Below are 57,671 nucleotides of genomic sequence, written 5' to 3' on the forward strand. Positions count from 1 at the left end.
TTTGTAGTTTCTATGGTACCGATTTAAAATTATGAGCTTAATAAATATTATGCTGTAACAACAGTTACAGTACTTAAAAAACAAGGTGTTTTTTTATTGTTTTACATTTCAAGAAGTAGGCGGAGCTTTGTCAAAAGATTCAATTCCAATGTATTTGCACTCCGAAATGATAATGCAATATCGCATGCGGTCTTCCAAGTCAATTGTTTGATTTTTAAATTGAACTGTTGGGAGTGCTCCTTGTAAAAGGCCGCAAATTCTTCAAAGTAGTGTTGGCTTTCTTTTTCTTCTTGCTGCAACCAATCAAAAACAATGGCTATCTGATACGCTGCATCAGTACCATATTCGTCTTCCGCCCCATCGACTGAAAGCCAAAACGTATGCACATTTTTATTCAATTCGGCTACTTCTATCGGCCTTACCACTTTGTCTGCTATGGCGATGGCATAAAACAACTTTCCCAAGCTTTGGTAAAGTTCATTTGTTATTTTTTCTTTTGATATCATCTTGATTCTTTTGATAAAACATCAGTCTGAAATTTGTTTTGTATCTCTTACAGCAGAACAGCCCCGTACTTAAACTCCATAGTTTGATCAGCCATTTCCGTTTTTCAATCCTTCAAATGACCTTGTAATTTTTCGCTGTCGATTACGTACTCGGTAATTTTAAAAAGCTGCACCCTATGCTGCCTTACCCTTTTAATGAATTCGGCCAATTCATCTTCAAGCTCTCCATGCTCCGTTCTAAAGCGCTTCGAATCATTATCGGTACTGTTTGCCAAATGGGACAGGTGTGCGTCTACCCTGCCCAAGAGTTCCTCACATTCTCTCGTAGCTTTCAAGATAGTTTCCCCAACCCTCCTTACATCATCTAAATTGGCTTGGTCCTCAATCCATACAAAATATTTATCCACCAAATGACGTAGAAATCTAAGGTCATCTTTATAGAATAAAAGATCTGATTTCCAATGCCCGGTCAAAATGTACAATTCTTGCCATTTACTGTTTTGAATGGAATTACTTTTTGGTCTACTTCTAAAACTTTCCATGGCTTCTTTATTTTGATTCAAAGTACCCTTTGTTCCCAAAAGTACTTTTGATTTCAAGCTTTTAGTATGATATTTGTCATGTAAGGTCTATTTTTTTTATAGGGTGGCAAGATTGTTTTGCGATAAAAGCAAATTGATGCTATCTGTATTGAGAATACTGATGTCAAAAAACAAACCAGACGTTCATTTCAGTGTTTTCCCGACCAAGACAAACTTTAAAACACACCAATTATATGGCAGAGAACAATAATTTTGATATACAAACGATTGGTAACGCTACGATACCTTCTCCTATTCACCTAGACCAAATGACCGGTGATAGTATTTATAAATTTATTGAGGAAAAAAATAGAATATTAAGCGATGTTACATTGCAAGGTTTCAATACATGCGTACAAAGTAACAAAGCTCCGGTTTGTCTTGAAAAAGCAGGTCCCCGAGAGCGCATATTTTTTAGACCTGAAAATACTACGGCGGCAATCGTAACCTGTGGGGGCCTTTGTCCTGGAATCAATAATGTGATACGCAGTCTTGTCATGGCGTTACATTATTTTTATGGGGTCAAAAGAATTATTGGAATACCCTACGGATACGAGGGGCTGTCACCGAAAAGCACCCATGGTCTTACTGAACTTACCCCTGACGTAGTAAACGATATTCATGAGTTCGGTGGAACCGTGCTAGGTTCGTCGAGAGGTGCGCAACCCGTCTCTGAAATGGTTGATATGCTCGAAAACAATAAAGTCGATTTATTATTTGCCATAGGGGGCGATGGCACCTTAAAGGGGGCTAATGCAATTGGTGATGAAATTGAAAAACGAAAACTGCCGATTTCGGTCATTGGAATACCAAAAACCATTGATAACGATATTGACCTTATTGACAAATCGTTCGGATTTGAAACAGCCTTTGACACTGCGGCGCCCATTATAAGAGATGCACATAACGAGGCAACCGGTGCCTATAACGGAGTGTCGATCGTAAAATTAATGGGAAGGGATAGTGGCTTTATCGCTGCCTCGGCCGCCATTTCAATGCCCGTAGTGAACTTTGTCTTGGTACCTGAAATGACTTTCGACCTATATGGACCCAATGGCTTTTTCGAAGCTCTCAAGAAACGCCTCGACTTCAAACACCATGCCGTCATCGTCGTTGCAGAAGGAGCCGGACAGCACTTGTTTGAAAATGAAAAACAAATAACCGATGCATCGGGAAATGTGCAGCATAAAGATATTGGTTTGTTGCTAAAGGATAAAATAAAGGAATATTTCGACTCGCAGGCTATTAAAACTACGATCAAGTATATTGACCCGAGTTATATCATCAGGAGTTCCCCTGCCAATGCCAGCGACAGCGTTTTCTGTAATAGACTGGCATATCACGCCGTACATGGTGCAATGGCAGGGAAGACCAGATTTGTGGTAGGCATGGTCAACAATCAATTTGTGTATCTACCCATATCTAAAGTGGTATCCCAAAGAAAAAAGATAGATTTGGCGGGCGAATTTTGGTTTGCCGCGCTACAGAGCACAGGGCAACCCTTTTCAATGGTGCAAGCATAAAATTATCTAGGTTTGACCAAGCATAAAAAACCCGACACTATACGAGTATCGGGTTTTTATATACAGTCAATCCATTAATTTAAACATGATCGGCCAAGGCGTGGTGGGTATCTATTAAAGGCCCACCGTTGAGAATTTCTTCCGAAGCCTGATTGGCAAATTTATCAAAGTTTAGATGGAAGGAATGTGCCAATTGTATGGCCTTACTTACATACACTCCCTTTTGTAACCATGTGTTCATGGGATCTAATAATTCAGTGGGCACCCCTTGACAGTATTTGGGCATTTGCAAGCCAAATATAGGATGCTGATTGTAATCGACCTTTTCAAGTTCTCCTTTTAGAATTGCGGAAATCATCGCCCTTGTATATTTCAATTTTATTCGGGAGCCAACTCCGTAAGGTCCGCCCGTCCAGCCAGTATTGATCAACCAAACGTTGACACCTGCTTCAGTCATTTTTTTACTTAGCATTTCTGCATATACCGTTGGATGCAAAGGCATAAAAGGCTCTCCAAAACAAGCAGAGAACGATGGAACAGGTTCATTTATTCCGGCTTCGGTTCCAGCAACTTTGGCGGTATAGCCCGAAATAAAATGATAGGCCGCTTGACCAGGCGTTAATTTCGATACAGGGGGCAAGACTCCGAAAGCATCACAGGTCAGAAAGAAAATGTTCTTCGGATTTTTGGCAAACGAAGGTACCTGAATATTATCGATATGATCAATCGGATAGCTCACCCGGGTATTCTGGGTTATCGAACTATCGAAATAGTCCACCTCTTTTGTTCCCTCCCTAAAACCTACATTTTCTAAAAGTGCACCCGGTCGAATGGCACGGAAAATATCGGGTTCCTTGTCTTCTGTAAGGTCGATTACTTTGGCGTAACAACCTCCTTCAAAATTAAAAATGGTATTGTCAGATGCCCAACCATGCTCGTCATCTCCGATTAACTTTCGTTCGGGATCGGCAGACAACGTCGTTTTTCCCGTTCCCGATAGCCCAAAGAAAATAGCGGTATCTCCGTCTACACCAACATTGGCCGAGCAATGCATCGGCAGCACATTACGTTCTGTGGGTAAAATTAAGTTCAAGGCAGAAAAAATGCCCTTCTTCATTTCACCGGTATAGGCCGAACCTGCAATCAATGCAATTTTTTTTGTGAAATTGATAATGGAAAAGTTACCACTTCCAATACCGAACGATTTGGGCTCTTGGGCCACATAACCTGGTGCACATAGCACCAGCCATTCTTCGTCAAAATCTTCAAGTTCATCTTCGTTCAACCGAAGAAACATGTTTTTTATAAAATAATTAGACCACGGATATTCGGTAATCGTCCGCACGTTCATATGATATTTTGGATCGGCGCAGACATAGGCATCGCGTACATAGACCTCCTTTCCCGATAGATACGTTATCACTTCAGTATGTAGCTTGTCGAAATTTTCGGGAGCCAATGGCTTATTGACACGACCCCACCATACTTTATCGCTGGTGTAATCATCTTTTACCAAAAAACGATCTTTGGGCGACCGTCCTGTGAACTTACCTGTATTTACGCAGAGTGTACCGTTCGCTGTTTCGGTACCCATACCTTTTGCAACGGTCAATTTTTGAAGCGTCTCTCCATCAAGGTTCCAATGGGCAGTGACATTTTCCAATCCGTATTTTTGAAGGTCTTTATTCTTTGACGTTTTCGCTAATGTTTCTTCCATGGTTCTTTTTTGAGAGGTTTATAAAAATTAATCTATGGCCAGCACTGGCACTTGTGAATGTAAAGTCAATAACTGGGTAAGCTGACCTTCTGAAGGTTCACTACGTTTGCTATGATTTCTCGGCAAAATGGTAATAAGATCGAGTTCTTTTTTAGATGCATAGTTCAATATGCCCTCTACAACATCTTTATTCTTGATAAAGACGCGTTCTGCATAAAAACTTTCTAGATAATATTCTACGGCATTTTCATTCTTTTCTTCTTCTTCAGAATAGCCATAATTGCCAGGTTTGTTTTCTATTGTAACCACATGTACTTGGGCATTGAACCTTCGGGCCACCTGCAATAGCGTTTCCAAAACTCTGGTATCATCAATTTCTTCATTCCCCAAAACCAAAGCGATGCGCTTTAATTTAAAATCTCGGTAGGCATTTGGTACCACTAAAACGGGGCAATCTGCTTCGAGTACAAATTTTGAAGTATTCGTAATTTCTGCATCGCCTTCTTTCCCGGTGCCCGAAGTGCCCATGATTACCATATCTACCTGTCTCGTATTTTGTATGGCCAGCAACGTATTTGTCAAGGATCCACTTTGTGTGACCCATTCCAATTTGTTCTTGAGCTTTGAATTATACTTTTCTTCAATTTTTTTTAAGTTTTCGGGCATTATACTAAAATTGCTATTCCCTGAAATATGGGCAAGAACAATTCTTATATCATCATTGCGCCCGACAAATGTTACGGTGTACTCCAAAGCGCATTTGGCAATATTTGAAAAATCAAAGGGTACTAGTATGGTGGAAATTCTGTCCATTGCTCATGGTTTTTATATGATTCACTACAAAATTACCGATCGATATTGCGGCAAAAAATGACAATAGTCATAAGCATTCAAAAATTAAGTGGCTACTATTGAAATTCAGAAGTATACTTTATAAATTAGCATATATGGATTTAGTAGCAGGAATAGATATTGGGGGTACCAAGACAAAAATTGGTTTGGTAGATAAAAATGGTGAATGTCTTGAACAATCATCTTTTAGAACCCAGGAATTTGAAGATTTCGATAACTTTTTAGTTCAGATAAAGAAGGAAATTGCAGCACTTGAAGCAAGGCTTGAGTTCCCAGTAAATCTCATCGGATGTGGCATCGGCGCCCCTAATGCCTCCAGTAGAAATGGCACCATAGAAAACGCCGCTAACTTAAGATGGAAAGGATCCTTACCTGTTCTCGAAAAATTCAAGCAGCACCTCGACGTTCCCATGCGCATAATGAACGATGCCAGTGCTGCGGCATTAGGGGAAATGCTTTTTGGAAACGCAAAAGAGATGGATGATTTTATCGTCATCACCCTAGGTACAGGCTTAGGTGCGGGTATCGTTGCGAACGGAAAATTGATAGAGGGCTATGACGGATTTGCCGGTGAACTCGGTCACATCGACATGACTTTGGGCGATGGACGCTTAACGGGCCTAAACGTTCGCGGCGGATTGGAAGCCTACGTTTCGGCAACCGGGCTCAAGCGTACCATACTATTTATGTTGTGCAAATATATGGATGATAGTCGGTTTCGAAATATAGCCTATAACGACCTGCACGGCGAAGATATTACCAAGGCAGCCGAAGAAGGTGATCTTATTGCCTTAAAAGCATTTGATTATACTGCAAAAATAATGGGATTGGCACTCGCCAATTTCACGGCCTTCACACAACCACAAGCTTTCTTCTTAATGGGGGGACTCGTCAATAGTGGCAAATGGATTTTGGATCCCCTACAAACTTATTTCGCTGATTATTTGCTCGAGGTCTATAAAGGAAAAGTTCAAATACTCACCTCGGGAATGGAAGGCAAAACGGCTGCAATTTGTGGAGCTGCAGCATTAATTTGGGAGAAACAAAGTTAGGCTGACGACCTACCTTTAAAGTAAGCTAGTTTGAGAAAATCAGAAATATTATTGTCTGCTCGGGTTTTAGTTTTAAAATAAAAGTTATGGATCAATCTATGGTTTCTGCCTGAGAAAATCGCATCCACTACGCATCTAAAATAAAAACTAGCTTTTCCGATATGACAATAGTCATTTTCTACTGACTTTTACCCTTGTAACTTTGGAGGACAAATAAAATTTCTTGAACGATGCAGATTTTGATTCCAACCGACTTTTCCGAAAATTCATGGAACGCTATTAAATACGGCCTTGATTTTTTCAAAAAAACGAAATGTACATTTTATATAATGCACATTAACCCCATACCCCCCTACTCAGGTGCCGGAAGTTCGATTCGCCTTTCGCGCGATAATTTCAAAGATATCATTCTAAAAGAAAGTAAGGCCGATCTGAAAAAGTTGTTCAAAAGAATTGAAACGGAACTTCCCTTGAACACCAAACATACCTTTATACCATTGGCATTTTATGATTACTTAGTTGATGCGGTAAAACGAGAAACTGAAGCCAAGAAAATAGATCTTATAATAATGGGAACGAAGGGAGCCTCTGGCATAAAAAAAGCAACCGTTGGCAGCAATACCGGTGATGTTATCACAAAGGTAAAATGCCCGTTATTGGCCGTTCCCGAAAATGCGACATATGCAGACCTCAACGAAATTGCCTTTCCGACCGATTTTCATATTGGCTACGACATTAAAGTTTTAGATACCTTAATAGAAATGACTACTAAGCATAAGGCTGTATTACGTATACTGCACATTTCTAAAAAAGGAGAGAATTTAAGTGAAGAGCAGCAAAAAAATAAAGATTTTTTACATGAATATCTTATCGACATTGACCATACATTTCATTCTTTAACGGGTACTGAACTAGAGACTGCAGTGCAATGTTTTACCGAAAGCAGAGATATCGACATGATTGCCATGGTCGCAAAAAATCTAAACTTCTTTCAACGCATATTGTTCAGGCCAAAAGTAGAAAAAATAAGTTACCATACCGATGTACCATTTTTGGTCTTACACGAATAGTAACGTTGAATACCCATCAGAACAAGGTTCCGTCTCCAAATCACTTATGGGGTTTGTCTGGCTCTTACATCAGAAATTGTTTTTTTAAGCGAATGATTTAATTGTTGTTACAATATCATTTTTTTGAACTACCCCAGACTGCCTCCAAACTTGTTTTCCATTTTTGAACAACAACATTGTAGGCACTCCCCGTACTTGATATTGACTCGCCAAGGGCTGGTTTTTATCGACATCGATTTTTATAATTTTCACACTGTCGCCCAATTCGTCCTTAACCTGCTTTAATATAGGGGCCAACATTTTACATGGCCCGCACCAATCGGCAAAAAAATCTACTAAAACCGGAGTTTTCGAATCTATAATGTTTTGAAAACTACTTTTCATCTTATTAAAAAATTTATAACGTACAAGGTAGCAAAATAGATAAGAAAAGAAACTGACCAATATCATGTTTTTTAGCCGCCATCCACATTATTTTTAACTCAAACTTAAATACTATGGAAAAAATATTGGTGCCTACCGATTTTTCGAGTAATGCCTACAATGCTCTTTTTCATGCCGTACAATTGGTCAAAAATGAACCTTGCACCTTTTATTTACTCAATGTACATGATGAATTTACTCCGTTAATCAGTAAAAGTAGTGGTAAAGATTTGATACAACAGCTCAGTGATGAGTCACACGAGGGGCTAAAGGCCCTTGCCCATCGCATCAAAAGAGACGACCCCAATCAACAACATATATTCAAAACCATTTCGAAGTATGGAGAATTAACACAAACTATTTTCAATGTCGTTGGTAAAGAGGGAATCGATTTAGTGGTAATGGGAAATACAGGGTGTTCTGAAATCGAGGCTATTTTTTTGGGAAGCAATGTTTTAAACACTATAAGTGCCATCAAAAAATGTCCGGTTTTAACCGTTCCGAAAGAAATAGATTTTGTTCCACCAAAACAGATTGCCTTTGTCACAGACTATCATCGGCCATACGATGCAGGACTTTTGCAACCACTCCTTTTTTTGGCCAAACAATATGGCGCAAAAATTTGTGTAATGCATATCAACCAAGAAGAGGTATTGAACAAATACCAAACCATGAACAAAAGTATCTTAATCGACTATCTGTCACCTTTTGAAAATTCATTTCATTGGATGCCACTCTTTAAGAACAAGGCGAATTCTATAACCACATTTTTAGAAGAATTGAAAATCGACATTCTAACTATGGTGAATTACCAACATAGTATACTAGAGCGTGCCACGCGTGAACCCGTAATCAAAAGAGTGGCCTTTGATTTGGATATCCCTTTTTTAGTAATTCCTGATTCAGACTGACATTCGTCATAGAGTACGGTATCCCAAAGCCTTAATTTTATACTATATCCTTAAAATTTCAATATGGAAAAGCGAATATTGTTACCGACCGATTTCTCAAAAAATGCGTTGAATGCTATTCGATATGCCCTTTCCCTTTACGAAGAACAACAATGTGATTTCTATTTTTTAAATGTTTACCAGGTCGATGGCTATAATCTCGAAAATGCGATGATGGTGCCCGAACCCGGGGAGATTGCCTTTGAAGCGGCAAGATCTAAATCAAAGCTTCGTTTCAATGAACTAAAGCAAATTTTGAGTTTAAGTCATCATAATCAAAAACACACCTATCATACCATATCTACCTTTAGTTATCTATTCGAAGCCGTAGAAAATGCCATTGCGAAACATGATATTGATATTGTCGTCATGGGTACCAAGGGCAGTACCGGTTCACATACCATTATCTATGGCACGAATACTATCAACCTCATGGAAAAAGTCACCGAGTGCCCTGTTCTTGCCATACCGGAAAAGGCTCGTTATTCAACGCCCCGCGAAATTGTATTTCCTACCGATTACAAAACACCTTTTAAGCGTAGGGAACTTAATTACCTGGTTGAAATCGGAAAAATGCACGGCACTGCAATACGCATTCTACATATCAAAGAAAAAGAAAAACTCACAAAAGCCCAACAGAACAATAAAGAGCTTCTAGAAAACATTTTGAAAGATATCGATCATAGTTCCCACAGTTTGGAAGGCGTTAAGGTACACACGGGAATCAATGCATTTATTGAAAGTCGCAAAAGTGATATGGTCGCCTTTCTCAACAAAAAACACCGCTTTTTTGGCAGCATGTGGTCAAAGCCCCTCGTCAAAGAGTTGGGGTACCACTCACGCGTTCCCGTATTTACATTGAACGACCATTCTTAAATTCATTGGTTCAAAAAAGGGCAAAAACTTAATTTCATCGCGTAGTGCCTACTTATTCAGGTATTCAGGGTCGGTAGCTTTATTAACATAATTTTTAACACCAAAACCGACTCAAGTAATTGCTTTTCATTAGTTTATGAATTAACTTCATAGGGAATCATAATGCAACACGGACTATGAATAAAGACATTCGAACAAAATCAGACCAGGCACAAAAAACAGAAATATTTTACTATGACTGCCAAAACTGGAGGTCTAAGCTTTGGTTTATGGAAGATGAGACCATTTTCATAAATCGTTTGCTGACTTCCTATGTTTTTGAACCCAACACACCCGACCTGTTCGAACGTTTGCAAGAATATTTAAACCGACTAAAAAAATCGAAAACAACGAAGAGCCGAGTTCTTGAACGTATCATCGCCCATGAAAAAAATCTCGGGGGTATGTTTGAATGTAAAGATCAGAGCTGCGACCTCGGTTTCGAACGAAAACACAAAACCATTGAGGCACAAGTTGTCGATTGTATCGAAAATTTTCAAACCCTAAAGACTGAAATATTCAATTATGCCGGATCCATCCTAAAAAAGAGAAAACCGTACTAACTAAAGGTTTCCTAATAAAAACCATGTTCACATCATCACGCATGGTTAAGCATTTTTTCAAGTTCTTCGCTCTTACCACGACTAATAGGAATCTCCTTTCCACCAATTTCGAGCATGGTCGTACAAAATTGGTCTATCTTGGTTACGTTTACACAATACGACCTATGAATTCTTATGAATTTATCTTTAGGCAATTTTTTTAGAAACGATTTTAGGGTCGTGAGTACCAGTAGGTTTCCATCGTCGGTCACCAGCCGAATATAATCTCCAATAGTCTCAATAAAATTGATGTGATCGATTACCACTTTCTTTTTTTGCAGATTACTTTTGACATCGATACAAACCTTATCCACGATTTTATTGATCATTCTGTGCTTTGAAAGTGCTCGCCGTACGGCGTTATCAAAACGTCCTTTATCCAAAGGTTTCTTCAGATAGTCGGTAATCGCATAATCAAAGGCTTTCAAAGCATAATCACCTTTATTACAAACCAGAATGACCTGCGGGGGGTGCTTTAAGGCTTCCAAAAACTCGAATCCGTTCATCCGTGGCATTTCGACATCTAAAAATATAAGGTCGATATCTTTATGAGCCTCATTGTTCAAGGCCTCCACTGCATTTCGATATGTGGCCACCAAGGCCAGATCTGAATGACTATTTATCAGTCTAGAAATGGCATGGCGCGAAACCGTAGAGTCATCGATTACAATACATTTTAAAGTTATACTATTCATATCATATTAGATTACAAAGTTTGATTTTTCAACCTATGAACTCAGTATTTGGTTTATGAAAATCAATCAAAACTAACCTGAAAGTCCCTCATAAACAATGATAAAAGTCAGGTTAAGCCAGTTTTCGCGGGGCCTTTTGCCATCATGTTATTTCTTGTGCAAAAATCGATGAGCTGATAATTGTCATTTCATTGCTGCTTCTTTCCTGCTAACTTAGTTTCACTTATAAAGTAATTAGTAATCTTAAAACCCAACAGTTATGTCATTAGTTAAATTTAACAGCAACCGATGGCCTTGGAATTATGGCCTTACTGATTTCATTGAACGCAATACTGCCTTTAATGACAATTTCTTCAATCTTGAAAAATCGTTGCCTGCAATGAACGTCATGGAACACGATAACGATTTTGAAATCGAACTGGCTTCACCTGGTTTCGATAAAAAAGATTTTGAAATCACCCTTAAAGATGACATTTTGGAAGTGGCCGCCGAAAAAAAGGCGAACCACGAAGATAAAGAAGATGACTACACCCGAAAGGAGTTCAACTATCGCTCCTTCAGGCGTGCGTTACAGTTACCCAAAACAGTCGACGATTCAAAAGAAGTAAAAGCAACTTATGAAAACGGAATTCTAAAATTACACCTATTTAAAAAAGCGGAAGCTAAAAAAACGAACAAAAGAAAAATCGATGTTTTGTGATTTGATAGTATGGCATACGGTCGTATGACCGTATGCCATACTTGTTTACATCGCTAGTAGATATTCTTTTTCCTTAAAAGTCATAAAAGTAAAATGGAAGCAACTGGAAAAAATTACGGTTATATCGAGTGGCTAAGCGCCGAAGAAATGCATGATACAACCTTGCAATGGATATCGGAATTGAAATTCGTTCGCGATGAACAACAATTTTTGAACGATTTGGTAACTTCTTACACTCCACAATTGTTAGATCAAAAAGTTTTCGAGGAAAGCCAAGGAATCACAAGAGCAATTTCGAAATCGGAAAAAGAAGCCATAAAATATCTACAAAGGGTCAAATCACATGAAAATCTTTTGGAAATCATGATCAACGATATCGATGAACTAAAAATGGAAAAGGCCTATATCGAAACCCATTGGGAGCTGGTATCTGAAATTAAAAAGTATATGAACGATTACCGTGAATTGAAGTCGGCACTATTTCATCTGGTCGCCAAAGTCAAAAAAATGAACAAACGCCTTTTGAAGTGAAGTGACGGGCATCCGTAGATATAACTTCTAAAAAACCTATTTTTGTCAGGGTATTCTAAGAAGGAATGGAAAACTCAAATTATGAAAAAATTACTTGCTTTTGCAATTCTTATCTTTAGTGGATGTTCTAACACTTCATTGGTCGAAAGCTGGAAAAACCCTGACAACGTTATTTTCACCGCCTATAAAGTATTGGTTGTTGGCATGACCTATGACGAAGACGTACGTGCCGACTTTGAAACCAAATTAAAAAAAGAATTTGACAAAAGAAATGTTGAAGCTATGCGTAGCGTCGATTTATTCGATGTTTCGTTTACCGATTCAAGAAAATCGGAAGAAGAGCTCGACGATGTTGAACGTCAACTTCTTGATAAGGACTTCGACGCCATTCTTTTCACCAAAATCGTAGGCTCCGAAGACCGCAAAACGTTTTTGAAGAGTATTGCCGAATGGGGTAAATACAAAGGTGATTTTAGTGACGATTACATGTCCCATCAAGACATTTATTATAATTCGAACTACTACGAACCATTTACCGTTTATCATGCCGAAACCTCTTTATATTGTATTTGCGAAGGCAAAGAGCGCTCTTTGGTCTGGCGTGGCAGTATAGATATCACCGACCCTGAAAATATTGAGAAAACAATCGATAAATATGTAAAATTAGTGGTCATGGCCATGGAGGAACAAGACCTAATATTCCGTAAAGACAGTGGCCATTAGATTGGGCACTAAAAAATGAAGCCCTCTTTTTTCATCTTTGGTGAAAGTGGGGGTTACTTTCCAAAGCTTTTTTTGTTGCAGCATAGCCCAATTCAAAAATGGCATCGATTCCGTATCTGCTGAAGGTACCGAACTTTGTGAGTCCGTCGGGCTGTATCAACAAATCACATTCCGGAAACTTTTGTATCGATTCCGATGCCGCCTTGATCTTATAGGCGCGCTCCATAACATTGTAAGAATGTTTTAAATCTGCAATCTTCAATTTCTGTAGAGGATTTACATAAACCCCAATAAGTGAATCGCATAGCGGCTTTAAGGGTTCTATAGGGAAATTGTTTAAAACGCCTCCATCGACATAATATGATTTGCCGATTTGAACCGGAGTAAAAACACCAGGAAAAGAAGCCGATGCTAAAACAGGATGGATCAATGGTCCGGAATCAAAAATATGTAAAGTTCCCTTTTCAACATTCGTCGCGGTAACGAACAAGTGCTTTTTAAGAACCTTGAAATCATCCTCGGGAACAAATCTCTTAAAATCCGAATAGAATTTTTCGGTATCGATGAATCCCGGCTTTCCCAGGGCATATTTTTTAGCATGAAACAGGGGTATGCTCTTAAAAAAATTCAATATTTCAGACCATTCGGCACCTGCGGCATACAATGCACCGACAATGGCCCCCGCACTCGTTCCTGAAACATGGGTCGGGAATATTCCGTTTTCTTCCAAGGCCTTAATAGCCCCAATGTGAGCCACTCCCCTCACGCCCCCTCCAGATAATACCAATCCTATAGTCATACCATGTTATCTTATTCTGAATTATTTTAATCAAAAGGCTACACTGGTTATCATTATTTTTTGGCAATTATCTCAAAACTGGCCAACCCTCCATCGATAGTGGCCTTTTCCAAGGCCCCATCTTTATAGTAATAAATGTTCTCCTTTCCCTTTGAATTGATTTTTTTATAACCGTGATTTCCCAAGGGGATAATCGTATTGAATGTTCCATCTTGCTCTGAAAAACAACTGCTGACATTTACAGGCTCTTCAAAATACAATAAAACGGTAGTAAAGTCGATAGGTTTTTGTAATACCTCTTTCTCCTTCCCGTTTTTAATCATCTGATACTCACTATTGCGCCATTCGGTAGAAGTTTCGGCATGTGGCCGGTCATTAATCATTATATTGACATCAGACTTTCTCAATTGACCATTTTCAAAAGAAACATCATAGGTATAATTCACGGTAATATTCCGAATGACCTTAGTCTTCACCGTCGTGGAACTGTGGTAATAATCTTGGGAATTTTTGTTGGTTTTGGTAGCCTTTAAGCTTCCGATAGTTTTCTCGTTCATAACGATATCGAAGTACAATGCGATATTCTCCGTATGCTTGACACCAGTCGTAAAAACTGCAAAATTTAATAGTATTAGCCGTATGATAAGATTCTGCAAATTCAATAACAACTTTTAGGGTTTTAATCTGATTCAATAGCTTCATCGAAGCCCTTTAATTTACTCGCAAAGTACTATACTGATCAAGGAATAAACGATGATATGTGTCATACAAAGCTATACTATTAAAAGCTATTCCCATGGTTACATTGCACAAAATGAAGTTGAAAAACTGACCGATGTCATATATTTTAGATAGAACAAGTTATAGTTTTGATGACGAAATAAAGCGGGCACTATGAGAAGAAATTTAGAGGAAAAAGAGAGTATTGAACTCCTTAAAAACAGTTACATCGGAAGTTTGGCCTATATAATGGGCGCTACCCCGTACATTGTACCTATCACCTACTATTATGATAGTGCTAACCATACGATCACTGGTTATTCGGCTATCGGTCACAAGTTAGATGCCATGCGAAAAAACCCTTCAGTGGCCTTGGGCGTTAATCTAATTGATTCGGTAGCGAATTGGCAGTCTGTTCAAGTACATGGCACCTTCGAAGAGCTTGAAGGTATCGACGCAAAACAAACGTTGCACGAGTTTTCAGTGGGCGTAAAAGGCATCTTGAACCATAACAAAAAAAACAAAGCCCGATTCATCAGTGAATTCTCGGCAAAAATTGAATCGGAAGCTCCCCCTGTTGTATTTCGTATCAAAATCGGAGATATCGTGGGAAAATTGCGCAAAAATTAGAAAACAGTCAAAATCGAAGGTTCCATTTTACAATAATGTATACCCTGAACAGACCAGCATTAATCTTAAAAATCGATAAAAAGTTTGGTACACCGTATCTGTACTAAACTAACAGGGGGCCTATGCTTCCTGTTTCTGTTTTTTTAGACCTGCGCCAAAACGGCACAAAAAACCATAAATTTAGAGGAAGGAAACATATTCTTATGAGCAAAGCATTATATATCGCCACTACCGAACCCAATAGTGGCAAATCGATCATTTCACTGGGAATGATGCAACTACTATTGGGGAAAACCGCAAAAGTGGGCTATTTCAGGCCTATAATCGATGATTTTAAAGACGCTTCCATCGACAACCACATCAATACGGTGTTGACCCATTTTGAGGTCGACCTTGAGTTCGAAGAAGCCTATGCCTATACTCGAAGTCAGGTCGTTCAACTTAAGAATTTGGACAAGGATGATGAAATTTTGAGCCATATCATTCATACCTACAAGGCCATCGAAGAACGGTTCGATTTTGTTTTGGTGGAAGGAACCGACTTTTCGGGCGAAGGTGCCATCATCGAATGGGATATCAATGTGCTTATCGCAAAAAATCTAGGTATTCCTGCGGTTATAATTGCCAGTGGAACTGGCAAGACCTTGAACGAATTGGTCGGAAACCTATATATGGCCTATGATTCTTTTAAGGAAAAAGGGGTCGAAGTTTTGATGGCCGTAGCCAATAAAGTGCAGCCTGAAAATGTAGACCTTGTAATTTCAGGACTCCAAAAAAAATTGCCTGCCAAAATATTGATCGGAGTTATTCCATTAAATCAGGTGTTGGGAAGCCCAACCATAAAAGAAATTGCCAAAGAACTCGATGCTGAAGTACTGTTCGGTTCCGAATTTTTAAACAATCAGGTCGAGGCGTTCAGTGTAGGTGCCATGCAATTACGCAACTATATTACCCATTTAAAAAAAGACAGCTTGGTCATCACTCCTGGCGATCGGGCCGATATTATTTTGGGTGCTTTACAGGCGAATATCTCTTCCAACTACCCCAATCTATCCGGTATCGTGCTTACGGGAGGACTTATGCCAGAGGATTCGATTATTAAATTGATCGAGGGTCTTTCTGATATTATCCCCATACTTTCGGTCAAAGGCGGAACGTTTTCCGTTACCAACCGTATGGGAACCATACGCCCAAGAATGTATGCCGAAAACAAGGAAAAAATCAATATTTCGATACAAGAGTTTGAGAGACATGTGCCGACCAACGAACTGGCCCAACGACTCATTACCTTCAAGGCAGAAGGCATTACGCCAAGAATGTTCCAATATAACCTGTTAAAAAGAGCGAAAACAGCCAAAAAACATATCGTACTGCCCGAAGGTACCGATGAACGCATTCTTATCGCAACCAAAAAACTACTCGATAGCGAAGCGGTCACCTTAACGCTACTGGGCGACCCCGAACAAATACGCACAAAAATTGCGGAACTGGACCTGGAGCTTGACCTCGAATCCATCGTCATTGTCGACCCGACCCAATCTCCCCATTTCTTAGACTATGTCACTACCCTATTCGAACTGCGAAAACATAAAAACGTCAATCTGGCCATGGCCAAAGATTTGATGGAAGATGTCTCTTATTTCGGAACCATGATGGTCTACAAAGGCCACGCTGACGGTATGGTATCGGGGGCGGTGCATACCACCCAACATACGATACGCCCAGCCTTGCAATTTATCAAAACAAGACCTGAGGTTTCTATTGTTTCCTCGGTATTTTTTATGTGCCTCCCCAACCGCGTCACTATATTTGGTGATTGTGCCATCAATCCGAACCCGACGGCTGAACAACTTTCGGAAATCGCCATCTCCTCGGCAGCCACGAGTGCTGCTTTCGGTATCGAGCCTAAAATCGCGATGCTTTCCTATTCTTCAGGAGCATCTGGCGTAGGCGAAGATGTTGACCGTGTACGCCAAGCCACCGATATTATTAAAACAAAACGCCCTGACCTTAAGGTTGAAGGCCCCATACAATACGATGCTGCCGTCGACAGTAGCGTGGGCAAGAGTAAACTCCCCGATTCAGAAGTCGCGGGACAAGCCAGTGTATTTATTTTTCCCGACCTCAACACGGGTAACAACACCTATAAAGCGGTACAACGGGAAACCGGCGCCTTGGCTATCGGCCCCATGTTGCAGGGCTTGAACAAACCCGTAAACGATTTAAGTCGTGGCTGCACGGTAGAAGACATTTACAATACCGTAATCATAACCGCCATTCAAGCCCAGGGCCTTTAATTTTTTAGCATAAAAACATGAACATACTCATCATTAATGCCGGTAGTTCTTCCATTAAATACCAATTGATGGCGATGCCTTCAGAGCAGGTTATCTGTACGGGAGTCGTCGAACGTATCGGCGAAACGGATACCATATTGAAATACCAGACCGATACCGTAACCATTGACAAAGTAGCCGCTATACCCGACCATAAGGCCGGCTTTAAAACAATCGCCGAACTTTTGCTAGATCCTCGGCAAGGCGTTATCAAAAATACCGATGAAATTGCGCTTATTGGTCACCGGGTCGTACACGGGGGAAACTCCTTTTCTAAAACCACACCCGTTACCCAAGCCGTAAAAGATAAGATTCATGAACTTTCGGTTTTGGCACCGTTACATAACCCCCATAACTTGGAAGGCATTAACATTGCCGAAGAAATTTTTCAAAACGCCGGGCAGTTCGCCGTTTTTGATACCGCCTTTCACCAGACCATTCCCGTTAGCGCAAAAAAATATGCAATACCCAACGAACTGTTTAAAAAACACCGCATTCAGGTCTATGGCTTTCATGGTACCAGCCATAAATATGTCGCCGAACGAGCCATCGCACACCTGCAATTGCAAAAATCGAAACTGATTACCGTACACTTAGGCAACGGTTGTAGTATGACCGCGGTAAAAGATGGAAAAAGTATCGACCACAGTATGGGTTTTGCCCCATCAAACGGACTCATTATGGGCTCTCGAAGTGGGGACATCGACCATTCATTGATTTTTCATATGGTAAACACCCTAGGGTATTCGCTGGCAGAAGTCAATAAAATATTGACAAAACATAGCGGTATGCTTGCCTTGACCGGATTTACCGATCTGCGCGATATTCAAAACGATGCCGAAATTGGCAATACGGCCTGTCAATTGGCTTTGGAAATGAACGCCTACCGTATTAAAAAATACATTGGCGCCTATACCGCTGTGCTGAATGGCCTGGATGCCATCATTTTTACCGCTGGTATCGGAGAAAATTCAAGCCTTATTCGAAAATTGGTATGTACCGATATGGACTATTTGGGCATCACGCTGGATGATAAAAAAAATAGCGTCCGATCTAAATCGATACGGCAAATAAACACGGCCACCTCCAAAGTAAAAGTCTTGGTCGTACCCACCAACGAAGAGTTGGAAATCGCACGACAGGTATTTTCAATCAGTTCGGATGATTAAATCTACTAGCATATTGAACTTCAATAAATTGCTGTTATTTGTAACTCTGAAATTTGACCAAATACTAGCGCTATGTAAACATTTATCTCAATGAATATTACGCTAACGACTAAATACAATTGTTGGCAAACCATAAGTACATCATTACACAATGCTAGAAATAAGATCCCTTAATAAACTATCAATTTACTTAGATCACTTGGTAAAAGGTCGCCTATGGCTCAAAGTGACTATCGGACTGATTTTAGGAGCTGGCTTAGGAATTCTTCTCAACCCCACTACAGGATTGGTTTCTGAAGTATTGAGTTTAGAATTGGCCAATTGGCTTGACCTACCTGGCCAAATTTTTATGAGATTGGTTCAAATGATTATGATCCCATTGATATTTGCCTCAATAATATCGGGAATTGTAGGAAACACAACAGATAATCTAAAAACCTTTGGCTTGAGACTGCTATTGTATTTTGTTTTCACAACCGCTGTTTCCATTATTATCGGTTTGTTAATAACCCTTGTTTTGAAACCGGGGGAATATATTTATAAGTTGGGTGGGTTTCCTAATAGCAGTGCAGAACAATCAGTATCCACTGAGGCGCCAAATCTCATTGAAAATATCCCAGCTACTATTTCCAACCTCATTCCGAATAATCCGCTAGAATCGATTTTGACGGGAGAAATGTTGGGCGTCGTTATTTTTACCATCATAATTGGTGTCGCAATAACCCAGTTAGAGAATGAAAAGGCGAGACCTATTATCAATTTTACCGAAGCCATTCAGAAAATTTGCATGATTGTGGTATCATGGGCAATGATTCTCGTACCATATGCCGTATTTGGCCTAATGGCAGCTTTGCTATCCAGAACCGGTATTGACATATTCCTTGGTTTGGGGTACTATATGGTAGTGGTGATAATCGGTCTAATGCTCTTAATGATTTTCTACCTAGTGCTGGTCTTACTATTCGTAAAGAAAAATCCTTTCATATTTCTACGAGCGATACGCGAACCACAACTTTTGGCATTTTCTACCGCCAGCTCAGCTGCTGTAATGCCAATTTCAATGAAAACAGCCGATGAAAAGTTAGATGTATCCTCTAACATCAGCGATTTTGTTATTCCGGTTGGGGCTACGATCAATATGGATGGTACTGCATTATTTCAATGCGTCACTACAATATTTATGGCACAGGCCTATGGTATGGAATTGTCGTTAATGAACCTCATATTGATCACATTTACGGTGGTAGCTGCTTCAATAGGAACACCAGCCATTCCTGGCGGTGGAGTTATTATTCTTGCGTCCGTATTGCAGAGTTCAGGTATCCCGATTGACGGTCTAATCGTCATTATTGGCATAGACCGTATTTTGGGGATGTTTAGAACAGCAGTGAACGTAACTGGAGATTTAACGGCATGCATGATTTTCAACAAGTTTTATGGTACCCTATCAAATACTACGACCATTATAACTAAACCTGAAATTCAAAATGCAGTTTAGCCAAACCGTAATCTATCAAATAAATAATGAAAAAAGATTTTACACCTAAACTATTCTCTCTCTTAAGACAAGGGATATCTAAGGAAGCCTCACAAAAAACATTCTTTTACTTTTAATATTTTATGGAAATATATACGACTGTATTGTTACATAACAGTAGTCGGAAGGTCTTTGGCCCCCCACTGATCTAAACTTTTTAAAATTGGGCCTAGCGATTTTCCACGGGCACTTAATTGATATTCTACTTTAGGAGGTACGACGGGGAAAACCTTCCGAGAAATGAGTCCGTCTTTCTCCAGTTCCCGAACAGTTTGGGTAAACATTTTATTGGAAATTTCCGGTACTTTCTTTTGTAATACGCCAGACCGCAATGGTCCTTCCAACAAATGAAACAACACCAAAGGCTTCCACTTTGTTCCGATCAAGCCCATGGTATAATTTAGGGGACACTTATTTTTGTTCATTTCAAATATTTAACTATTTGATATTCATCATTTTACTCATTTAGGTAACTATAGTACTTTTGGGTAAGTTATTGCCATTTGGGCAAATATAGGTTAATTTTGTGGCTTGAAATATATCCTATGAAAACAAGTAAAGATTATCCGAAGTCATTTTCACATATCGGCATTACTGTGCCGAATATTGAAGCAGCCGTAAAATTCTATTCCGAGGTAATGGGGTGGTACGTCATCATGGAACCATCAACAGTAAAAAAGGAAAGTGACACGGCCATCGGTCAAATGTGTATCGATGTTTTTGGTGAAGATTGGGAGTCTTTTGAAATTGCGCATTTGGCAACATCAGACGGTATTGGTATCGAATTATTTTCGTTCCCACATGGCGTTAAAGAAGCCCCAGAATTCAACCCGTTTAACACAGGGCTTTTTCATTTCTGTATTCAAGACCCGAATATTGAAGATCTTATAGCCAAAATTGTGTCCCATGGGGGCAAACAACGTATACCGATTCGGGAATATTATCCCCATGACAAACCTTATAAAATGTGTTATGTAGAAGACCCTTTCGGAATTGTATTCGAAATCTACACCCATAGTTATGAATTGACATATTCTTCGGGCGCATACGCGAAATAAATCACTGTTTAACACATTGCAAATCGTAAATTAAGCGATTGGTCTCTGCTTGGAGGCCAGTCGCTTTTTTGGTATGATGTCATGCTTTCATTTTAGGTTTTAAAGTGTATGGGGAAGGTTTTTTTTATCACCAAGCCGCTGCGATTAAAAGGTAACGGCCTAGAAGTCAATTATTCTACCGCAGCGGGTGGTTATGTCACTATCGAGTTGCTTGATGGCAACAACAATCCGATACCCAATTTGACGCATGCTATTTCAGAAAAATTGATAGGTGACGAGATTTCAAGAACAGTCATTTGGGAAAACCTCGCGGATCTTTCTACCTTAAAAAATAAAATCATCAAATTGAAAATAACATTGAAAGAAGCCGACCTTTATGCGCTGAAATTCAATGAATGATGGAATAGGCGCTATTTACCTCGGCAGTTTCCCGCCTGCGGCATTTTTTTATACCCTTGCGATATCCTATCTTTAATCTAGGATTTCTTCAGGGGTCCGGCACCTTAAAATTAGAAGCGATGAACATTATTTCATGGAACGTCAATGGCATACGAGCCGCCGTCAAAAAGGATTTTTTTGAAAAAATAGAGGAAATGTCCCCCGATATTCTCTGCATACAGGAAACCAAGGCTCAAGATGGGGAGGTCGCGGCTACCCTATTGCCTTTGGAAGGATATCAAATTGCCTATAATTCTGCCGAAAGAAAAGGATATTCAGGTACTGCGGTGCTAAGTAAAATTAAATCTAAAGATTTAACGCATGATATTGGCATCGCCGAGCATGACCTAGAGGGGCGCGTACAATGTGCCGAATATGAAAATTTCTATCTGGTGAACGTGTATGTCCCCAATTCAGGACAAAAACTGGAACGTTTAGACTACCGAAAAAAGTGGGATGCCGATTTCTTGGCCTATCTCAAGAATCTGGAAAAGACCAAACCCGTGATTGCCTGCGGCGATTTTAATGTCGCACACACGGCAATCGATTTGAAGAACGACAAATCGAACTACAACAAGACCGCAGGATATACCCAAATCGAAATCGACGGTATGGATAATTTTCTCAATTCCGGATTTGTTGATTCCTTTCGGCATTTGCATCCCGATACGGTAGCCTATACGTATTGGAGCTATCGTTTTAAAGCCCGGGAGCGCAATACGGGTTGGCGTATCGATTATTTCTTGGTAAGTAAGGTTTTGGTAGAAAAGATAAAGTCCGTGACGATTTTATCCGAAGTTTACGGATCTGACCACTGTCCCATACGTTTAGAAATCGATCTTTAAACGCCTAAATACCCCATAGCCGTCAGGCATCGATATCCCTTTCAGGCCCAACAAGTATAAATCGAGGGGAACGACGAGTGGCAAAATGACATCGGTCAGTTCTTGCTGTTTTTTTTGGGCTTACTTTTATCGGAAACACGGCCAATATGTCTGTAGATAATTTTGGAATCAAGGGGCTATCTGATACAGAGGTGACCCAATCAAGAGAAATCCACGGAACAAATACGCTTACCGGCAAAAAGGAAAACGAAATTTTAGCGGCGATCAAGGATATTCTAAAAGAACCTATGGTGATTTTACTATTGGTGACTTCTGGTATTTATTTTATTAGCGGAAATTTCGGTGACGGCATTTTTATGGTTTCGGCCATACTATTGGTAGGTTCTATATCACTCTATCAAGATTCTAGGAGCCGCAGGGCACTCGAAAAACTAAAAAGCCTTACTCAACCCAACTGCACGGTTATCCGAAATGGGGAAGTAGTTAAGATACCCAATGAAGAACTTGTCATCGGCGATAGCCTTATGGTAGCTGAAGGGGAAACCATACCGGCCGATGGGCCTATTGTCTATTCCAGCGATTTCTCGGTCAATGAATCCATTCTTACCGGTGAATCACTTTCCGTATTTAAAGATGCCGACAAATCTGACAATCGTGTACATCGTGGCACTGCAGTAGCAAGTGGTATGGCCATAATTACCGTAAGTGCCATCGGCGACGGTACACAACTCGGTAAAATAGGAAAAAGCCTTGAATCGATTCAAACGGAAAAAACACCCCTTGAGAGACAAATATCAAACTTTGTAAAGAAAATGGCCATTGCCGGAGTGCTTACTTTTCTTTTGGTTTGGGGTATTAATTATTTTAGGTCGTACGATGTTTTAGATAGCCTACTCAAAGCCCTTACCCTTGCGATGAGTATCCTCCCCGAAGAAATCCCCGTTGCTTTCACCACTTTTATGGCTTTGGGATCGTGGCGGCTTATGAAAATGGGTATCGTGGTCAAACAAATGAAGACCGTAGAAACTTTAGGGAGCGCAACCGTCATTTGTACCGACAAGACGGGTACGTTGACAGAGAATAAAATGAGTTTGGTGAAACTTTACACCTTAAACTTAAAAAGAATTCGTTCGGTGAAAGAGGAATTAGCTCCCGAAGAAAAGGAGCTGATAACCGTGGCAATGTGGGCGAGCGAACCCATTGCCTTCGACCCGATGGAAATAGCGTTACATGAGGCCTATTCAAATTTAACCACAACCGATGAGCGACCGAACTATACAATGGTTCATGAATACCCATTGGGAGGAAAGCCACCAATGATGACACATCTTTTTGAGGATGACAAAGGCCATCGTATAATCGCTGCCAAAGGCGCACCGGAAGCCTTTCTAGAAATTTCGAACTTGACAGCCGAAGAAAAAGAACAGCTTTTAGAAAACATTGGAATTTTAGGAAAAGAAGGGTATCGCTTGCTAGGCGTGGGGACCGCCTATTTTAAGGGAACGGGGTTTCCTAAAAGACAACAGGACTATCACTTTGAATTTAAGGGGATTGTTGCATTTTATGATCCTCCGAAAGAAAACATACGAAACGTACTCCAAGACTTTGACAAAGCCGGTATCGTTGTCAAACTGGTGACCGGTGACAATGCCGCAACGGCATCTGCCATAGCCAAAGAAATTGATTTTAAATATTATGACAAGGGCATTTCGGGCGATGAGTTGATGCAACTGAATGACTCCGAACTGCGGCAAACGGTTAAAAATACTTATGTGTTCACCAGAATGTTTCCCGAAGCCAAATTGCGTATCATCAATGCAATAAAAGCAAACAACGAAATTGTGGCAATGACGGGTGATGGTGTAAACGACGGACCAGCACTTAAAGCCGCACATATCGGTATTGCCATGGGCAAAAAAGGGACGGAAATCGCAAAGCAGGCGGCTTCATTGAACTTGGTTGACGATGATCTCTCTAAAATCGTGGATGCCATCGCCATGGGCCGAAAAATCTATTCCAACCTTAAAAAGGCGATACAGTATATTATCTCTATCCACATACCAATCATTTTAACGGTTTTTATACCTCTGGCCTTGGGATGGGCCTATCCCACCATATTTTCGCCATCACATGTTATTCTTTTGGAATTGATCATGGGGCCCACCTGTTCTATTATCTATGAGAACGAACCCATGGAGAAAAACACAATGGCGCGAAAACCGCGACCTTTTACGACCACTTTTTTTAAATTTAAAGAACTGGTAACCAGTATTATTCAAGGGTTGGCAATTACTTTCGGAGCACTATCGGTATACCAATATGCCGTACTGGTGAATTTTGATGAATCCGTCACGCGAACCATGGTTTTTATGGTATTGGTTTGCGCCAATATCTTTTTGACCCTCGTCAATCGTTCCTTTTACTTTTCGATAGGAACCACGCTAAAGTATAAGAACAAATTGGTTCCTTTGATAATCGGCATCACGATTATCATGGCCGCCTTACTACTTTTTGTCCCACCCTTGACCAAGTTTTTTGAATTCACAACTTTAACTGCAAATCAATTGTTGGTTTCCTTATTTGCAGGCAGTGTTTCCGTACTTTGGTACGAACTGGTCAAAATGTTCAGAAAATCAAAAACGGGATAGCTACTGTTTCGTTTATAATTTTTGTCCGAATGCCAAGTCCCCCGCATCACCGATTCCAGGAAGAATGTACCCCCGGCTGTTTAATTCCGGGTCTATGGCTGCAATCCACAAGTGCGTATTTTCGGGAAAAACCTTTTCAAGGTACTCGATACCCGGAGCGGCACCAATTACGCCCATAATGTGAATTTGCTTTGGTATGCCATGCCCTGCAATTGCCCGCAGTACATTTTCTAAAGTCTTGCCCGTTGCCAGCATCGGGTCTGCCAATATTAAAGTTTTATCGGTTAAGGAAGGTGAAGCCAAATATTTGACGATAACCTCAAAAGCATCTTCATCATCATAATGGTTTCGATAAGCGGAAATGAATGCATTTTCGGCATCGTCAAAATAATTCAATATACCCTGATGTAAAGGCAGGCCTGCCCGTAAAATGGAACATAGTACCAGTTTATCTTTGGACAACAACATTTCTTTGCTTCCCAAGGGTGTTTCTACAATTTCACGATCATAACTCAGGGTCTTGCTCAATTCATAGCTCAATACTTCCCCAATGCGCTCGATATTCCTGCGAAACCTCATGGCATCCTTTTGAATTTCCCTATCCCGTATCTCCTTTACAAATTGTGTTAACCTCGAATTGAAAGCCCCTATTTCATGAATGATCATTTGACATCATATTTATTTAAAGATACTGATTTCAGCAAAGTTATGGGCAAGTATTGTAGATTACATCATTGTAACGGGTTCAAATTAAACACATGTAAATTTTGGTGCATACGACCACGTAATATGACGATAAACCATTTAAAAATTTTAAATTTGGAATATGCAGGTTTTCGATAATCACAACAACAATATATTCAATCTTCTTTCTGAGGGCGTATCTGAAGGCATCATCGTTGTCAACACCAAACAGATCATTACGGCGACCAATTCTTCGACCGAGCAGATGTTCGGCTATGATAAAAATGAACTTATCGGGAAGCATCTCGATACCCTTATCCCAAAAAGATACCTAAAGAACCACGGTCACCATGTCGAAAATTTTGTCAAAAAAAGCGAGAAGCGACAAATGGGCCATGGCCGTGATTTGCACGGTATTCGAAAAAATGGTGAGGAGTTTGCCGTAGAGGCCGGCTTAAACCCTTTTGAATTGTTCGGTTCGACCTACATAATGGCACTTGTCATCGATATTACCGAGCGCAAGACAAGGGAAAGGGAACTTAGCCATTGGGCCCGTATTTTCGATGAATCATTGAACGAAATCTATGTTTTTGACGCCGAATCATATCATTTCACCAATGTGAACAAAGAGGCACAGCGTAATATAGGCTATAGTATGGAGGAATTGGAGACCATGACCCCTGTTGACATTAAACCCGAATTGAATAAGTCGGAGTTCAAAAATCTTATCGCTCCCCTATTGAACGGCCAAAAGCAAAAATTGAAGTTCGAAACTATACATGGCAGAAAAGACGGCTCGACTTATCCTGTAGAGGTTCATCTTCAACCATCGGCAGTTGGTGACAAAAATGCCTTTGTCGCCATAATTCTAGATATTACAGAACGGAAGAACTACACTCAGAAACTCGAAAAAACCGTTGAGGAACGCACCAAACAATTAAGGGAGGCCTTAATCAAAGAAAAAGAACTGAACGAACTAAAGACCCGATTTTTATCTTTAGTATCCCATGAATTTAAAACACCGCTTAGCGCCATACTGACATCAGTCACGCTGTTGGGCAAATACAACTTGACCGAGCAACAAGAAAAGCGCGACAAGCACGTGACGACAATTCGAAACAAGGTCAAATATTTAGATACAATTTTAAATGACTTTTTATCGGTAGAACGCCTAGAATCGGGCAAAGTGAATTACAAAATCGAAGATTTCCCGCTCAGTAAAATTGTCAACGAAGTTATCTATAACGCCAATATGCTTCTCAAAAACGGACAACGCATACAATATCCTGAGATAATTGACGATCTACTTATAACTTTCGATGAGAAGACCTTAGAGCTCGTACTCTCGAATTTAATTCATAATGCCATAAAATACTCTCCCGAAGATTCCACAATAAATATTCTGATAGAAGAAGACAATGACAAATTGTGGTTAAAAATTGTTGATCAGGGCATTGGTATTCCTAAAAGTGATCAGAAACATATTTTCAACCGCTATTTTCGCGCTGAAAACGCAGTATTGACCCAAGGAACCGGTATAGGTCTGAACATTGCCAAGCAGCATCTTGAAAACTTGGGGGCTGCCCTTGATTTTTCCAGTGAGGTAAACAAAGGCTCGACTTTCATTGTTAAAATACCTAAAAAACTTAATACCCAATAGCGTATGAAAACAGTTTTATTGATTGAAGACGACAGGGCATTACGAGAAAATACCGAAGAACTCTTGGAGCTTTCCGGCTATTCCGTTTTAACAGCTCCGAATGGAAAAATTGGAATAGAAGTAGCGAAACAAGAACTTCCAGATATTATTGTTTGCGACATTATGATGCCCGAAATTGATGGCTATGGAGTACTGGAAAACCTTTCGAACGATCAAGAAACACAGCACATTCCGTTTATTTTTCTTTCCGCTAAAACAGAGCATAAAGAGATTCGAAAAGGAATGGATCTCGGTGCTGACGATTATTTGACAAAGCCCTTTGACGAAGAAGACCTCATCAGTGCCATAGAAAGCCGATTGGCAAAGACCCAACTCTTAAATCGCATTCCAAAAAAATCGCCGAATACGTTTGGGGTTTCCGAGGATGAAATGCGCACCTTGCACGAACTGAAAAACTTTTTTGACGACAACGGGGAAACCGTAAGTTTTGACCCTGGAGACACGGTGTATCAAGAAGGTATGCACTCGCATAAAATATATTTAATTTTAAAAGGAGTTGTCAAATGCCATAGTATGGATGCTGACGGCAAAGAATTGACCACATCACTTTACAGGGCCGATGATTTCTTAGGATTTACATCGGTCATGAACAACATACCCTACCAAGAATCGGCCACTGCCTTAGAGCAGGTAGAACTTGCAGCCATTGCCAAAGATGACCTTAAGACCATTCTTGAAAAAAACCATAACATCTCTTTGGAGCTTATGGAACTCTTTGCCAACAACCTCAGTGAGGCCAAAGCACAATTGCTACAAATGGCATATAGCTCAGTTCGAAAAAAAACCGCTCAGACACTTTTACAATTCGCTGAAATCATGAACAACAAAAAGGATGATGATATTAAAATCTCCCGAAATGACCTGGCCAGTGTCGCCGGTATTGCTACAGAAAGCCTTATCCGCACCCTTTCGGGGTTTAAAAAGGAAGGACTCATCAGTATTGAAGGAAGAAATATACGCATCAAGCAACTGAAGGCCTTAGAGCTTATGAGTTAATACCCTGGCCTTTCGGGTAACTTGAGCCTGCGAAACAATATATCATGCATTTTGATGCGTTGCTTAGGCTTCTTAAAAATTAAAAGATAAACCCTCTAGGGAATTATCTTCTCGAACTGACCGAAATCATAGTCTTTTAGTTTTTCGAACCTTAATTTTAAATCTATTTAAATTTAAAATCATGATACGAATTCTATGTCCTACCGATTTTTCGGATAATGCCTACCAAGCCATTACATATGCACTACGTGCCTACAAAAATGAAGAATGCACGATTTATTTATTAAATACGTATACCCCTGCAGTTTATCAATCGGAATATCTTATCGGAAGTCCCGGTCAGATTGGTTTGGGCGATGTACTACAAACCGCTTCAACTACCCAATTGGAAGAGCTTAAAAATAGGCTGATAGCCGAGTTTGACAATCCCAATCACAGTTTCATCATTCATTCGGCATTTAATACACTTTTGGGAGAGATTTCAGAAACCGTAGCTGCCGAGAATATCGATGTGATCGTTATGGGAACCAAAGGGGCTACCGGAGCCCAGGAAATTCTATTCGGAACCAATACGGTACATGTTATAAAAAGGTCTAAATGCCCAGTAATTGCTGTCCCTCCAAGGTTTGAATATGAGGCACCTAAAGAAATTTTATTCCCAACGGATTATGAAATCGAATATGACAAACCGCTGATTGAGCCATTGCTGTTAATTGCGGGGAACCATAAATCCCGAATAAATGTTATGCATGTACACACAGGTTTAGCGTTAAACACAATACAGCAAAATCATAAAGTATTGCTTGAAAAGTTATTGAGTTCTACGGCCCTTTTCCATGAAGTTCCGAATAATGAAATTATCAGTGCGGTGAATGCCTTCCAAGCCGGTAGTAAAATAAATCTCTTGGTGATGGTACAAAATAAGCACACGTTTTTAGAACGTCTTTTTATAGAGCCGATCATCAAAAAAATAGGGTTTCATGTAACCATACCATTTATGGTTCTTCCCCAAACCTAAAAAATCTGGCAAGATTGTAACCCAACGGGCTAAAAACTGCGTTGAAACAAATGATAGTAGGCCTCATTTGCCTTTATTCTATCTTTAAAATCACGAACTGAAGTTTGGGTATCGATTACCAATAACTCTATGCCCGCCATTTCGGCAAAATCTTCCAAATATTCGATAGTCAGTGCTTGGCTATACACCGTATGATGGGCTCCTCCGGCAAGAATCCAAGCGGTGGCCGCTATTTCCAAATTGGGTTTGGCATCCCATAATACCCTTGCGACGGGAAGTTTTGGAAGTGCTTCCCCGGGTTTTACAGCTTGCACCTCATTTACAATTAACCGGAACCTATTGCCCATATCTATCAAAGACGCATTGATGGCACTCCCTGGTGGCGAATTAAAAACCAAGCGAACAGGGTCTTCCTTACCACCGATGCCCAACGGATGAACCTCACACGCTACTTCCTCATCAGCCACTGACGGACATATTTCTAGCATATGGGAGCCCATCACATAGGCCTTTTCAGGGGTAAAATGATAGGTATAGTCTTCCATAAACGATGTACCCCCGTTCAAACCGAAGCTCATCACTTTCATGGCCCTGAGCAGGGCTGCCGTTTTCCAATCGCCTTCGGCACCAAATCCGTAGCCATCGGCCATCAAGCGCTGTGTGGCTATGCCCGGCAACTGTTTGAGTTCCCCCAAGTTTTCGAAAGTATCGGTAAAAGCCTTAAAGCCCCCTTCCTCTAAAAATGCCCTGAGCCCCAATTCTATTTTTGCGGCATCGACCAAAGATGCCCTTTTTTCACCTCCCGCTTTTAAAGATGGAGTCAAATCGTAGCTTTCATCGTATACCTGTAATAACCTATCTAAATCGCTATCGGAAATTTTTTCAATATGCGCTACAACATCGGATGCATCATACCCATTTACCGAAAAACCAAAACGCAGTTGCGCCTCGACTTTATCGCCATCGGTAACTGCGACCTCTCGCATGTTATCACCTAAACGAGCCACTTTCAGGTGTTGAAATTCATCCCACCCCAGTGCTACTCTGGACCAAATACCAATTTTTTTTTGAATGGATCCATTTTTCCAATGTCCCACAATCACTTTTCGATTTTTGCGCATTCTCGACATAAGAAAGCCGAATTCCCTGTCGCCGTGAGCCGATTGGTTTAGGTTCATAAAATCCATATCAATAGCATCCCAAGGTATCTCGGCATTGAATTGCGTGTGCAAATGGCAGAGTGGTTTGGTCAAAACGCTTATCCCTTTAATCCACATTTTCGCTGGAGAAAAAGTGTGCATCCATGTAATAATTCCGATACACTTTCTATCTGAGTTGGCATTAAGGCAGATATCCGTAATTTCTTGGGGGGTCTTGACGGTAGGTTGAAAAACGATTTTTACCGGAACATGATCTGATGCATCCAACCCAATGGCTATTTCCTTAGCATTCAATGCTACCTGTTTTAAGGTATCGGCTCCGTACAAATGTTGACTTCCCGTTACAAACCAAATTTCCTTTGCAGTTATGTCAATGCCCATAAATTTATGTATCTGTACTAATTATTGTCCGTAATACGCGTCTTTACCATGTTTCCGGTCGTGGTGCTTTTTTATTAGCGAATCTTTTAATCTTAAAGCTTCGGGATTTATTTGAAGTGTTAAACAAGCCATTTGCGCAACGGCTTCCAGCACCTTACTGTTATAAACGGCTTTTGCCGCAGTTTCTCCCCAAGTAAAGGGACCGTGGTTACCCAATAAAACCATCTCGACTTCGGTATGGGAAAGTCCCTTTTCCTTAAAACACTCCATAATCTGTATGGCCGTATTATGTTCGTAATTGCCCTCAATAAGATTATCTTTCATAGGTGGGGCGCACGGGATATCTACCGTCAAATGATCGGCATGGGTCGTTCCAAAAATAGGAATGTCTTTCTGTGCCTGTGCCCAAGCAACAGAATAAGTGGCATGTGAATGGGCAATGCCTCCGATGTCTTCCCAATTTTTATAGAGCAAAGCGTGGGTTTTGGTATCTGACGAGGGTCGTAAACTACCTTCAATGCAATTAGTGTCATAATCGACCACGACAATATCTTCAGCCTTTAGTTCTTCATAAGGAACCCCGCTAGGTTTTATGGCAAAAGCACCTGATGGCCGATCTACAGCACTGACATTACCAAAAGTACAAATAACAAGCCCCAAGGCGTTGAGTTGCATATTCGCCTCGTAACATTCTCTTTTCAACTCTTTATACCTAGAAACCATCTAGCTGTTTTTAGTACACCCTTCCTCTATAAAGTTACCCAGATTTTCGTAAGATTTTATAAGTTGTTCATAAACTGCTACCGCTTCGGGCTGTGGATGGTATTCCGCTTCAAAATCACTTCCCATGCTTTTGGCAGCTTCTATGACATTATCGTAAATTCCTGCTGCTACTGCAGCATAGATGGCTGCTCCTAAAGCTGGTGCCTGATCTGATTCGGCCACTTTGATAGGCATGTTCATCACATTGGCCAAAGTTTGCATGATGAATGGTGATTTTCGGGCTACGCCCCCAATACCGATAACACTACTTATTGCCACACCTTCTTCTTGAAATCGCTCGGCAATTTTTTTTGAACCAAAGCAAATGGCATTCACCAAAGCCTTAAAAATGTGAGGGGCGTTACTCCCTAATGACAAATTCGAAATAGCGCTCTTGAGATTCTGATTAGCATCGGGAGTTCGGCGGCCGTTAACCCAATCTAGGGCAGTAGGTATGCTTTCCGATAAGGGAATCGCCTCGGCTTGTTCCGAAAGTTTCTTTATAAAATTTGCATCTATCTCCGACTTCAGTTTTTGCTTTTGTTCATCGGTAAGTACTTCAGAGGTCAGTACCAAGTTTTCAACAGGCCATGAAAGCACCTCTTTAAACCAGGCCAAAACATCACCAAAAGCAGACTGACCAGCTTCTAAACCAATTAAACCCGGTATTACCGAACCGTCTACCTGGCCACATATGCCGCGAACGGTTTTTGAACCTATTGCCTCTTGGGGAGCGACTATGACATCGCAGGTCGAGGTACCCATGACACGTACCAGTGCACCTTCTTCTATTTTTGCACCTACCGCACCTGAATGTGCATCAAAAGTACCGACGGCAACCACAGTTTCCGTTGTTAATCCTAGTTTTTTCGCCCATGTCTCGCTTAAATGGCCCGCGACCTCATCAGAGGTATACGTTTCGTCATATAGCTTACTTCTAAGTTTCGCCAAATAAGGATCAAGACGTCCTAGAAAATCTTCTGACGGCAAACCGTTCCAATCGGCATGCCACATCGCCTTATGCCCAGCGGCACATCGGCTTCTTTTAAAAGACTTCAAATCGGTATGGTCGGTTATCATAAAAGTCATTAGGTCGCAATGTTCCATCCACGTGTGGGCTGCCTCTTTTACGGTTTTATCTTCTCTTGTAACATGTAGAATCTTTGCCCAGAACCATTCCGAGGAATAAATGCCGCCTTCATAACGCGTGTAATTCTCCCCTCCCCAGTTGGCAGCCAATTCATTAATTTCATCAGCCTCTTTGATAGCCGTATGGTCTTTCCAAAGCACCATCATTGCATTTGGATTCTCTTCAAATCCCTCGACCAAAGCCAATGCGGTACCCTCTTCAGTTACAGGAACGGGAGATGATCCCGTGGTATCAATACAGATTCCTTTTATAGACTTTGCGTCGACTTGACTTTTTGAAACTACCGTTTTTATAGTATGTTCCAATCCTTTAATGTGGTCTAACGGATGTTGTCGAAACTGATTAAGGGACGCATTGCAATACGCTCCCTTCTTCCATCGTTCATACCAATATACTTCAGAAGATAGCTCTTTTCCATTCTCAGTATCGATTAACACGGCACGTACGGAGTCTGTACCGTAATCTAAGCCAATAACATATTCTTTCATATTCGAAAAATAAGACACTTCGCAAGATAGTGCAAATATTTTGCAAGTGTTTATTATACACCAAAATGTTCCATGACCTAAATGGTCAGTCATTCCTAATACTCCGTGTCAACTTTCCTGGTCAATTGATTACAGCAATAGTTTCAAAACCAAAAAAAATATACATCCAAAGTATTTCATCAAATATCAAAACACAGACCATAGCCAAGCATTATCTGACCGAATAAAACTTGTTATAAAGTTTTATTTTGATTATTTTAATTGTCGTTGATTCCGATTGCATAAGCTGAGGCTTTTTCAGGTAACGCGGTTAACCGTATCCTGTAAAATAAACATATTCTGTTAATCAAATCTTATGGTGAACCAATGGCTTATTTGTAAGAGTTATAAACTGATTTTTCAAAGACTATTATGGAACTCAACGACTATTCAAGTGGAGATAAGGTTTTATTAGCGGTTGATTGCATTATCTTCGGTTTTGACGAGGAGGACTTAAAAATTCTTTTGGTCAAAAGAAATTTCGAACCTGAGTTGGGAAAATGGTCCTTGATTGGAGGATTTCTTAGAAAGGAGGAAAATTTGGACCAAGCCGCTATTCGAATACTCCATCACCTTACAGGGTTACACAACATTTACATGGAGCAATTTTATGCATATAGCAAAGTCGATAGAGATCCCCTGGAACGTACCGTTTCCGTTGCCTATTATGCCTTGATAGATATTGCTGCGCACCACGAAGACCTTGTAAATTTGGATACTGCACATTGGTTCTGTTTAAAAAATGCGCCTAATTTAATATTTGACCATGATGACATGGTCAAAAAGGCCATGGCAACACTGCAACGGAGAGCCCAGAACAAACCCATAGGTTTCGAGCTTCTACCCGAAAAGTTTACCATGCGGCAGTTGCAAAAGCTTTACGAATCTATTTTGAACAAAAATCTCGACAAACGCAATTTCATCAGTAAAGTAATTTCGCTGGGTATTTTAGAGAAACTAGATGAAAAAGACATGACAATGTCGAAAAAAGGGGCGTATTTATACCAATTTGATCAAGAAAAATACAATAGGAAGGTAGAAGAAGGGTTTAACTTTAAAATTTAAGGCACCCTTATAAAGACGATTTTCGAATCTTTAATTTTGGCTCGATTACTACGCTTTTTTCAAGGAGCACCTTGGTATTTTTCACCTGTTCGAGAAATACTTCTGCGGCCATCTTTCCCATTTTCATAGGTGATTGATCTACTGTGGTTATGGGCAGCTCCATAAACTTGGTAAAGGGTTCATTACTGAAACCAACAACCTTGACATCTTCAGGAATCCGTAAACCCATCTCTTTTAATTGCTGAATTGCACCAAGTGCCGCAAAATCACTAGCCGAAAAAATCGCATCGGGCCTAGGATTTAATTTCATTAATTTTTTTACGGCTTTCTTACCCGCATGAATATCGCTCTGCCCCTTCACGACATACCCCTTGGGGCATTTGATATTGTGATCTACCAAAGCCTGCTTGTATCCTGCCATTCTTCTTTGATAAATATCAAGCGCCCAATCTCCCGAAAGGTGGGCTATTCGTTTTGAACCGTTTACTATCAAATGTTTTGTGGCTTCATACCCCGCTTGAAAGTCATCTAAGGTGACGGTACTTACACCTTTCATATCGACTTTTCGGTCGAAAAAGATAATAGGCACTTTTTTTTGCAGCACATGGTCAAAATGATCAAAATTCTTAGTATTCTTTGAAACTGAAACCATCAATCCGTCTATCTGAGCATTTAAAAGGGCATTAAAGTTTTTGAGCTCCTTTTTTTCGTCCTCTTGAGATTGGCAAATAATTACGTGGTACCCCTTCGGATATAATTCCTCCTCGATACCCCTAATGATTGAAGAGAAAAAATTACGGTCGATAAAAGGCACTACTACACCTACTGTATTGCTCTTTCCGCTTTTAAGTGCCAGAGCAAGCTTGTTCTGTTCATAATGCATCTCGTTGGCCATTGCCAATACTTTCTTTCGTGTAGCTTCGCTAATCTTGGGATTATTGTTTAACGCACGTGACACCGTAGCTGCCGTAATGTTCAACTTTTTGGCAATGTCATAAATTGTAATCTTACCCCTCATAGCTTTTACTCAAAAGATACATCCTGCCATATACTTACAACTTTAATAACCGAATGGTCTATATTGTATACTTAACACCACAGAAAAAGTACCGCACTTTATACCAAGGTTCGGCTTTAGCATTTTACCATGCCAAACCGGCCACCAATTTAGCGCCTTTTCTCGACACGTGGGTATAATCATGCCCTCCTTTAATAAAATAGTCGGTTTTACGGGAATCAAATTCAGAAAAGGTTTTTTCGGCTTTCAGGATTATAGACAATGTGCCATAACCTATTGTAATTTGTCAAATCAATGACCTCAACGTTTTGCCTTTAAAACATTCTTTTCTAGCGCCACTTGAAAGCAAAGTAGGTACATAAATTCCCGGTCGGATTTCGAACCCCATGTGTGGAACCCGAATTTATAAAATAGAAATCCCCGGCAGTACCGCTGTACTCCTTATCATCAATCGTAATTTCCGTTTCGCCCGATAACATCAAAATAATCTCGGTTTCAACGTGCTTGTGCGGGGCATGGCTCGGTCCTTTTTTATTCAATTGGGTGGAGTGCAACTCGAAACGCTCACACATCGCCGTAGGTCGATCAAAATAAGGGTATCTACCTCCGCGTTCATTCGGAACAAGCTCCAAATCTTCACGATCCAGTCGCATCGACCCACCATTGGAAAGCCCTCTTGCTATTTGCATAGGTTTCTTAGACCGGTAGCGCATGACATAATAGGTCAGGTTTCCATCTCCCACATTTTCAATGGAATGTAATTGTTGGGGCAACAGTAAAACCACACCGCCAGCCCTTAGTATTTTACTTTCATCATCAAAAGAGACCTTTGCCTCACCTTCTTTAACGATGATCAGCTCTTCAATATCTTCATTGGCATGTAATGTGCTTGGTTGTGCACCTTTCAATTGGGTAGAAGCATGGATCCCAAGATATTCGAAATGAGGAGAAGATCCTGCCAATATAACGCGAGACTCTCGGTCTTCCGTATATTTTACAGGGTGGTCGACCCACCGATAAATACCCTCCTTTACCATCTCCGATTGTGCAAAAATGAGCGTTGAAAAAAGACTTAATACAACTGTCACTTTAGTTTTCATGATGGCAAGTTTAGAACGATTAATGGAACTGTAAGGTACAAAATTGTACTTCATGAATCTTAATCCCTTATTGTCAATTCGGTAGGGGCCTTTCATACGGTTATTTATAAATAGCATGTTTTTTGTGCAAGCATTAAAAATTATTCCCGCCAACCATTAGGCAGTATGTTCTTTTCGGTATTTCATGGGGGACTGACCGTGTAACTTTGTAAATTTTTTATAGAAAAATGGTAGGGATTCATACCCACAATCGAAAGCAATTTGCGATACTGAGGCATCGGTATCGAGCAACATTCTAACTGCGATGTTGATCCGATATTCATTTAAAAAAGTAAAAAACGGACGTCCCATCATTTTGGTAAAAAACCTCGAAAATGATTGTTCTGTCATACTGACCAAATCGGCTACCTCTTTTAAATATATTTTTCGGTTAAAATTTTCGGCCACAAAATCATGTATTCTAGCCATGCGACTACCATAGTCTGAAGGAAGGTCGTTTATAAAACTAACTTCAGATAATGTTCTATAAGAGCATTTTGAAAGTTCCACAAGGGCAATCAATAACTGTATATAGAGTTCAGGTCCTTCCAATTGCGAAAAGTACTTCAGTGAACCTATAATAGGTTCCGTTTCGGTTTTATCAAAAATAAGTCCCTTGGACGCTGTTCTCAACATGTTAAAAACAGGTGTTAATTCCGGTACTTTTGGAAATACCCCTCTATTCCATTGTACCACTACCGACTTCGATTGACCACTTTGACCGGTATTGTTTTTCCAACAATGCGGAAGATTCGATCGCAACAATACCAATTCCCCCGGTTCATAAGAACCAACATAGTCTCCTATCAATTTGGTGCCGACACTTTCCTCAATATAGGTCAATTCATGTTGTGGATGAAAATGCCATGGCGTCTCAAAGTTTTTTCTTTCATGATAAAAAGCTGTAATCGTCTTTTGTTCTCCTAAATGAATCGGTTCTAAAATCGGTTTCATAACATCGGTAAAAAAAGATAATACGAGACATTTTTATAAAATCAAAAACTATATGAGCTGATTTTAATAATTTATTTTATCCCAAAATTAGTTAAAATGAATCCAATCACGACAGAATAAGTTATTTATTGGTTAAAAAAGGCAACTTATACGCATAATTTTATCTGCAATTTTGTAAACCGTATCCAACCCATTCATCAAGACAACGAAATGAAAAAAAGTGAGCTTCCTGACCCATTTGAAAAAGCCAGATTGACCAAAGGCTATGGCGAGATGAACGATCAAAATGATCCGGTAGCCATGTTATTGCGACATAAAGATGTTCGCAAAAGTGCCCATAACTGGAAGACGTTTACCTCGGCGGCCGTTCCTGGCCGCATCGTGGTACCTTCGGAAGTCAATATACGGGATACCCGTCAAATTCCTTTCGAGGTTGACCCTCCACTACACCGTGACTATCGCGCCCTTGTAGAGCCTTGGTTCAAACGTCCGTTGCAACCGGAATATCAAGAAAAATTAACTTCACAAATCTCCTCCATTGTTGATGAAGCATTGAAAAAGGAAACCGTAGAAATTGTCAACGATTTTGCGCTTCCTCTACAATCAAGGGCCTTAACGCTTTTATTGAATACCCATTTTTCAGAATCTAAAACTTGGATCTCATGGGGTACGCATGTTTTTCGAAGTGAAGGCGAAGCATTGGATGGCGACAAAGCCAACATTCTGTACGACTATATCGACACCGAAATAGGTCGTGCCATTGGAAACCCGGGAGAAGATATGTATTCGATGCTATTAGCTTCTGAACTCGACGGAAGAAAATTGACCAAGGAAGAGGTCAAAGGGGTAATGGTACTGACATTTGCGGGAGGTCGTGACACCATAATCAATGCGGTTACCAATGCCATCGCCTATTTGGCCGAACATCCCGAGTCACTTGAACGTTTGCGAAATGAACCTGAAATTACGGGCAAGGCCGTAGAAGAAATGATCCGTTATTTTTCCCCTTTGACACATATGGGTCGTGTAGTTACCGAAGACACTCAAGTTTGTGAACATGCGTCGAAGGTCGATAGCCGCATTTCTTTATGTTGGGCATCCGCTAATAGGGATGCTTCGGTTTTCGAAAATCCGAATGAAATTGTGTTGGACCGAAAAATAAATCCGCATGTAGGTTTTGGTTTCAGTCATCATAATTGTCTTGGCGCAACGCACGCCCGGCAACTAATGAAAATTTTACTATATACTTTGGCAGAAAAAGTAGCCTCTTTCGAGATTCGAGATTATCAAGATAATATTGAAGATCTGGAGGAATTTCAGCGAAAAGTAGGCTATAACCGTATCAGCATAAAATTTAATCCAGTAAAAAAATAATTTATGGCTAAAATCACATTTATTACCAGTGAAAACGAAACTATAATTTTAGAAGGTACTGAAGGTTCGGTCATGGCACTTGCCGTTGAGAACGGCGTCAGAGGCATTGACGGAGACTGCGGGGGCGTTTGCTCTTGTGCTACCTGTCATGTTCATGTAGCACCCGAAGATATAGATAAGACCGGGGTTGCCAGCGAAATTGAGACCGATATGTTGGAGTTGGACGATAACGCAGATGAATATAGCCGATTATGTTGCCAATTGGAAATAAACGAGGCGCTTGATGGAATCGTATTGACAGTTGCGAAATAAACCAACAAAAAAGTCGATGTCGCAAATTCTAAAGCACCAAAAAACTTGTGTGGTTATCGGTGCAAGTCATGCGGGCGTAAATTTTGCCTTTGCCTTGCGAAGAGAAGGCTGGGAAGGTGCGATTATCTTATTTGACGCAGACCCCGAACTACCGTATCACCGCCCTCCCCTATCGAAAGCCTATTTAACCGGTGATGACGAAATAGATAAAAATCTTTTGAAGTCGGCCGAAAGCTATCAACGGGATAACATAGCACTTAAACTGGGCGTCTCGGTATCCCGTATTGACCGAAAAGAAAAAAAAATTGTTCTCCACGATGGCAGCATACAGGCCTATGACAAGCTGGTCATCGCCACCGGTGCCCGACCGATTATGCCTGTTATTCCCGGTACAACCACTGCTAGAAATCTATTTCCGTTGCGCACAGCAGCACATGTTTCAGAAATACGCGCTCGCATTAAAAGCGGTTCTGTTACAAAAGTGGTCGTCATTGGCGGGGGGTATATTGGACTCGAAACCGCTGCTTCTTTACGAAAGTTAGGAGCCGATGTAACCGTATTAGAGCGTGAAGAACGTATTCTCTCAAGAGTTACGGCCCCAGAAATGTCCGTTTTCTTTCAACGGCTCCATGCACAACACCAGGTTGACGTACTTACGTCTAAAAATGTAGTTTCAATTGAAACCAACAGCGAATTCAACGAAGTAGTCTGTGCGGACGGTGATCGCTTTAAAGCCGATATGATTATTGTCGGTGTAGGCATTCATGTCAACATGGAAATAGCCAAAAAAGCTGGATTGTCAATAAAAGATGGTATACAAGTAGATGCATCTGCCCGAACAAACGATGAGCACATTTATGCCATCGGTGATTGTACATTTCATTACAACCCACATTATAATCGTTTTATCCGCTTAGAATCGGTACAAAATGCCGTCGATCAGGCAAAGGTCGCCGCCGCAGCCATTTGCGATAAACAGCCCATTTATAATTCAATCCCCTGGTTTTGGTCAGATCAGTACGATATAAAATTGCAAATGGTAGGACTCTCCCAAGGTTATAATCAAGTTTTGGTGCGCAAAGATCCAGAAAACGAAAAAAGTTTTTCGGTTTGGTATTTTAAAGACGATTCCCTTTTGGCTGTAGATGCCATCAATAATGCAAAAGCCTATGTTTATGGCACGAAATTCATAAAAAGTGGAGAAAAATTAGATAAATCGAAACTGTCAGACCTTTCAGTGGAGTTCAAGCCAACAAATTTAGTGTCAGAATAAAGGGTTTTACAAAAATAAGGGCGACCTTAATAAATAAACAAAAAATATGTCAATTCAATCTAAAAGCGCTATCGCCAAAGGGGATGGCACCTTTACCATAGAAAACGTAACCCTCTCCGATCCGAAGGCCGACGAAGTTTTAGTACAAATAAAAGCGGCCGGACTCTGCCATACCGATTACGATTCCCTTTCATGGGGAAAACCCATCGTAATGGGTCATGAAGGTGCGGGAATTGTTAAAAAAGTGGGGTCGGCGATAAATGAGTTAAAAGAGGGGGATCAAGTTATCTTAAATTGGGCGACGCCCTGTTTGAGCTGTTTTCAGTGTCAAGAAGGCAATCAACATATTTGCGAAAACAATTCTCCCGTAGTCGCAGGTGCTAACGGACACACCCCCGGTCATGCTCATTTACAAAGTACCCAATGGCAGGGCCAGCCAATCGAACGGTCCTTTAACCTTGGCACCTTAAGCGAATATGCATTGGTCAAAGAATCGGCATTAGTCAAAGTAAATGAACAAAATCTGAATTTTTCAGCGGCCAGTATTGTAAGTTGCGGGGTAATGACGGGGTTTGGCTCCGTGGTAAATGCCGCTAAATTAACCGCTGGAAGTTCGGTAGTCGTGCTCGGTTGTGGTGGTGTTGGTCTAAATGTTATCAATGCCTGTGAAATTTCTGGCGCAGGAAGAATTATTGCGGTCGACATCAATCCCAAAAAGCTCGAACTGGCGCAACAATTTGGTGCGACAGCCGTTATTTTGGCCGATAAGGCGGATCAAGGTCTGAGCGAAGTAGCCGAAAAAGTAAAGCATATGCTCTCGGGCCGAGGAGCCGATTATGCCTTCGAATGCACTGCCATTCCTGCTCTGGGGGCGGCACCTTTGGCGATGATACGAAACGCAGGTATAGCAGTTCAAGTAAGTGGTATCGAGGAAGAAATCACCATTGATATGCGTTTGTTCGAATGGGACAAAATTTATATAAACCCCCTATATGGAAAATGTCGGCCACAAATCGATTTTCCGAAATTGATGCAACTTTATAAAAAAGGAGATCTTAAATTAGATGAAATGATTACCCGAGAGTATCAACTTGAAGATTTACAGCAGGCATTCAATGATATGTTATCGGGGGAAAACGCCAAAGGCGTAATAATTTTTAAATAATACCTACAAATAGATTAATTCGCCATTATTTTTAGTGCATTTTCAAACCATTACTAAATACCGAAACCAAATGAGTAGTTTTAGAACCATCGAACTTTCAGATAACAATTATGAAAATGATGGATTACGGTTTTTGACCGTCAAAACAAAAAACTTAAAAGGAAGAGGCGACATTTGCCTTTTTGTGCCCAAAGTGAGCGAAGGCGTTACCAATCTGCCCATTTACATCTTATTACATGGCGTATACGGCAGTGCTTGGGTATGGGCCATGAAAGGTGGAGCACACCGAACGGCACAAAGATTGATGGACAATGGAACGATACGCCCTGCAATCATTGCCATGCCTTCAGATGGTCTTTGGGGTGATGGTTCGGGATACCTGCCTCATCTGGAAAAAAACTTTTCAGAATGGATTGTATCAGACGTGCCCAATGCTATTATTGAAAATATTCCACAAGCCAGTGTTGAATCGGAACTTTGTATCGGCGGCCTCTCCATGGGTGGTTACGGAGCGCTGCGCTTAGGTATACAGAATCCTCATAAATTCAAAGCCATTTCGGCCCACAGCGCCATTACAAAATTTGAGGAGATGGGTGATTTTGTGGAAGAATCCCTTAGTTCTTACGGTGTTAAAGATTCGGAAACAGCTGTTATCGATGCCGTTAAGAATCATAAAAACAAAATACCCAGCCTTCGTTTTGACTGCGGAACTTCAGACGACTTGTTAGAAGCTAATCGCCTTTTGCACCAACAATTGCTGAATTTGAAGGTAACTCATGTCTATCAAGAATTTGAGGGTGGTCATGAGTGGCCTTATTGGATTGAACATGTGAAAGACAGTTTTCTTTTTTTCAATGGGCAAGTAACACCAAATCCGTCCTAGTCCAATACCTTTAAATATTCATTTTATTTGCTCAAAATAACAGAGCGATCGATTGTTGTACCGATCAATTCAAAGTACAGATATCGTAGGGGTATTGCGAAAATGTTTTATGTCGTAGTCTATTTCTTCTTCAAATACGTAGTACCTATATCATTCATCAGTAAATTATTAGTATCTTAAGAAAATATTCTTATAAAGTTTAAGGAATTGAGTGCAGCCAACAAAAAGCCGGAGCTACAAGAGGAGTATCGCAAAATTTTTATAGAGCAAGCACCTACTGCCATTGCGATGCTCGACAACAACATGTGTTATATTGCCGTATCTCAATCTTGGATTCGGGACTATGGCTTGGAAGGAAAAGAAATCATAGGTCTCTCGCATTACGATGTTTTCCCTGAAATAAGCGATGATTGGAAAGCCATTCATCAAAAGTGCCTAAAAGGTGCCACCGATAGCTGCGAAGAAGCCCCTTTTCGACGTGCAGATGGTTCGATACAATGGATTCATTGGGATGTAAGCCCGTGGCACAATACCGAAGGGGTTATAGGCGGATTGATAATGCACACCGGCGACATTACCCATCACAAGAAAAAAGAGCGAGAAAAAGAACGTATCGAGGAAATACTGGAAGAAACAAATAAAATTGCACGCATAGGCACTTGGGAATTAGACCTTGCGACCAATGAAGTGTACTGGAATACCATCACTTCTGAAATTTATGAAGTACCAGAAGGATATAAACCTAATTTTGAGGAGGCCTTAAATTTTTTTAAAAACGATCAAAGTCGAAAAAAAGCGAAAAATGCAGTAAAGGATGCCATAAGCCATAGGTCGTATTTTGATATTGAATTGGAACTCACAACGGCAAAAGGAAATACCCGTTGGATACGTGTGGTGGGGAAATCAGAGTTTGTAAATAACAAACCTAGTCACCTCTTTGGAATAATTCAAGACCTCAGCAAATTAAAACTTTCGGAACAAGCCTTAAATAGGGCCCATGCCGAACTAAAGGCAATATTCAATTCTGAGTTCATAAGCATTATCTCTACCAATGCAGATGGAATTATCAACAACTTTAATCGAGGAGCAGAATCTTTGTTGGGGTATTCGGCTTCCGAAATAGTCGGTTTAAAAAAACCGAGCATTTATCTTATTGAAGAAGATACCCTTAGATTTAGAAACGATTTGGCAAAACGATATGGAAAAGACCCCTCCACCTTTAATCATTATGTAGATCTGCCCGAAAAAGATTTTAGTGATACAAGGGAATGGATCTACCGAAGAAAGGATGGTTCAACATTCCCAGCACTTTCTACCCTCTCCGCCATTAGAAATAACAACGGTAGAATTGCAGGTTTTGTAGCGGTCGCGACAGACATATCCGAAATTAAAAAGGCACAGACCGAACTGCTGAAAAAAAATCAGCTCTTGAATTTTGCGGAGCAGATTACCGCAATGGGGCATTGGCAATGGGACACGGTTGCCGATAAAGTAAAATGGTCTCAAAACCTATACAAACTTGTCGAGCTAGAAGAAGAGACCGTTGACCTAAAATTTGACACCTATTTTGGCTTCGTTCATCCAGAAGATAAAGAAATTGTCTCCCAGCATTTTGAAAAATCGGCGAACGATAAAAGGTTTGACAGCTTTATGCATCGTATCATAACTACGGGCGGAACAACAAAAACGATTCAACTTTTAGGCAAAGTCATTACCGACAGAGCAGGTAACGTTATAGAAATGATCGGTACGGCTCAAGATGTAACCGAAATTAAAAAGGCCGAAAAAAAATTCCGAGGGCTTCTAGAGTCTGCCCCTGACGCCATGGTAATTGCCAACGAAAAAGGAAAGATCGAACATATTAACAGGCAAACAGAAGAGTTATTTGGCTATACCACAGAAGAATTATATAAAAAATCTGTGGAGGTACTTATCCCGAATCGGGTTTTTTCATTTCCTAAGACTAGAATAACAACTGAAGGAGAAGAACTTTATGGTGTTCATAAAGATGGGCGGCAAATTCCTGTTCAAATTAGCTTTAACCCATTATACCCCGAAGATGGACCAATAGTCGTAGCCGCGATAAAAGATGTTACCACCCAAAAATTGGCCGAGCAGAAACTTATCGAGGCCAAAGAGAGTTTAGAAGTCATAGCCCAGAAACTATCTAACCAAAATAGGCAACTGGCTGATTTCACCCATATAACTTCACATAATTTAAGAGCACCCGTCAGCAATCTTATTTCGTTATTGGAAATATATAATTATACGGAAAATGAAGAAGAACGTAAAGATTTGTTCGGCAAGTTTGAGACGGTCATTCAACACCTCACTTTAACCCTTGACACTTTGGTCGACGCGTTAAAAACAAAGATTAACGATTCCGATGAAGATTTAGAATATATCGCCCTTGACAATATTCTGAACAATACAAAAGAAATTTTAAGCGGAAAAATTCTGAAGTCAGGCGCCGTAATTAGAAGTGACTTTTCTAAAGTTCCGAATATTCGCTATAATAAGATTTACATGGAAAGTATTTTCCTTAATTTGGTCGGAAATTCAATAAAGTATAAATCAGAAGCCCGTTCACCTGAAATATCGATTACCTCTGAAATTAAAGACGGAGAAATAATACTAAAATTCGAAGACAATGGTTTAGGTATTGATATGGAAAAACATGGGCATAAATTGTTCGGATTGAACAAAGTTTTTCACAGACACCCGGAAGCAAAGGGTGTCGGTTTATTTTTGACGAAAACACAGATTGAAGCAATGGGAGGTGTTATTTCGGCATCCAGTGAGGTAAATGTGGGCACCACCTTTACCATAAATTTTAATTAATTCTTTATGAACAACCTTTTGAAGACCTGTATAATCGATGACGATTCTATCTATCGATTCACCATGGCTAAAACACTTGAGTCTACCAAATTGCCTGTAGACATCATGGTTTTTTCCGATGGAGAAGAAGCCCTTAATTTTATACTGGCCAACCTTGGTAAAGATTCCGAACTACCGGATGTTATTTTTTTAGATATTGATATGCCTGTGATGGACGGTTTTCAGTTTATGGAAGCATATATGAAAGTAAAAAACAATGTCGGCAAACATATCGCTATATTTATGGTCTCTTCTTCACTCGATCCAAGAGATATCGCCAAGGCAAATAAGATCAGTGCTATTTCCGATTATATCGTAAAACCGGTGGGATCTGTTCGACTTAAATCGATTATCGAGATGTTAATGGAAGAAAAGAAAAAGGCTTCGTAAAGCTAGACCGATTGTTGTTGAAGCAATAAGAAAGTGGCTATTTGCTGAATAGTTATTCAAGCACCTATTCTTTCTCCTCTATTTTGTTTCCATTTCTCAAACTCATCCCGTATTTTTTCATCAACAAGCGGATAAAGACCTATTATCGATGTTCCGCCTTGCACTTTTTGCATTACGAATTCCTCGAACAAGTTCATCTGCAGGCACTCATCGGCAACTTGTTCAACAATGGCAGCAGGTATGACCATAACACCGTCATCATCACCAACCACCATATCTCCCGGAAATATGGCCACATCACCACAACCAATAGGTTCATTAATAGCAATCGCCTGATGTAACGTTAAATTCGTAGGTGCTGACGGTCTTACATGATAAGACGAAAAAGGTAAGTCTGCAATTTCGGCCGAATCACGAAAACCACCATCGGTTACGATTCCTGCAACTCCCCTAACCATCAATCGGCTTACCAAAATAGAACCTGCTGACGCGGCCCTGGCATCTTTTCTACTATCAATGACCAAAACGGCCCCTTGCGGGCACTCTTCCACCGCCACCCTTTGTAAGTGTTTGGAATCGCGGAAGACCTCGATCGGGTTCAAATCTTCACGTGCCGGAATATATCTTAAGGTATAGGCCTCGCCCACCATCGTTGGTTTGTTCAATTTAAGCGGCCTAACACCTTGAATAAATTGATTTCTCAACCCTTTTTTATAAAGACAAGTAGCAATTGTCGCTGTACTCACTTTTTTCAATTTCTCTTTGATCGAATTCTGAATAGCCCCCATATTGATTTTCTCTGTATTTAATGTATTAAGCATTATGCCAAGTCTCCCTTAAAAAAGCCAAATCTTTTTTCATGTATCTAAAAACCTCTTCCTTTTTTATAGTCAATTCAGCGGCGCCGTGCTCCGCGCCGCCGAGGTCGTATTCTAAATGTAACGATATGGGCACATTGATTCCATACTTTTTAAGTAACGAAAAGTACCGTGGAAAATCAACCATACCCTCGCCTAAAGGTGTATTTATGGGTTGCCACTTACCGTCAACAGTTCCCCATTTGAAATCTTTGATGACTATCGATTTTATAAAAGGTTGTATCAGTCGCAACCCAAGTTCCCAACTGCTACCACCTTCAACAACGGCGTGCCGAATATCGTATTGACACCCCATATGTGCTTCATCCGCTTCTTTCAAAATAGGTGGCAAGTCCCATATCGGGGCACCCACGTGGTTACCGGCATGATTTTGGTAGCCCCCGATCAACCCCAACTGCTTATTAAGCCTTGCTACATTCTTGAATTGTTGGCCAAAAATGGTTTGGCTTTCGGCAATGGTCCTATCTATAGGGTAATCAAGCCAGCCCGTTCGATAATGGGTAAAACCCAAATTGCTTGCAGTTTCCAACACCAATATCTGCTCTTTATTCGTTACATCTAAAACATTTGTGGTCATCGTTCTTGTCTTGAGACCAAACTTTCTCATTGCCAAGGCAGCTTGTGGCAAATCGTCTTTAACCCGTTCGGGCAGTACATGCCCTTTCGGCCTTACAGTCAAATCTATGCCGTCGAAACCTAGTTGAGCCGCAACCTCTGACATACCGTTATAATCAAGAAATTGTAGATGCTTTGAAAAGATATGAACTTCAACATCATCGTTCAATGAAGTAGCATTTTCATAAAACGGATTAGAAATGCGAATTAATGGAGTTGCAACCAATGCACTAGCCGATAGTTTTACAAATTCTCGTCTTGAAAACTCAGAACTTCCTTTTTTCATTTTTAAGAGGTCTTTTTTGGGGTTAATCGATTGTTTTTGTGTTAAAAATTTGTCAGTCTTACAAATATACTTATTTTTGGTAAACCAATTTGGTTAACCAGTTTTTTTATTCCTATTGTTTTACACAATTATGGTATTTAAAAGCGATACTAACCGCAGAATTTATTTTTTTTAAAATGAAAAAGGCATTACTTATTCTATCTCTATTTTTTTCACTGCTATCGTGTAGTAAAAAAACTACTTCGGCTTCTATTAAAGTAAGCGATGTTAAAGAGTTGGCCGAGGCTATTTCCAAAGCTAAAGCCGGAGATAATATAGTTTTGGCAAATGGTATTTGGAAAGATGTTCAGATTAAATTTATAGGAGAAGGAACAAAAGATAAGCCAATTACCATTGAGGCCGAAACGTCTGGAAAAGTATTTATTGAAGGCCTTTCTAATTTAGAGATCGCTGGAAATTATTTAATTGTTAAAGGGTTGTATTTCAGAAATGGTCATACACCTACTGACAATGTAATTGCATTTAGAACAAGCGAAGAAAAAGTAGCCAATTACTCTAGAGTCACGAATTGTGTTATTCTAGATTACAATCAGCCTCAACGTGATAGCGATGATCTATGGGTTCAGTTTTATGGCACACACAACAAATTAGACCATTGTTATATTGCAGGTAAAACAAATGGAGGCCCAACGGTTAGAGTTGATTTAAAGGGAAATCAAAGTATTAGAAATTATCACCAAATCGTAGATAATCATTTTGGTCCAAGACCTAGAAAAGGTGGTGCTAGAGGAGAGACCATTCAACTAGGCAGCAGCTTTACATCTATGTCACCAAGTAATACAACTATTGCCAATAATCTATTTGAAGAATGTAATGGAGAAGTTGAGATTATATCAAGCAAAACAAACTTTAATGAGATTAGAAACAATGTATTTTACAAAAGTGAGGGATCTGTTGTAACACGCCACGGTAATTACGCTGTTATAGATGGCAATTATTTTATTGGTGATGGTGTGAATAAAAACTATGGTGGAATAAGACTTGTAAACACAGGGCATTGGGTTATTAATAATTACTTCTATAATATTATTGGTGAAAACTTCAGAAGTCCATTAGCAGTGATGAACGGTATTCCAAAGTCACCATTAAACAGATACAACCAAGTTACAGATGTGGTAGTTGCCTATAACACCTACATAGATTGTAAATCGCCATGGCAATTTGGAGTAGGAACAAATATTGAGCAAACAGATGTGCTACCTCCATCAGAAATACGTTCTGCGAGAGCTCTTAGAACTGAAGTTGCCAATAATATTATTTATAATAAAATAGGTGATAAAAATGTAATTGTTGAACACGACAAGGCCGACGGAGTTCGATTCAATAATAACATTATTTATAATCAAGGTGAAGATTTCATTGATGCGGCAAGAATTCAGGCAACTGAATTCGACGTAATAAAAGTTAGCGATTACATTTATTTACCTAAATTGACAAGTGAATTCGATATATATAAAGGATTTGGGTTTGAAAAAATCACAAAAGACCTTTTTGGAAATTCTAGAGAAGGAAAAAACTCAATTGGGGCAACGGTTCAAGGCGAATTTAAAGACCCAAATATTTTAGACAAAACAAAATACGGAGCTGATTGGTATTCTAACATTATAGAAGCTAAGGAGCCCAAGGTTATAGAGGTTACAGCCGGTGAAGGGGATTTCGAAACTAAAATAGCTACTGCTAAATCGGGCGATATTATTGCTTTGAATCCAGGAAAGCACTTAGTATCAAAAGCTATAGTAATTAACAAAACAATTACAATTCAGTCTAAAGAAAGTGACAAAGCTGAAATCGTATTTACCGGAACAGACAATACACCAGTATTTGAATTAAACCCTTACGGCATCTTACATATTAAGAATGTGGTGCTCACAGGAAACGGTAAACAAAAAGCTTTTTCAAACTTAAAAGAAAATATGTCAAATCACTTTGGACTAACAGTTTCAGGGTGTGATATCAATAATTTCAATTATGTTTTAAAAGCATACAAGCAAACGTTTGCCCAAGAAATTACTTTTGAAAACACGGCTATTTCCAATTGTAAAAATGGTATAGAATTATCTGAAGAAACAAATGATAAAGGAGATTATAATGTGGAGTTTTTGACTATTGATAACTGTAGTTTCGAAAACGTCGATCAAAACGTGATAGATTATTATAGAGGCGGATATGACGAGTCTACCATTGGAGGAAATCTGTTGGTAACAAATTCCGATTTTATCAATTGCGGATCCAAGGAGGAAAATGGAATTTTATTGAACACAAGAGGTATTGTAAACGTTGAGATTTCAAATAATACTTTTAAAAATAATCCTGTAAAATTAGTAGCATTGCTTTGGGGGGCGAAAAATAATTCACATGCCAATAATCAAATTACCAACTCCGGTAAGATTAAGGTTGAAGAAAACCTGAAGATGAAATTAATGTATTAGAGCTAGACAGACTAAACCATCTTAAAATGAAAAATTACATATTTGCTACAATTGCTCTATTTGCACTATTTGCCTGTAAAGAAAAGCCGAAAAGTAGTTCAACTTCAGATACCACATCTGAAAATACCGTAAAATACCCAAGCGATGTTATTCCATTTATGGATGAGTGGAAGATTCTTTTAGGTGACGGAACGCACTCTGAAGACTTAATCAATTATGAGAAAAAAGGTTTTTTTTATGTGGAGAAGGAAAATGAAACTAACTGGGTAGTTTACAAGACTCCTAATTCGGGTGTTACCTCTAGAACTTCAAGCAATACAAGAACCGAGTTAGGACAAAAAAAACATTGGATACCAGAAGACGGCGGTAAATTAACAGGAACGTTAAAAGTGCAGCATGTTTCAACTTCTGGCGATGCAAGAGTCGCTGCTTCATATTCAGTTGTAGTTGGACAAATTCATAGTGATGAAGGACATGAAAACGAACCTATAAAAATCTTTTATAAGAAATTCCCCGGACACACAAAAGGCTCTCTTTTTTGGAACTATGAAATCAATACAAAAGGAGATAATTCAAAAAGGTGGGATTTTTCTACAGCAATTTGGGGGTATGACATGTCGGTGGTGGGATCAACTGCGGATACATATCCGGCAGAACCTGAAAATGGAATTCCATTAGGTGAAGAATTCAGTTACGAAATCAACGTGTACAAAGGTATTATGTATCTCACATTTACAAGGGAAGGACACGAGACCATTAAATTCACAAAAAATTTAGTGAAATCAGATTTTGCAAAAAAAGAAGATATTCCACAGCAAATATGGACATTGTATGCATCGATTGGTCGTGATGGAGTGGAACGTGAAAGTGCCTATGCCGGTGAAATAAATTATTTCAAACAAGGCGCATATAATCAAACAAACGGAAAGAAACCTGAAGATAATATGGTTTGGAGTACTGGATCTGAAACCTATAATGGTGATATAGCAAAACAATATGCAAACGGAAGTTATACCGAAGTTTGGTTCAAAGAAGCGACTGTCGGAGAAGGAACACCCCCAAGCAATTAATACAACAAATATTTCCAAAAGTAATCTTCGTTAAAGACACTTCAAGGTTTAGAAAAAGCCTGTATAAAGTTTGGGAGAAAAAAGAATTTAATTTTTAAATGTAATCTTAACAAAATATGCTTCGGAAAATATCATTCAAGTACAACGTGATTTTTTTCGAAAGAGAAACCGCAGCTGCTGCAATTAAAAACCAGTAAACAATCAACTGCTAACGACCCATATTATGGAAGTAGTGACACCTAAGAAACCATTCCTAAAAAAAATACTGGCTTTAATATTAAGCTTTGGCCCTGGTATTTTTGCTATTGGATATACCATAGGTACCGGTAGTGTAACGGCTATGATTGTTGCTGGTAGTAAATTTAATATGGAATTGTTATGGGTGCTTTTAATAAGTTGTATTTTCTCTGGAATTTTAATGTTTGCATATGGTAATTATGCATTGATTACAGGTGAAACAGCGCTTTACGGCTTTAAAAAACACCTAAAGTTCGGTAAAACTTTGGCCATATTAGTCATTATAGGAATTACGTTTGGGCAATGGAATTCATTAATGGGAATCTTAGGAATTTCTTCTAATATTATTTATGAAATATTAGCGATGAATTTTGAAGGATTAAGCGCCTTTAAATATGTAACCGTTTTAATTACGGCGATTGTTATAATCGTTGGGTTCTACCTCTTAATGCTGGTGGGCAAGTATACTTTTTTTGAAAAGATATTAGTCATTTTTGTAACCTTAATGGGGTTGTCTTTCGTATTGTCATTATATTTTGTACAACCGCTTTCTATTGATGTAGCAAAAGGGCTCATACCAACTATACCAGATGTCCCTGGTGGTAGAATGTTAGTTGCGGCTTTTGTAGGTACGACAATGGCTTCGGCTACTTTTTTATCGCGACCGCTATTTGTAAAAGGGAAAGGTTGGACCATTAAAAACTTAGACCAACAGAAAAAAGATTCCATTACTGCGGCTATATTGATATTTGTCATTAGTGGTGTAATAATGGCAGTAGCGGCTGGTGCACTGTTTTACGAAGGCAAAACAGTTACGCAAGTGTTGGATATGGCGAATACCTTAGAACCCGTTGCTGGCAAGTGGGCCGTTTCTATTTTCTTCTTTGGGGCTTTAAGTGCGGGGTTATCCTCTATCTTTCCTTGCTTATTAATAGCACCGTTATTAATTGCTGATTATCAATCGGGAGAATTAGACACAAATTCACGTCAGTTTAGAATTATAACTGCTATTGCTTGTTTGGTGGCTTTAATTGGTCCTGCGTTTGGAGCAAATCCTATCGAAGTTCAAATTTTATCCCAGGTATTTAATGTGTTTGTGTTGCCAATTGTAATACTCGGAATTATTCTCATGTTAAGTAGCAAAAAGGTAATGAAAGATTATACAACCAACATAGGTGTTTATATTGGAATGTATGGAGCGTTGTTCTTTTCATTAGTGATTTCATACAATGGTATATTAGCACTTTTAGATTATTTCTAATAATTAATTAAGATTAAAAAAATGAATAAAAAAATTATCGTATCAGCAGCAATGTTCTTAGTTGTAAGTCTTGTTATAGTACTCAGCGGCTGTAAAGATGCGGCCAAAGAAACAAATACGACAACTACGTCAGCCAAAAGTAAAAATGAAGTAGCAAAACCCGTTTACGCCAGTGAGGTTATTCCATTTTTTGATCATTGGAGCTTGATTTTAGGTGATGGTTCAAATGCAGGTATTGCAAATAATTTTGAAAGCAAAGATTTCTTTTATACGGTAAATGATGGTAATAACGATTGGATTGTTTTTAAGACTCCTAACGGAGGTAACACCCATGGAACTTCGAATAATACACGAACCGAATTGGCTCAGACAAAAAAGTGGTATCCGAAAACAGCTGATGATAAATTGACGGCTACACTTAAAGTGATGAACGTATCTGCTACTGGTGATGCCCGTGTGGCGGCTTCTCATGCTGTAGTGGTCGGTCAGATACATAGTGCAGATAATCATGAAAACGAACCGCTAAAAATATTTTATAAAAAATTTCCCGGGCACACCAAAGGTTCGGTTTTTTGGCATTATGAAATCAATACGGCAGGCGATGATAATTCTGTAAGATGGGATTTTTCATCGGCTGTTTGGGGCAATAACTTTTCTTTTGTTGGTACCGAGGCAAACACACCTCCCGAAGAACCTGAAGAAGGAATTGCCTTAGGTGAAGAATTTAGTTATGTAATCGAAGTTAAAGACGGTATTATGAGCTTAAAATTTATAAGTGAAGGCCATGAAACCAAAACGTTTACCAAAAACCTAATCAAATCGGAATACACCACAACAGCAGATATACCAGAGCAAACACAAAAACTATTTGTACCAATTGGTCAAGATGGAGTAGAACGAAAAAATGCTTATGCTGGTGAAGGTTGTTTTTTCAAGCTCGGAGCCTACAACCAAACAAATGGAAAGTCTCCTGAAATAAATAAAAACTGGTGTTCTGGTGCTGAAACTCATGGGGGAGATATTCAAAAACAATATAAAGACGGAAACTATGCCGAAGTGTGGTTTAAAACGGCAACTATAACGGTAAGTGATAGTGCCGTGTCGAATCAAGGCTATTTTACTAAAAATGATAAAATAAAATAATTTAGGAATATGATGAAAACCAATAATAAATTAAGCGGTAAGAATGTTCTAATAACCGCTGGTGCACAAGGCATTGGAGAATCAATTACCAGGCATTTTATTGATAGCGGTGCCAATGTTGCCATTCACTATTATTCTAGTGCCGATACTGCGACCCAATTGGTTGAATACGCGACCAGCAAAGGACAAAAAGGGGTTGCTATAGGTGGTGACTTAACAAAAGAAGCCGATGCGAATGCAATGGTGGCAGAAACAATCGAAGCGTTTGGTGGCCTGGATATTCTGATCAATAATGCGGGCTCCCTTGTCGCACGTAAGATGCTAAACGAAATGGAGGCTGGGTTCTGGCAAAAGGTAATGGACATCAATCTCACATCAATGATGTTTGTGACCCGAGCTGCATCGCCTTATCTAGCTAAGAATGACCATAGCAGTATAGTTAATCTGGCGTCGCTCGCTGGGCGCAAAGGTGGTCATCCGGGGTCATTAGTTTACGCTACCAGCAAAGGTGCTATTCTAACGTTCACGCGAGCACTTTCTACAGAACTGGGGCCTCAAGGCACTAGAGTTAACGCTGTAGCTCCGGGTCTTATACTTGGCACGTCATTTCACAATACTCATACCACGAAAAAATCAGCAGCCGCGACAACCGCAAGTATTCCGATCCAAAGAGCAGGTAACGCAGCTGATGTAGCACGGGCAGTTATATATCTGGCGTCTGAATACGACGGTTTTATTACCGGTGCTACACTCGATATCAATGGTGGTGTTTACAATATGTAGGTCGTCATTCCAAAATATGTGATGGAACACTATTCACAATGAGAAATAAAGTAGATATTCTTCATAGAATTTGTAATGGTTATTATTGTTATTTTGTGTCCAGTTCAAGAGCGTCTGTACCGATTAATATGAATAACACAAATGGTTTTAAAATGAACTTAGTAGTTGTAGAGCCTATCACAAATGTTTTTATACTAATAGATTCGGTAAAATTGAAGTAATTGGTGATAAAAAATGCAATATTGTAAACCTTTATAATTCAGAGCCTACTTTTAAAGTAGAAACGCTTGATATTTCCAAAACCTCTTCCTCGAAAGGAAAGGGCACAAAAAATAATGAAGTTGGAGCATTTGCTAAAAACTAACTATGAAACTATCGGCAAACAACATATTAAGATTCATAATAGCCGTACTTGTTTTTACAATCTTTTCTTGTAAAAAAGAGAATGCTCCGGTGTCAGGTCAAAAGACAGAAGCAAAAAAAGTTATGTCGGCAGAACATCCGAATTTAATACTTACGGCACAGGGTGTAAAAGACATAAGAGCGCAATTAGGTAATATTCCAATTTTTGACAATACTTTAAAAGCGGTTCAAGAAGAAATAGATGCCGAAATTGCATCAGGAATAGAAGTACCTATTCCGAAAGATTATTCAGGAGGCTATACACATGACCGTCACAAACGTAATTTTATAGTATTACAGAAAGCTGGGGTTTTATATCAAATTCTTGACGATGAAAAATATGCCAAGTACATAAAAGACATGTTGATGCAATATGAGAAAATGTACAAAACACTACCGCTGCATCCAAAAACGAGATCTTATGCCAGAGGCAAATTGTTCTGGCAATGTTTAAACGATTCTAATTGGTTGGTCTATGTTAGTCAAGCATACGATTGTATTTATAACTATTTATCTAAAGAAGAGCGAACCAAGCTCGAAACAAATTTATTCAGACCATTTGCAGACCATATCTCGGTAGACAGTCCACAGTTTTACCAAAGAGTCCACAATCATAGTACTTGGGGCAATGCCGCCGTTGGAATGATAGGTTTGGTGATGAATGATCAAGAATTGATAGATCGTGCTTTATATGGTATTAAAGGGGTGAACTTAGACAAGACTGCAAAAGATGATGATGGTGGATTTTTAAATAAAGATGGAAAAGCAGGTTTTTTAGCTAATATAGAAGAGCCCTTTTCACCAGATGGCTATTACAACGAAGGGCCATATTATCAAAGATATGCCATGTATCCTTTTTTAATTTTTGCGGAAGGCTTGCATAATGTAAAACCGGATGTTAAGATTTTCGAGTATAAAAAAGGTGTACTTCTTAAGTCTATAAATGCGCTTTTGAACTTATCGGATGCAGATGGTGATTTTTTTCCACTTAACGACGGGCAGAAGGGAATGTCGTTTTACAACAGCGCACTGGTAACGGCCGTAGATATTTCGTATCATTATGGAAACCAAGACCCTGGCTTATTAAGTATTGCGGAAAAGCAGAACCGCGTTTTATTAGACGATTCAGGTTTGGCCGTAGCACTTGGTATTAAAAACGGAAAAGCTAAACCATTTGACAAGAAGTCAATCAATCTAACGGATGGACCCGAAGGAAAACAAGGGGGAGTTGCAATTTTAAGAAAAGATGATATAGAGCTTGTATTCAAATATGCAGCACAAGGCTCGAGTCATGGTCATTATGATAAATTATCCTATTCATTGCATGAAAAAGGAAATGAGGTTTTACAAGATTATGGATTGGCACGTTTCGTAAACATTGAGCAAAAAGGCGGTGGTAATTATCTGAAAGAAAACAAAACGTGGGCCAAACAATCAATTGCTCATAATACACTTACCCAAAATGAAACTTCCCATTTTCAAGGCAAGTATGACATTGGAAGTCAGTATCATTCCGAACTGCACTATTTTGATAAGAAAGATAGCGAAGTTCAGGTGGTAAGCGCGAAAGAAGCCAATGCCTATCCCGGAACGGAAATGCATCGTACCATGGCAATCATCAAGGATAAAAATTTCGAAAAACCTTTTCTTTTGGATATTATGAAAGTAACATCCGATAAAGAAAACCAATACGATTTCCCTTTCTATTTTATGGGGCAGGTAATAAAAGTCAATTTTGAATATAAATCTCCTGTGCCAAGCATTCTTGGCAAAGAAAATGGCTATCAGCATTTATATGTGGAAGGAATTGGAAAGCCTACCTCGGAAAGCAGCACCTTATCTTGGTTGGGCAACGGAAATTTTTATACCTTGACTACGGTTACAGATACATCCGACGAATTGCTTTTTACCCGTTTAGGCGCAAATGACCCAGAATTTAACCTAAGAAGGGATGCAGGGTTTATGATTCGAAGAAAAAACACGAAGAATACTACATTTGCATCCATCATTGAATCACATGGAAATTATAGTCCGGTAACAGAATCTGCTTTGAATTCCAATAGTAGCATTAAAGCACTAAAAGTTGTTTATGATACAGATGAATACACAGCGATAGCAATTACCAATGTAAATGACCATACAAAATTATTTATAACAGCAAATAAAAACGCTTCAACGGAAGCAAAACACACATTAATAATAAATGGTAGGAATTTTGAATGGTCAGGTTCTTATCTATTAACAGAAAACAAATAAATTAAAATTTATGAAACGATTTAGTGAAAAGTATGTCATCGCAAAAGAAATGAAATGGGAAGAGCTTGGTGGAGGAGTATCAAGAAAGTTCTTAGGTTACGATAACCAAATAATGATGGTAAGAGTTAAATTTGATAAAGGGGCATTAGGTTCCCCACACCAACATTTTCACACGCAGGCGACCTATTGTGTTTCTGGTAAATTTGAGTTTGAAATTGATGGAGAAAAGCAGATTGTAGAAGCAGGGGATGGTGTGTATATCGAACCTAATTTATTGCATAGTGCAATTTGCTTGGAAGAAGGTGAGTTAATTGACACATTTAGCCCTGTAAGAGAAGATTTCTTAAGTGGTGATGGGGTATCTTATTTTGGCGATAAAT

The 57,671-nt window shown here is 39.6% G+C and carries 53 protein-coding genes (1 of these 53 cut by a window edge); 35 read left to right on the top strand and 18 right to left on the bottom strand.

Annotated features, from left to right (window positions below):
- Positions 1–101 precede the first annotated feature (101 nt).
- A complete protein-coding gene (locus AACZ88_RS19585; protein ID WP_339714104.1) occupies positions 102–506 on the bottom strand; it encodes a hypothetical protein in 405 nt (134 codons plus the stop codon).
- A gap of 104 nt (positions 507–610) precedes the next feature.
- Complete coding sequence (locus AACZ88_RS19590) at positions 611–1,105, bottom strand: hypothetical protein (protein WP_339714106.1); 495 nt, start codon at positions 1,103–1,105, stop codon at positions 611–613.
- Between the two features lie 176 nt (positions 1,106–1,281).
- On the opposite strand from AACZ88_RS19590, the gene AACZ88_RS19595 reads away from it, so the two are divergent.
- The gene (locus AACZ88_RS19595; protein ID WP_339714109.1) at positions 1,282–2,610 is read left to right on the top strand and encodes an ATP-dependent 6-phosphofructokinase; all 1,329 of its coding nucleotides are present in this window, start codon (positions 1,282–1,284) and stop codon (positions 2,608–2,610) included.
- 79 nt (positions 2,611–2,689) lie between these two features.
- Here the strand turns inward: AACZ88_RS19595 and pckA are convergent, their stop codons facing one another.
- Both pckA and AACZ88_RS19605 read right to left on the bottom strand, forming a co-directional pair.
- Positions 2,690–4,327 carry a phosphoenolpyruvate carboxykinase (ATP) gene (gene pckA / locus AACZ88_RS19600; protein ID WP_339714112.1) on the bottom strand — a complete coding sequence of 546 codons (1,638 nt, stop codon included), beginning with the start codon at positions 4,325–4,327 and terminating at the stop codon, positions 2,690–2,692.
- Between the two features lie 27 nt (positions 4,328–4,354).
- The gene (locus tag AACZ88_RS19605; protein ID WP_339714115.1) at positions 4,355–5,140 is read right to left on the bottom strand and encodes a universal stress protein; all 786 of its coding nucleotides are present in this window, start codon (positions 5,138–5,140) and stop codon (positions 4,355–4,357) included.
- A gap of 134 nt (positions 5,141–5,274) precedes the next feature.
- Here AACZ88_RS19605 and AACZ88_RS19610 point away from each other — a divergent pair, with 134 nt between their 5' ends.
- On the top strand, positions 5,275–6,231 hold the full coding sequence (locus AACZ88_RS19610) for an ROK family protein (RefSeq protein ID WP_339714118.1): 957 nt from the start codon (positions 5,275–5,277) through the stop codon (positions 6,229–6,231).
- Between the two features lie 230 nt (positions 6,232–6,461).
- Positions 6,462–7,301: a universal stress protein gene (locus tag AACZ88_RS19615; protein WP_339714121.1), complete on the top strand. Its 840-nt coding sequence runs from the start codon at positions 6,462–6,464 to the stop codon at positions 7,299–7,301.
- An 84-nt stretch (positions 7,302–7,385) separates the two neighbouring features.
- Here AACZ88_RS19615 and trxA read toward each other — a convergent pair whose 3' ends face one another.
- On the bottom strand, positions 7,386–7,685 hold the full coding sequence (gene trxA, locus AACZ88_RS19620; RefSeq protein ID WP_339714124.1) for a thioredoxin: 300 nt from the start codon (positions 7,683–7,685) through the stop codon (positions 7,386–7,388).
- 113 nt (positions 7,686–7,798) lie between these two features.
- Here trxA and AACZ88_RS19625 point away from each other — a divergent pair, with 113 nt between their 5' ends.
- The 3 genes from AACZ88_RS19625 (at position 7,799) to AACZ88_RS19635 (ending at position 10,152) form a co-directional block, all read left to right on the top strand.
- Positions 7,799–8,635 (top strand): universal stress protein, encoded by an 837-nt coding sequence (locus AACZ88_RS19625; protein WP_339714127.1) that lies wholly within the window; start codon positions 7,799–7,801, stop codon positions 8,633–8,635.
- Positions 8,636–8,698: 63 nt separating this feature from the next.
- The gene (locus AACZ88_RS19630; protein WP_339714130.1) at positions 8,699–9,550 is read left to right on the top strand and encodes a universal stress protein; all 852 of its coding nucleotides are present in this window, start codon (positions 8,699–8,701) and stop codon (positions 9,548–9,550) included.
- 176 nt (positions 9,551–9,726) lie between these two features.
- A complete protein-coding gene (locus tag AACZ88_RS19635) occupies positions 9,727–10,152 on the top strand; it encodes a hypothetical protein (protein WP_339714132.1) in 426 nt (141 codons plus the stop codon).
- A 35-nt stretch (positions 10,153–10,187) separates the two neighbouring features.
- On the opposite strand, the gene AACZ88_RS19640 is transcribed toward AACZ88_RS19635, so the two are convergent.
- On the bottom strand, positions 10,188–10,886 hold the full coding sequence (locus AACZ88_RS19640) for a LytTR family DNA-binding domain-containing protein (protein ID WP_339714134.1): 699 nt from the start codon (positions 10,884–10,886) through the stop codon (positions 10,188–10,190).
- A 259-nt stretch (positions 10,887–11,145) separates the two neighbouring features.
- Between AACZ88_RS19640 and AACZ88_RS19645 the strand changes: the two genes are divergently transcribed.
- The 3 genes from AACZ88_RS19645 (at position 11,146) to AACZ88_RS19655 (ending at position 12,840) form a co-directional block, all read left to right on the top strand.
- Complete coding sequence (locus tag AACZ88_RS19645) at positions 11,146–11,586, top strand: Hsp20/alpha crystallin family protein (protein WP_339714137.1); 441 nt, start codon at positions 11,146–11,148, stop codon at positions 11,584–11,586.
- A gap of 93 nt (positions 11,587–11,679) precedes the next feature.
- Positions 11,680–12,117, top strand: a complete 438-nt coding sequence (locus AACZ88_RS19650; RefSeq protein ID WP_339714140.1) for a hypothetical protein — start codon at positions 11,680–11,682, stop codon at positions 12,115–12,117.
- Positions 12,118–12,198: 81 nt separating this feature from the next.
- Positions 12,199–12,840: a hypothetical protein gene (locus AACZ88_RS19655; protein ID WP_339714143.1), complete on the top strand. Its 642-nt coding sequence runs from the start codon at positions 12,199–12,201 to the stop codon at positions 12,838–12,840.
- 31 nt (positions 12,841–12,871) lie between these two features.
- Here the strand turns inward: AACZ88_RS19655 and AACZ88_RS19660 are convergent, their stop codons facing one another.
- Positions 12,872–13,639 carry a patatin-like phospholipase family protein gene (locus tag AACZ88_RS19660; RefSeq protein ID WP_339714146.1) on the bottom strand — a complete coding sequence of 256 codons (768 nt, stop codon included), beginning with the start codon at positions 13,637–13,639 and terminating at the stop codon, positions 12,872–12,874.
- 53 nt (positions 13,640–13,692) lie between these two features.
- Entirely contained in the window at positions 13,693–14,301 is a 609-nt protein-coding gene (locus AACZ88_RS19665; RefSeq protein WP_339714149.1) for a DUF6134 family protein, read from the bottom strand.
- A gap of 232 nt (positions 14,302–14,533) precedes the next feature.
- Here AACZ88_RS19665 and AACZ88_RS19670 point away from each other — a divergent pair, with 232 nt between their 5' ends.
- The 4 genes from AACZ88_RS19670 (at position 14,534) to AACZ88_RS19685 (ending at position 19,992) form a co-directional block, all read left to right on the top strand.
- Entirely contained in the window at positions 14,534–14,989 is a 456-nt protein-coding gene (locus tag AACZ88_RS19670; protein WP_339714152.1) for a pyridoxamine 5'-phosphate oxidase family protein, read from the top strand.
- A gap of 203 nt (positions 14,990–15,192) precedes the next feature.
- Positions 15,193–17,286: a phosphate acetyltransferase gene (gene pta, locus AACZ88_RS19675; RefSeq protein WP_339714155.1), complete on the top strand. Its 2,094-nt coding sequence runs from the start codon at positions 15,193–15,195 to the stop codon at positions 17,284–17,286.
- Positions 17,287–17,303: 17 nt separating this feature from the next.
- The gene (locus tag AACZ88_RS19680) at positions 17,304–18,494 is read left to right on the top strand and encodes an acetate kinase (RefSeq protein ID WP_339714158.1); all 1,191 of its coding nucleotides are present in this window, start codon (positions 17,304–17,306) and stop codon (positions 18,492–18,494) included.
- A gap of 151 nt (positions 18,495–18,645) precedes the next feature.
- Entirely contained in the window at positions 18,646–19,992 is a 1,347-nt protein-coding gene (locus tag AACZ88_RS19685; RefSeq protein ID WP_339714161.1) for a dicarboxylate/amino acid:cation symporter, read from the top strand.
- 146 nt (positions 19,993–20,138) lie between these two features.
- Here the strand turns inward: AACZ88_RS19685 and AACZ88_RS19690 are convergent, their stop codons facing one another.
- A complete protein-coding gene (locus AACZ88_RS19690; protein WP_339714164.1) occupies positions 20,139–20,456 on the bottom strand; it encodes a helix-turn-helix domain-containing protein in 318 nt (105 codons plus the stop codon).
- A 120-nt stretch (positions 20,457–20,576) separates the two neighbouring features.
- Between AACZ88_RS19690 and AACZ88_RS19695 the strand changes: the two genes are divergently transcribed.
- The 4 genes from AACZ88_RS19695 (at position 20,577) to AACZ88_RS19710 (ending at position 25,020) form a co-directional block, all read left to right on the top strand.
- Complete coding sequence (locus tag AACZ88_RS19695) at positions 20,577–21,089, top strand: VOC family protein (protein WP_339714167.1); 513 nt, start codon at positions 20,577–20,579, stop codon at positions 21,087–21,089.
- Positions 21,090–21,197: 108 nt separating this feature from the next.
- Complete coding sequence (locus tag AACZ88_RS19700) at positions 21,198–21,488, top strand: hypothetical protein (RefSeq protein WP_339714169.1); 291 nt, start codon at positions 21,198–21,200, stop codon at positions 21,486–21,488.
- Between the two features lie 119 nt (positions 21,489–21,607).
- Positions 21,608–22,372 carry an exodeoxyribonuclease III gene (locus AACZ88_RS19705; RefSeq protein ID WP_339714172.1) on the top strand — a complete coding sequence of 255 codons (765 nt, stop codon included), beginning with the start codon at positions 21,608–21,610 and terminating at the stop codon, positions 22,370–22,372.
- A 146-nt stretch (positions 22,373–22,518) separates the two neighbouring features.
- Positions 22,519–25,020 carry a cation-translocating P-type ATPase gene (locus AACZ88_RS19710; protein WP_339714175.1) on the top strand — a complete coding sequence of 834 codons (2,502 nt, stop codon included), beginning with the start codon at positions 22,519–22,521 and terminating at the stop codon, positions 25,018–25,020.
- Positions 25,021–25,032: 12 nt separating this feature from the next.
- Here AACZ88_RS19710 and upp read toward each other — a convergent pair whose 3' ends face one another.
- On the bottom strand, positions 25,033–25,686 hold the full coding sequence (gene upp / locus AACZ88_RS19715) for a uracil phosphoribosyltransferase (RefSeq protein WP_339714178.1): 654 nt from the start codon (positions 25,684–25,686) through the stop codon (positions 25,033–25,035).
- 160 nt (positions 25,687–25,846) lie between these two features.
- On the opposite strand from upp, the gene AACZ88_RS19720 reads away from it, so the two are divergent.
- From AACZ88_RS19720 to AACZ88_RS19730, 3 genes are all read left to right on the top strand, one after another.
- A complete protein-coding gene (locus AACZ88_RS19720) occupies positions 25,847–27,364 on the top strand; it encodes a PAS domain-containing sensor histidine kinase (protein ID WP_339714181.1) in 1,518 nt (505 codons plus the stop codon).
- 3 nt (positions 27,365–27,367) lie between these two features.
- Positions 27,368–28,420, top strand: a complete 1,053-nt coding sequence (locus AACZ88_RS19725) for a response regulator (RefSeq protein WP_339714184.1) — start codon at positions 27,368–27,370, stop codon at positions 28,418–28,420.
- Between the two features lie 181 nt (positions 28,421–28,601).
- Positions 28,602–29,438: a universal stress protein gene (locus AACZ88_RS19730; protein WP_339714187.1), complete on the top strand. Its 837-nt coding sequence runs from the start codon at positions 28,602–28,604 to the stop codon at positions 29,436–29,438.
- A gap of 29 nt (positions 29,439–29,467) precedes the next feature.
- Here AACZ88_RS19730 and araA read toward each other — a convergent pair whose 3' ends face one another.
- Genes araA through AACZ88_RS19745 form a run of 3 tightly spaced genes read right to left on the bottom strand, consistent with a single transcriptional unit; the run spans position 29,468 to position 33,379 of the window.
- Positions 29,468–30,979 (bottom strand): L-arabinose isomerase, encoded by a 1,512-nt coding sequence (gene araA, locus AACZ88_RS19735; protein ID WP_339714189.1) that lies wholly within the window; start codon positions 30,977–30,979, stop codon positions 29,468–29,470.
- Between the two features lie 21 nt (positions 30,980–31,000).
- A complete protein-coding gene (locus AACZ88_RS19740) occupies positions 31,001–31,702 on the bottom strand; it encodes an L-ribulose-5-phosphate 4-epimerase (RefSeq protein WP_339714191.1) in 702 nt (233 codons plus the stop codon).
- Positions 31,703–33,379, bottom strand: a complete 1,677-nt coding sequence (locus AACZ88_RS19745) for a ribulokinase (RefSeq protein WP_339714193.1) — start codon at positions 33,377–33,379, stop codon at positions 31,703–31,705.
- A gap of 411 nt (positions 33,380–33,790) precedes the next feature.
- Here AACZ88_RS19745 and AACZ88_RS19750 point away from each other — a divergent pair, with 411 nt between their 5' ends.
- Complete coding sequence (locus AACZ88_RS19750) at positions 33,791–34,483, top strand: NUDIX domain-containing protein (protein ID WP_339714195.1); 693 nt, start codon at positions 33,791–33,793, stop codon at positions 34,481–34,483.
- Between the two features lie 7 nt (positions 34,484–34,490).
- On the opposite strand, the gene AACZ88_RS19755 is transcribed toward AACZ88_RS19750, so the two are convergent.
- From AACZ88_RS19755 to AACZ88_RS19765, 3 genes are all read right to left on the bottom strand, one after another.
- Positions 34,491–35,501 carry a LacI family DNA-binding transcriptional regulator gene (locus tag AACZ88_RS19755; RefSeq protein ID WP_339714198.1) on the bottom strand — a complete coding sequence of 337 codons (1,011 nt, stop codon included), beginning with the start codon at positions 35,499–35,501 and terminating at the stop codon, positions 34,491–34,493.
- A gap of 329 nt (positions 35,502–35,830) precedes the next feature.
- Positions 35,831–36,601, bottom strand: a complete 771-nt coding sequence (locus AACZ88_RS19760) for a cupin domain-containing protein (protein WP_339714200.1) — start codon at positions 36,599–36,601, stop codon at positions 35,831–35,833.
- Positions 36,602–36,757: 156 nt separating this feature from the next.
- Positions 36,758–37,594: an AraC family transcriptional regulator gene (locus AACZ88_RS19765; RefSeq protein WP_339714202.1), complete on the bottom strand. Its 837-nt coding sequence runs from the start codon at positions 37,592–37,594 to the stop codon at positions 36,758–36,760.
- 210 nt (positions 37,595–37,804) lie between these two features.
- Here AACZ88_RS19765 and AACZ88_RS19770 point away from each other — a divergent pair, with 210 nt between their 5' ends.
- From AACZ88_RS19770 to AACZ88_RS19800, 7 genes are all read left to right on the top strand, one after another.
- On the top strand, positions 37,805–38,968 hold the full coding sequence (locus tag AACZ88_RS19770; protein WP_339714205.1) for a cytochrome P450: 1,164 nt from the start codon (positions 37,805–37,807) through the stop codon (positions 38,966–38,968).
- 3 nt (positions 38,969–38,971) lie between these two features.
- The gene (locus tag AACZ88_RS19775; protein WP_339714207.1) at positions 38,972–39,280 is read left to right on the top strand and encodes a 2Fe-2S iron-sulfur cluster-binding protein; all 309 of its coding nucleotides are present in this window, start codon (positions 38,972–38,974) and stop codon (positions 39,278–39,280) included.
- 16 nt (positions 39,281–39,296) lie between these two features.
- Positions 39,297–40,553, top strand: coding sequence for an FAD-dependent oxidoreductase (locus AACZ88_RS19780; RefSeq protein WP_339714209.1), 1,257 nt, complete (start codon positions 39,297–39,299; stop codon positions 40,551–40,553).
- 46 nt (positions 40,554–40,599) lie between these two features.
- The gene (locus AACZ88_RS19785; RefSeq protein WP_339714212.1) at positions 40,600–41,718 is read left to right on the top strand and encodes an alcohol dehydrogenase catalytic domain-containing protein; all 1,119 of its coding nucleotides are present in this window, start codon (positions 40,600–40,602) and stop codon (positions 41,716–41,718) included.
- Between the two features lie 70 nt (positions 41,719–41,788).
- On the top strand, positions 41,789–42,601 hold the full coding sequence (locus tag AACZ88_RS19790) for an alpha/beta hydrolase-fold protein (RefSeq protein WP_339714215.1): 813 nt from the start codon (positions 41,789–41,791) through the stop codon (positions 42,599–42,601).
- A 207-nt stretch (positions 42,602–42,808) separates the two neighbouring features.
- Positions 42,809–45,442 carry a PAS domain S-box protein gene (locus AACZ88_RS19795; RefSeq protein ID WP_339714217.1) on the top strand — a complete coding sequence of 878 codons (2,634 nt, stop codon included), beginning with the start codon at positions 42,809–42,811 and terminating at the stop codon, positions 45,440–45,442.
- A gap of 6 nt (positions 45,443–45,448) precedes the next feature.
- Positions 45,449–45,871, top strand: coding sequence for a response regulator (locus tag AACZ88_RS19800; RefSeq protein WP_339714220.1), 423 nt, complete (start codon positions 45,449–45,451; stop codon positions 45,869–45,871).
- Positions 45,872–45,927: 56 nt separating this feature from the next.
- Here AACZ88_RS19800 and AACZ88_RS19805 read toward each other — a convergent pair whose 3' ends face one another.
- Together AACZ88_RS19805 and AACZ88_RS19810 are read right to left on the bottom strand one after the other, a co-directional pair.
- Complete coding sequence (locus AACZ88_RS19805) at positions 45,928–46,692, bottom strand: ribonuclease activity regulator RraA (RefSeq protein ID WP_339714223.1); 765 nt, start codon at positions 46,690–46,692, stop codon at positions 45,928–45,930.
- Positions 46,685–47,650, bottom strand: coding sequence for a TIM barrel protein (locus AACZ88_RS19810; protein ID WP_339714226.1), 966 nt, complete (start codon positions 47,648–47,650; stop codon positions 46,685–46,687). Before AACZ88_RS19810 ends, AACZ88_RS19805 begins: the two co-directional genes overlap by 8 nt.
- Positions 47,651–47,826: 176 nt before the next feature.
- Between AACZ88_RS19810 and AACZ88_RS19815 the strand changes: the two genes are divergently transcribed.
- From AACZ88_RS19815 to AACZ88_RS19845, 7 genes are all read left to right on the top strand, one after another.
- Positions 47,827–50,139, top strand: coding sequence for a chondroitinase-B domain-containing protein (locus AACZ88_RS19815; RefSeq protein ID WP_339714228.1), 2,313 nt, complete (start codon positions 47,827–47,829; stop codon positions 50,137–50,139).
- A gap of 26 nt (positions 50,140–50,165) precedes the next feature.
- On the top strand, positions 50,166–51,209 hold the full coding sequence (locus AACZ88_RS19820) for a polysaccharide lyase family 7 protein (protein WP_339714231.1): 1,044 nt from the start codon (positions 50,166–50,168) through the stop codon (positions 51,207–51,209).
- A 223-nt stretch (positions 51,210–51,432) separates the two neighbouring features.
- The gene (locus AACZ88_RS19825) at positions 51,433–52,707 is read left to right on the top strand and encodes an Nramp family divalent metal transporter (RefSeq protein WP_339714233.1); all 1,275 of its coding nucleotides are present in this window, start codon (positions 51,433–51,435) and stop codon (positions 52,705–52,707) included.
- 21 nt (positions 52,708–52,728) lie between these two features.
- Positions 52,729–53,850 (top strand): polysaccharide lyase family 7 protein, encoded by a 1,122-nt coding sequence (locus AACZ88_RS19830; RefSeq protein ID WP_339714235.1) that lies wholly within the window; start codon positions 52,729–52,731, stop codon positions 53,848–53,850.
- A gap of 9 nt (positions 53,851–53,859) precedes the next feature.
- A complete protein-coding gene (locus tag AACZ88_RS19835) occupies positions 53,860–54,633 on the top strand; it encodes an SDR family oxidoreductase (protein ID WP_339714238.1) in 774 nt (257 codons plus the stop codon).
- Between the two features lie 366 nt (positions 54,634–54,999).
- Positions 55,000–57,291 carry an alginate lyase family protein gene (locus AACZ88_RS19840; RefSeq protein WP_339714240.1) on the top strand — a complete coding sequence of 764 codons (2,292 nt, stop codon included), beginning with the start codon at positions 55,000–55,002 and terminating at the stop codon, positions 57,289–57,291.
- A 10-nt stretch (positions 57,292–57,301) separates the two neighbouring features.
- A protein-coding gene (locus AACZ88_RS19845; RefSeq protein ID WP_339714243.1) for a cupin domain-containing protein crosses the window boundary here: on the top strand, positions 57,302–57,671 show its 5' portion. 5 nt of this gene lie beyond the right edge of the window; 370 of the gene's 375 nt are visible here — the first part of the coding sequence; the start codon lies at positions 57,302–57,304; its stop codon lies off the right edge, out of view.

It is taken from the genome of uncultured Kriegella sp., assembly GCF_963975415.1.
Taxonomy (GTDB): Bacteria; Bacteroidota; Bacteroidia; order Flavobacteriales; family Flavobacteriaceae; genus Kriegella.

What these genes read in the sequence shown, in the direction of transcription:
- AACZ88_RS19585 (WP_339714104.1), bottom strand. Translation starts at nt 506, where the DNA reads ATGATATCAAAAGAAAAAATAACAAATGAACTTTACCAAAGCTTGGGA.
- AACZ88_RS19595 (WP_339714109.1), top strand. Translation starts at nt 1,282, where the DNA reads ATGGCAGAGAACAATAATTTTGATATACAAACGATTGGTAACGCTACG.
- pckA (WP_339714112.1), bottom strand. Translation starts at nt 4,327, where the DNA reads ATGGAAGAAACATTAGCGAAAACGTCAAAGAATAAAGACCTTCAAAAA.
- AACZ88_RS19605 (WP_339714115.1), bottom strand. Translation starts at nt 5,140, where the DNA reads ATGGACAGAATTTCCACCATACTAGTACCCTTTGATTTTTCAAATATT.
- AACZ88_RS19610 (WP_339714118.1), top strand. Translation starts at nt 5,275, where the DNA reads ATGGATTTAGTAGCAGGAATAGATATTGGGGGTACCAAGACAAAAATT.
- AACZ88_RS19615 (WP_339714121.1), top strand. Translation starts at nt 6,462, where the DNA reads ATGCAGATTTTGATTCCAACCGACTTTTCCGAAAATTCATGGAACGCT.
- trxA (WP_339714124.1), bottom strand. Translation starts at nt 7,685, where the DNA reads ATGAAAAGTAGTTTTCAAAACATTATAGATTCGAAAACTCCGGTTTTA.
- AACZ88_RS19625 (WP_339714127.1), top strand. Translation starts at nt 7,799, where the DNA reads ATGGAAAAAATATTGGTGCCTACCGATTTTTCGAGTAATGCCTACAAT.
- AACZ88_RS19630 (WP_339714130.1), top strand. Translation starts at nt 8,699, where the DNA reads ATGGAAAAGCGAATATTGTTACCGACCGATTTCTCAAAAAATGCGTTG.
- AACZ88_RS19635 (WP_339714132.1), top strand. Translation starts at nt 9,727, where the DNA reads ATGAATAAAGACATTCGAACAAAATCAGACCAGGCACAAAAAACAGAA.
- AACZ88_RS19640 (WP_339714134.1), bottom strand. Translation starts at nt 10,886, where the DNA reads ATGAATAGTATAACTTTAAAATGTATTGTAATCGATGACTCTACGGTT.
- AACZ88_RS19645 (WP_339714137.1), top strand. Translation starts at nt 11,146, where the DNA reads ATGTCATTAGTTAAATTTAACAGCAACCGATGGCCTTGGAATTATGGC.
- AACZ88_RS19650 (WP_339714140.1), top strand. Translation starts at nt 11,680, where the DNA reads ATGGAAGCAACTGGAAAAAATTACGGTTATATCGAGTGGCTAAGCGCC.
- AACZ88_RS19655 (WP_339714143.1), top strand. Translation starts at nt 12,199, where the DNA reads ATGAAAAAATTACTTGCTTTTGCAATTCTTATCTTTAGTGGATGTTCT.
- AACZ88_RS19660 (WP_339714146.1), bottom strand. Translation starts at nt 13,639, where the DNA reads ATGACTATAGGATTGGTATTATCTGGAGGGGGCGTGAGGGGAGTGGCT.
- AACZ88_RS19670 (WP_339714152.1), top strand. Translation starts at nt 14,534, where the DNA reads ATGAGAAGAAATTTAGAGGAAAAAGAGAGTATTGAACTCCTTAAAAAC.
- pta (WP_339714155.1), top strand. Translation starts at nt 15,193, where the DNA reads ATGAGCAAAGCATTATATATCGCCACTACCGAACCCAATAGTGGCAAA.
- AACZ88_RS19680 (WP_339714158.1), top strand. Translation starts at nt 17,304, where the DNA reads ATGAACATACTCATCATTAATGCCGGTAGTTCTTCCATTAAATACCAA.
- AACZ88_RS19685 (WP_339714161.1), top strand. Translation starts at nt 18,646, where the DNA reads ATGCTAGAAATAAGATCCCTTAATAAACTATCAATTTACTTAGATCAC.
- AACZ88_RS19690 (WP_339714164.1), bottom strand. Translation starts at nt 20,456, where the DNA reads ATGAACAAAAATAAGTGTCCCCTAAATTATACCATGGGCTTGATCGGA.
- AACZ88_RS19695 (WP_339714167.1), top strand. Translation starts at nt 20,577, where the DNA reads ATGAAAACAAGTAAAGATTATCCGAAGTCATTTTCACATATCGGCATT.
- AACZ88_RS19700 (WP_339714169.1), top strand. Translation starts at nt 21,198, where the DNA reads ATGGGGAAGGTTTTTTTTATCACCAAGCCGCTGCGATTAAAAGGTAAC.
- AACZ88_RS19705 (WP_339714172.1), top strand. Translation starts at nt 21,608, where the DNA reads ATGAACATTATTTCATGGAACGTCAATGGCATACGAGCCGCCGTCAAA.
- AACZ88_RS19710 (WP_339714175.1), top strand. Translation starts at nt 22,519, where the DNA reads ATGTCTGTAGATAATTTTGGAATCAAGGGGCTATCTGATACAGAGGTG.
- upp (WP_339714178.1), bottom strand. Translation starts at nt 25,686, where the DNA reads ATGATCATTCATGAAATAGGGGCTTTCAATTCGAGGTTAACACAATTT.
- AACZ88_RS19720 (WP_339714181.1), top strand. Translation starts at nt 25,847, where the DNA reads ATGCAGGTTTTCGATAATCACAACAACAATATATTCAATCTTCTTTCT.
- AACZ88_RS19725 (WP_339714184.1), top strand. Translation starts at nt 27,368, where the DNA reads ATGAAAACAGTTTTATTGATTGAAGACGACAGGGCATTACGAGAAAAT.
- AACZ88_RS19730 (WP_339714187.1), top strand. Translation starts at nt 28,602, where the DNA reads ATGATACGAATTCTATGTCCTACCGATTTTTCGGATAATGCCTACCAA.
- araA (WP_339714189.1), bottom strand. Translation starts at nt 30,979, where the DNA reads ATGGGCATTGACATAACTGCAAAGGAAATTTGGTTTGTAACGGGAAGT.
- AACZ88_RS19740 (WP_339714191.1), bottom strand. Translation starts at nt 31,702, where the DNA reads ATGGTTTCTAGGTATAAAGAGTTGAAAAGAGAATGTTACGAGGCGAAT.
- AACZ88_RS19745 (WP_339714193.1), bottom strand. Translation starts at nt 33,379, where the DNA reads ATGAAAGAATATGTTATTGGCTTAGATTACGGTACAGACTCCGTACGT.
- AACZ88_RS19750 (WP_339714195.1), top strand. Translation starts at nt 33,791, where the DNA reads ATGGAACTCAACGACTATTCAAGTGGAGATAAGGTTTTATTAGCGGTT.
- AACZ88_RS19755 (WP_339714198.1), bottom strand. Translation starts at nt 35,501, where the DNA reads ATGAGGGGTAAGATTACAATTTATGACATTGCCAAAAAGTTGAACATT.
- AACZ88_RS19760 (WP_339714200.1), bottom strand. Translation starts at nt 36,601, where the DNA reads ATGAAAACTAAAGTGACAGTTGTATTAAGTCTTTTTTCAACGCTCATT.
- AACZ88_RS19765 (WP_339714202.1), bottom strand. Translation starts at nt 37,594, where the DNA reads ATGAAACCGATTTTAGAACCGATTCATTTAGGAGAACAAAAGACGATT.
- AACZ88_RS19770 (WP_339714205.1), top strand. Translation starts at nt 37,805, where the DNA reads ATGAAAAAAAGTGAGCTTCCTGACCCATTTGAAAAAGCCAGATTGACC.
- AACZ88_RS19775 (WP_339714207.1), top strand. Translation starts at nt 38,972, where the DNA reads ATGGCTAAAATCACATTTATTACCAGTGAAAACGAAACTATAATTTTA.
- AACZ88_RS19780 (WP_339714209.1), top strand. Translation starts at nt 39,297, where the DNA reads ATGTCGCAAATTCTAAAGCACCAAAAAACTTGTGTGGTTATCGGTGCA.
- AACZ88_RS19785 (WP_339714212.1), top strand. Translation starts at nt 40,600, where the DNA reads ATGTCAATTCAATCTAAAAGCGCTATCGCCAAAGGGGATGGCACCTTT.
- AACZ88_RS19790 (WP_339714215.1), top strand. Translation starts at nt 41,789, where the DNA reads ATGAGTAGTTTTAGAACCATCGAACTTTCAGATAACAATTATGAAAAT.
- AACZ88_RS19800 (WP_339714220.1), top strand. Translation starts at nt 45,449, where the DNA reads ATGAACAACCTTTTGAAGACCTGTATAATCGATGACGATTCTATCTAT.
- AACZ88_RS19805 (WP_339714223.1), bottom strand. Translation starts at nt 46,692, where the DNA reads ATGCTTAATACATTAAATACAGAGAAAATCAATATGGGGGCTATTCAG.
- AACZ88_RS19810 (WP_339714226.1), bottom strand. Translation starts at nt 47,650, where the DNA reads ATGAAAAAAGGAAGTTCTGAGTTTTCAAGACGAGAATTTGTAAAACTA.
- AACZ88_RS19815 (WP_339714228.1), top strand. Translation starts at nt 47,827, where the DNA reads ATGAAAAAGGCATTACTTATTCTATCTCTATTTTTTTCACTGCTATCG.
- AACZ88_RS19820 (WP_339714231.1), top strand. Translation starts at nt 50,166, where the DNA reads ATGAAAAATTACATATTTGCTACAATTGCTCTATTTGCACTATTTGCC.
- AACZ88_RS19825 (WP_339714233.1), top strand. Translation starts at nt 51,433, where the DNA reads ATGGAAGTAGTGACACCTAAGAAACCATTCCTAAAAAAAATACTGGCT.
- AACZ88_RS19830 (WP_339714235.1), top strand. Translation starts at nt 52,729, where the DNA reads ATGAATAAAAAAATTATCGTATCAGCAGCAATGTTCTTAGTTGTAAGT.
- AACZ88_RS19835 (WP_339714238.1), top strand. Translation starts at nt 53,860, where the DNA reads ATGATGAAAACCAATAATAAATTAAGCGGTAAGAATGTTCTAATAACC.
- AACZ88_RS19840 (WP_339714240.1), top strand. Translation starts at nt 55,000, where the DNA reads ATGAAACTATCGGCAAACAACATATTAAGATTCATAATAGCCGTACTT.